Below are 53,095 nucleotides of genomic sequence, written 5' to 3'. Positions count from 1 at the left end.
GCAGTATCGGCCTCATCGCGCTGATTGCGGCCAACGCCTATGTCGTGTTCTTCAACGGCACCTGGGGGCCGGTGATGTGGGTCGCGCTCGGCGAGATGTTCCCCAACCAGGTGCGCGGCTCGGGCCTGGCGATCTCGGGCTTCGCCCAGTGGATCGCCAACTTCGCGATCACCATGACGTTCCCGGTGATGCTCGCCACCGCCTGGATCGGCCTGGCCGGCGCCTACGGATTCTACGCCGTCTCCGCCGCCATCTCCGCCGCGTTCGTCTGGTACTTCGTCCGCGAAACCAAGGGCATGGAACTCGAAGAGATGACCGCAGACTGAAACATCCGCAGGCGGATCACTCAGCCTTGTTCGGCGCGATCAGCGTTTCGGCGCGGTCGTAAAGCTCGAGCCAGTTGTCAGGCGGGAGCGGGAGGTGGCGGCTGTCTGCCTCCCGCGCTGGAGTAAAGGCCGGGCGCGGCTCGGCGCTGCGCACCTGTTCCAGCCAGAAGGCGCCATCAAAGCTGCCCGAATTGCCGCGCGGCGCAATGATGTCGAGGTCGCCGTCACCGTCCATGTCGCGCGTCAGGAACATGTCATACATGCCGCGGACCTGCCGCACGATATCATGGCGCTGCCATTCGCCGGAAGCCTCGCCCGGATTTTCGTACCAGGTGATTCGGCCAACGGTCGACGCCGCCGTCACCGACGGATCATCATACTCCCGCGCCGCGCCGGAATAGGTGCCCGACAGCACGTTCAGCCCCGAATACCCGCCGGTGACCGCATCCAGATCGCCGTCGCCGTCAATATCGGCCAGATGTATCCCGATAGTCAGGTCCGGCAGCGTCGTGCCGATGCGGTGAAAGCGCCACGGCTGGTCCAGTGAAGCCGGTTGTTCGATCCATCCGAGTCCGGAATATGTGCCCGCGGGGTCACCCTCCACACGCTCATTGATCGCCGCCACGATATCGGGCCGGCCATCGCCATTCAGGTCCGCCACGTCTGCCTGAAAGGCATTGCCGAAACCACGCCAGCCCTCCGGCACATCAAACGCGGCGACAATCTCAATCGGCCATTCGGAGACGATGACACTGCCATCCTCCGCATTGCCCTCGTTCTGCAGGATGATCATCCGCTGGTTCAACCGCTCCGCCGCCAGCAGATCCAGCCGCCCGTCGCCGTTGAAATCATGCGGAAGCGCCGTGTTCGGAACATCTTTCATGTAGAGCACCTGCTCGCGCCACGATGCCGGCTCCAGCGGCGGACCATGCAGCGTGATCAGCGAGGTTGCATGCGAGTCCGGCGCGCCTGCCTCGCGCACGATGATATCCGCGCCGCCCTTGTTGGCGGCCGTCAGATCCGGTTCCCCGTCGCCGTTGATGTCGGCAATGAACACACGCAGCCAAGACCCGCGCCCTACCGAGAAGGGCAGGGTCAGCGACGGCCACGGCGCATCACGCGCAGCGGGGCCGGGATTCTGGAAATAGGCGAGGTGGGCTTCCTCGTTCGCCGTCACGAGGTCCGGCCAGCCATCGCCGTTGAGATCGCCAACCGCCACGTCTTCCACGGCAGCCACAACCGCGCCTTCCGCAATGGTCCTCAGTACCCAGACATCCGGATCCGCGCTGCCATAGGCGACGCGCAGGTGATTGGAATCCTCCTGCACAGTGACAACATCCTCGAAGCCGTCACCATCAAGGTCGGCGATCACGATGCCATCGCCGCCGCGAATGGGCACGCCGCCATTCACATCTTCCGCATCGATGATGTGCTCGACCCAGGAGATGTACTCGCCGCCGGCCGTCTGCGCGCGCACCGGTGTTTCGGCAACGGTCAGCCGCGCGGCCATCTCATCCGCTGCCGTGGCACATGCCGCCATCAACAGAAATACCGGCCCGCCTGCAATCAATGCACTTCGGCGGGCCGGTCGCGTTTGCTGCCTCATGGCGGATCCTGTCTGCGTCTCCTCAGAGCTCAGAAGCTCTTGCGGATGCTTGCATACCAGTAACGGCCATAGGGTTGATAGAGGGCGCCGTTATATCCCGTGGAGCTGGAGTCCATCGGCGGCAGCTTGTCCTCGATATTGCGCACGCCCAGGCGCACGCGCGTGTCGGAGAGAAGCCCATCGGCAAACTCGTACTGGCCGTAGAGGTTGACCGTACGCTGGCTCTCGACTTCCCAGTTCCGGCCGAGCGGATCGAGAATGCTCGTGTCCAGATAGCTGCCCGTGTACTGAGTAAAGGCGCCGATCGTGATCGCATCGGTCGGTTGCCAGGTAACGGCCGCGCTCCATTTCCATTCCGGCGATCCGTCCTGGCGAAGCAGGTTTCCGCCGCCGGTGATGATCGTGCCGGCATTGATCTCGCCCGCAGCCCTCGCATCAATCAGGGACTGGATATCAGGCGAAGCCTGACGCTCATATTCAAGCAGGCGTGCAACGTTCACATCGAAGTTCAGGCGTCCGATCGGGGTGCGGTCGAGGGCGACATTGGCCGATACGTCCACGCCGCGAACGGTCTGCGGTTGCAGGTTGCGATAGGCGTCGTTGACGAACAGCACGCGACCTACCGGGGCGAGGCTGGTGCCGGCAAACGCGGCAATTTCGTCCGCCGTCGGATCAGCGCGGACCACGTCCGGGTTGCTGGAGCCGCGCATGCGCAGCAGGTAGTCCAGGATCAGCGCGTTGCCTTCGCCGTAGATGCCGACAAGGCCTTCCTGCTCGACATTCCAAAGGTCAGCGGTGATCGTGATCGCGCCGACTTCGTCCGGCAGGATGCGCGGCTGGATCACGGTGCCGATGGTCCATGTGTCGGCCGTTTCTGCCTTGAGGTCCGGGTTGCCGGCGCGACGGCCGGTGGTGGCGAAGCCCTGGTTGGTGCAGGAGGCAAAGCTGGTGATACGTCCGGCTTCGAGATCCGCCTGGCAGCGCACCCAGTCGGTCCGTGTGTTGGAGCGCGAGACAACCGTGGCATTGACCTGTTCGAGGTTCGGCGCACGGAAAGCCTGTGCCCACGAGCCGCGGAAGCGCAGGCCTTCGACCACGGTCCAGCCGAGTGCGACCTTTGGCTTGGCGATGTCGCCGAAGTCCGAATAGTTTTCAAACCGGCCGGCCAGCTGCATCTCGAGCGCTTCGACCAGCGGGATATTCATCTCCGGCGAGACCAGCGGAACGGCGAACTCGATGAAAGCCGCGCCCACTGTGCGCGAGCCTTTTGTGTCCGGCGTATCACTGGTGCCGACCAGATCGCTGGGCGAGACAATGCCCGTCACCATGTCCGTGAACGTGAAGGTGCCATCCACATGCGGATCGCGGTCATCGCGCTGCGTGTCGCGGCGCACTTCCACACCGGTCGCCATGCCAACATCGCCGCCGGGCAGGGTGAAGAGGTCTTTCTTCGTCAGTTTCAGGTCCCACTGGGCAAGGGTCGTGCGCGAGTCGCGGATGGTGCGCACCTTGGCATAGTCCAGCGCAGCCGCGTTCGAGAGCGTCGTATCGAGACCCGACGGGTTGCCCACATTCCCGCCATTGAACGGGTTGTAGGCATCCGGCGTGGACCAGGAGAGGGCTTCCTGGACGCGTGTGGAGCTGACACCATCCTGCATGTCGCGAACGCTTGCTTCGGAATAGACCAGAGCCGATTCCCAATCGAAGCCGGCCCAATCACCGCGCAGCCCGCCGAGCAGGCGGATCTGGTCATTCTCCACATCGACACGCGACAAGCCGAAATCGTCAAAGCGATAGCTGGCAAGCGAAACGGCCACGCCGTTCGGCGAGATGTTTAGCCCGGGCAACCGGTTCGGGTTCGGCGAACCATCGGCGAACGTGACCGGGCCAAAGGGGTTCCAGTAGTTCGAAGCCGGCACTGTGATCCGGGCGGCGGCAAGGATCGTGGACGAAACCTGCAGCGCACTCGTCTCCGCCTGATAATAGCCGAGTTCGCCAAAGGCGCTGATGCCATTGTCAAAGTCATAGCGCGCTGTCGAGAACAGGTTGATGCGGTCCATCTCCGGCGTCAGCGAGGTGCCGATGGCATTCCAGTCATAGCGCGTGTTGGCGTCGGCGCCCGCTGTGGCGCGCGTGCCGGTGCGGATGCAGATGCCGTTGCCAAGGGAGACGCGGCAATTTCCGTTCACGGACGGAATGATGGCGAAGGCGCCAGCAGCCGTGGTGAGGGCCGTTCCGTTCTGGGAGATAGTGCCCGAGCCGATCGCCGAGAAATTGCCCCAGCTGCTGATCGTGTTGGTGCGGTTCAGGGTGCCGACACCTTGCAGGGATGTGCCCACGAAGAAGCCGGTGCGATCTGCGGTGGCGGTCCATTCCTGATCGGTGGTCGAAAGCTCGCTGCGCGTGGTATAGCCGAGGAAGCCGGAAACGTTGCCTTTGCCGCCGGCGAAGTCGGTGCCGAAAGTGCCGTTGATGTCGAGCTGCGTGAGGTCCGTGCCCTCAGCGCCGCCATACTGGACGGTCAGGTCGCCGCCATTGTTCACTTCGCGCAGAACGGTGTTCACGACGCCGGCCACGGCATCGGCGCCATAGATAGCCGCTGCGCCATCGCGCAGCACTTCGATGCGCCGCACCCCGGCCGTCGGGATGGCGTTGGTGTTGTATGTCAGCACCGGCACGAGGTTTTCGTTGGCGCGCGAGGTCGGGTGTTGCACCACGCGGCGGCCATTCAGCAGCACCAGCGTATTGCCGATGCCCAGGTTGCGCAGGTTCACCGATCCGACATCGCCGCGCGCCGCGTTGCTCGATTGGGGCAGGTAGCCGCTATTGAACGTCACATCACCCATCTGCGGAATGGAGCGGAAAAGGTCATCGCCGGAATGCGCGCCGATGGCCGCGATGCTTTCCTCGCCGATCACCGTCACCGGAAGCGCGTCCGTGGTGCGCGCGCCCTGGATATGCGAGCCGACAACGACGATCACCTGCTCGCGCCGTTCGGTATTCGCGGAGGCTTCCTCAGCGGGAACAACCGAAACGGGATCCGATTCCTGGTCGCCTTCGCCCGTGATCTCAGGCTCAACCACGGGGGCCGAGGCCGGAACCACTTTCGGGGCGTCGATCAGGAAAACATTCGAGGGGGTGACGCGATAGTTGAGACCTGAATTCGAAAGCAGCTTCATCAGCGCATCTTCAGGCTCGAAAGCGCCGCTGATCCCGTTGCTCTGCTTGCCGGAAACAAGGCTGGAAGAAACAAGAATCTCCCGGTCGCTCTGCAGTGAGAACTCTTTCAGCGCCTTGCTCAGCGCGCCGGGCTTGATCGCGAACTCAACAGGTTCCGCTGTCGCTGTCCCGGCAGCGAGCGCCGCCAGCGCCGCACCGCCCATCACCGCGCGTTTCAGCGCAAATCTGTCTTTGCTCGTCGTCATCTTAGCCCTCGCACAAAATTAGTCAGACCTGGGGCCCCAGCCCGGGGGAACCCTTCCCTCGTTACGACGCAAACCCCTCACCGACCCGCCTCTAAATGCGGGCCATTGCAACAAAACTAGATGGGTTGTGACATTTTCAGCACGATGAGGTTGCCATCCCGGCGCGCTTCCACCGGGAAATACTCCTCAAGCGCTTCTGCAAAGCGGGCCTGCTGGCCGCTGCGAAACACGCCGTTCACCTTCAGCTGCATCAGCGCCGAATCTGCGGCAACGATGCGTACGGTGGAGTAGCGGTTCATCTCTGCAATCGCATCGATCAGCGGCGTCTCCTCAAAGGTGACAAAACCGTCGCGCCAGCTTGTCGCCTTGCCGGTATCGATCTCGGTGACGGTCGCGTCTTCCTGCGCGGCGGAGACGAGGCGCTGACCCATTTCCAGGCGCACCGGCGGCGGCGTGTCCCTGCGTCCTGCGCCGGCCTGTTCGGCAATCTCGACGCGCCCCTCGACAAGGGTCACTTCCACGTCCTGGCCGTTGAGGCGCACGTCAAACGTCGTGCCGAGGGCCACCACCCGCTTGCCACCCGCATCCACCACAAACGGCCGGTTCGGCTCCTTCGCCACTTCGAACAGCGCCTGCCCGCGCAGCAGGGCAACGTGCCGCTGCGCCGCGTCATAGGTCACGCGCACCCGGCTGTCGGTGTTCAGTGTGATCACCGAGCCATCTTCCAGCGTGATGCCGGATTGCTGACCGACCGTGGTGGCATAATACAGCGGGGCCTGCGCGTCCTGCCCGGCGGCGCCGCCCCGATCCTGCAGCACCGTCCAGGCCAGCGGGGCAAACAGCGCCGTCACCGCAAGCGCCGCCGCAATCCCCGCCGCCCGCCAGCTTCGCCGGGGGCGCGGCGCCAGCGCGGCATCCCGCAGCGCCCGGATCTCCGGCTGATGGCGCGCCGCGCGTAGGGTTTCGACCGCCGATTGCAATTCGTCATACGCGGCGCGGTGGCGCTCATCCTCGGCGCACCAGGCCCGGAAATAGGCGCGCTCCACGTCCGTGCAGTCCGGATTGCGCAGCCGTGCGTCCCAGAAGGCCGCAGCCTCCCGGATCGGAGTGTCAGAATCGGGATAGTCGGTGTCCCTCATGCCTTCCCGTCAGTTCCGCGGGCCGTCTCTAAGTCGTGCCAGCAGGTGTGCGTTTGCCCGCGCCATATACTTCTCAACAGTACTGACGGAAATCCCCAGCTTTCCCGCAATGTCCGCATGCCGGAATTCTTCGAAATGATAGAGCACGAAGGCCTGGCGCACAGGTTCCGGCAGCTCATACAGCGCCGAAATCAGCAGCTCCACGCCTTCCTTGCCGATCAGGACCCGTTCCGGATCAAGGCTCTCGGTCCCGTGCCGGCCATCCTCGAATTCCTCATGCGCCGAGCCGCCCCGCGATTCCGTGCGGCGCAGGCTGTCGATCAGCACACTGTTCGCCGTCTGGAAAAGGTAGGCCTCCGCCATCTTGATGTCCGAAAGGTTCCCGCGACGCGCCAGCCGGGCAAACACTTCCTGCGTCAGGTCATCGGCATCCGCATGCCGGGGCGCACGCCGGCGGAAGTAATTCCGCAGGGCGCCGCCATACTGGCGCACCCAGCTCTCAAGTTGAACCTGCGGCAATCGTGCCTTGTTGTCGTGCGCCATTCTGACGAGCCCGCCTTCGCTGCAGGCATAAGATCATATGACACGTCGATGACAACCGCGATATTTCTGAAGCCTGCCATGAGGAATCCGGCGGCGGTTGCGTCTGGACAGCCAGACGGGTGTTGATACGCATGCCATCGATGCCGCAGCGCAGGGAGATAAAGATGCACCGCCTCATATATGCACTTCTGGTGGCGGCTTTCTGTGCTGTCCTCTTGCAAACCGGTGTTTGGGCCGCCGCGCCCAAGGCAACCGTCATCAAGAATGTCGAGGTGTTTGACGCCACCGGCGCCGCGCCCTGGCGCGGCACGGTCGTCATCCGCGACGGCCGCATCGTCGATGCCGGGCCGAAGGCCAAGGTGCCACGCGGCGCAAAGGTGATTGATGGCAAGGGCCGCGCCCTTCTGCCGGGTCTCTACGATGTCCACACGCATTGGAGCCCGCGCGGAACCCCTTCTGCTCTGCCGGAGATTGCCGCGCGCTATCTCGCCGCCGGGGTCACCACTGTGAACGATTTCCACCAGGCACCGGAAGCCTTCGCGCCGCGCCGCGACTGGCTCACCAGCGTGCCGTCGCCGCATGTCAACTTCGTCGCCCGCATGAGCACACCCGGGGGGCACGGCGCCGACTGGAGCGATCAGTCGACGACCAAATGGGTCTTTACGCCGGAATCCGCAAAGCGTGCCGTGCAGGAATTGCTGCCGTACGAGCCCGATTACATCAAGGTTTTCACCGATGGCTGGCGCTATGGCACCTCGCCGGAAGAAACCAGCATGAACGAAGAAACGCTCGTCGCGCTGCTGGATGAAGCGCATGCGAACGGCCTGCGCATTCTCACACACACGGTCACCTCGGCGCGCGGCGGGCAGGCGGCCCGCGCCGGTGTCGACATCATCGCGCACAGCCTTCAGGACCGTGCGCTGAGCGAGGAAGACCTCGCCGACATCGTCGCCTCCGGTCTCTACTACGCGCCCACGCTCGCCATCTATGAGCCGCGCGGCAATCTCGACATGGAGAACGCTGCCACCCGCCAGCGCGTCTGGAAATACGGGCTTGCCGAGGAAAACCTGCGCACGCTGTTTGCAGCCGGTGTGCCGGTGGCGCTGGGCACCGACGCTGGCATCGGCAGCCTTGTTCACGGCGAGGGCACACTTCGGGAGCTTGAACTGCTCGTTAAGGCCGGCCTGTCGCCTACCGATGCGCTGATCGCGGGTACAGCCAACAGCGCCGCTGCGCTCGGTCTGCTGGAAGATCGCGGAACAATCGAGGCGGGCAAGCGCGCTGATCTCATCCTCGTCGATGGCAAGCCATGGGAGACGATCAGCGACATACGCAAGATCAGCCTCGTCTTCGTCGACGGGAAGCTGCTGCATGATGCCGCAAAACCCGCGCCGCTTCCGCCGCTCACGCTTCCGGTCCTTACCGCGCAACCCCTCATCGATGATTTCGAGCGCGAGGATGGCCGCACAGCGCTTGATACGCTTGCGGTGACGGATCTCGACTTCGGCGCGGAGCGCTCGGTGATCGCGTCGGCGCGCCGTCCGTTGCCCGAAGGTGGCCATGCCCTGTCCGTCAGTGCACAGATGGCCCGCAAGGATAAGCCGATGGCCGGAGTCGTGTTCCCGCTCAGCCGCGGTTCGGTCGCGCCAGTGGATGTCACCGCCTATGAAGGCGTCTCGCTCGATCTGTTTGGGGAGGGGGAGTACACGCTCCGTATCCTGACACTGACGGGGTACTGGGAGGCCCGGGTCTCGGCCGGCAAGGGCTGGCAGTCGCTCAGCGCGCCGTTTTCGGCCTTCGCCTTCACCGGCAATCCCGAATCCGCCCCGGCCTGGACCGGCAAGGACCTCCTGCAGGTCGGCGTCATGGCCAGCCGCCCGGGAGGCGAAAGCGCATGGTTCGAGATCGATAATATCGGTTTCTACAGCGCCGATTGAGGATCGGGTCCTAGCAGGGAGCGCTCCCGGCGCCAGTCAGGAGGCGCAGAAGGGGGATGATTTCCCCTGTATTTGCTGGGTTCAAGCGCCTGAAATGGCGAATGTTAACGCGTTGCCAACCTTAAATGGGCAGTGTCCGGAATCGTATAGTCTCCCGGCCCAGATCAGGTTTGAATACATGAACGCCAACGCGCTGCAGGCGGCCCCCGCGCCGAAATACGCCGCTCAACGCAGCTTCCGCGAAGTCTGTCAGGCGGCCATCCGGGTGTTCAACCTGATGGACAAGTATCACACCGCGCCATTCCCGAACGCCTATGCCGTATGGTTTGCCTACACAACAGGTTCCAATGAAGCGCTGATTGCCGACATCAACGGCCTCGTCGCGCTGAAAGACCAGCTCAGCCCGTACGACATCGACTCGCTGTTCCAGGAATACCTTGCTGGCGACGAGTCGAGCTTTGTCACGCACAATATCAGCGAGGCGATCGGCAACGAGATCAGCTCCGTGCTCGAGATCATCGAGAGCGGGCTGAAGCAGAATGACGCGTTCACAAGCACGCTCGACGCCTTCGCCGAGAAGGTGCCGGACGTGAGTTCGGAGGAGGGGCTCGCTGCGGTTGTCTCCAGCCTGCTGGAGGAGAACCGCCGCATGGCCGCCACCACGCGTGCGCTGACCGATGGCCTCGCGCGCTCGCAGACACTGATCGGTGTGCTGAACCAGCAGCTTGAGGAAGTGCAGGCGCAGGCGATGCGCGACCCGGTCACGTCCGTTGCCAACCGCCGCGCCTTCGACAAGCACCTTGCCGACACTGCCTCCCGCGCAGAGAAACTGAACACCGGTTTCTGCGTCGCCCTTGCCGATATCACGAACTTCAGTGGACTGATCGAAATCTATGGTCAGGACGCCGCCGACTCGCTGCTCGGAATGGTCGCTACGCAGATGGCGGCAGGCCTGAATGAAGGGGATATGGTCGCGCGCTATGGCGGCGAGATGTTTGCCTTCATCCTTCCGGAAACCGAGCTGATGCCCGCCTATAATACGATGGTGAAGATCAAGCACGCGCTGGCCGGCCTCGAATATACGCTCTCCGATACCGGCGAAGTGATTTCCGGCGTCCTCGCCTCCTTCGGTCTTGCCCGCGCCGAGCCCGGAACGACGGCAGACGAGATCATCGCGCTGGCCGACAGCTGCCTCCAGGAGGCCCGCCAGTCCGGGCGGAGCACCATCAAAGCCCGCGGTCTCGCCTGAGACCTTCCCCAAGGGACGGTTTTGACACCGCCCCGCCGCGCTCTATTCATAAACCTTCGCGCCACAAGCGGCGCCTGGGGAGACCTTCATGACCGTTGAATTGCTTGCCGCCCTCATCGTCATCGCGCTTGGCATCGTGCAGGTCATTCTGCAGGCAGGCGAATTCCGCCGCGTCCACGGCGTGCCCTATGCCAACACCGCGCAGGACACGCCCTCCAGCGTGCCGGACTCCGTCCTCGTCGGCCGCCTCACCCGCGCCCTGCGCAACCTGCATGAGACGCTCCCCTTTTTCCTCGGCGTGGTCATCATCCTTGCACTGATGGATTACAGCACCGCCACAACCCGTATCGCCGCGCTCGCCTTCGCCGGCGCCCGCATCCTTTACCTGCCGCTCTACATGTCCGGCATTCCCTACCTGCGCGGCCTGGTCTGGATGGTCTCGTTTGTCGCCCTGATCGCGCTCACCATTTCCACCCTGATGGCGGCGGACTGGTCGGTCCTGTCATCTGCCCTCTGACCCCCGCCAGCGCCCTGAATCTGGCCCTGCGGCCATGTGAAGGCTTCCTCAACGCGGCTTTCACTTGCGATAAGCCGGGATTCGCGAAGAATGCGGATCAGCCGCAACCGGAGCACGCATGACGTCTGAAACCAAGCCGCCGCCGAAAAAGTCCCGGAAAGCGGAACAGCGCGCCGAAATGATGGAACAGATCCTCGACGCGGCCGAATACCTGTTCTCGATCCACGGTCTCTACGGCACCACGCTGAAGGACGTGGCCCAGCGCGTCGGCGTGCACCACAGCCTGATGAACTACTATTTCACCGACAAGCGCCAGCTTTTCGACGAAGTCTTCCGCCGCCGCGCCGAAGTCACCCGCTCGCTGCGCATGAAGGCGCTGGACGAGTATGAGGCCGCCTGCGGCGACAATCCGACCGTCGAGGGCGCCCTGCGCGCCTTCCTCGATACCGACCTTGATCTCTACATCCAGGGCGGGGAGGGGTGGAAAAACTTCGCCACCTTCGCCGCGCAGGCCGCCAACTCGCCCTGGGGCGCGGAACTCTTCGACGAGCATTTCGACGATCTCGTCCGCCGCCTCATCAACATTCTCAAGCGCGCCCTGCCGGAATGCGATGATATCGATATCTTCTGGAGCTATCACTTCGTCTCCGGCGGCCTGCTGCTCACCCTTGCGCGCACCGGCCGCATCGACCGCCTTTCCGGCGGCATCTGCAAGTCCGACGATTTCGACGCCGTCAAAGCCCGCATGGCCCGATTCATGGCGGCGGGCCTGATGGAAGTCTGCAAACCCTCCGGGCGCAAGCCGGACTGAGTCGCCGCCCCGGCATCCTCCACAAATTTTTCAGGACCCGGACCCGGTTGACCACTGGGCGAGCGTGCGCCCGCGCGCCGGTTTGGCACGCAGTCGATTGTAATAAAACAGAAAATTCCCGTACTCATGGCCCGGATTGCAAAGCTGCCACACCCTTCCGAAAGAAATTCACTCGCAAGAGAGTGAAGCTTGACAGGTCTGGAATTTTCGCTGATCAAATTGCCCAGCGCTGAAAACCAAAGACCGCGCATCCAGGGAGGAAAACATGAAAGCCAGAATTCTCGCATCCGCGAGCGCCGCCGTTATGCTGTCCACTTTCGTGGCAGCTCCCGTGATTGCGCAGGAAGATCAGGCGCGCCCGGAAGGCGAAGCCGAGCGCAGCCTCGACAAGGTCATCGTCACGGCCACGCGCCGCGAAGAGAGCCTGCAGGACGTTCCGCTCAGTGTCACCGCCTATCAGCAGGAGACGCTCTCCGAGAAAGGCATCGTCAGCTATGAAGGCCTCGCCCGCGAAACGCCCGGCGTGGTCATCAACCAGCCCACGGCCAACTTCAACAACTTCACCACGCGCGGGATCGCCACCAACGGCTACGGCGCGAACCTGCAGGCGCCCACCGCGATCTATATTGACGAGCTGCCGATTTCCTCGAACGGCAACTCCACCATTCTCGACCCGACGCTCTACGACGTGGAGCGCGTGGAAGTCCTGCGCGGCCCGCAAGGCACGCTGTTCGGTGCAAACTCCCTGTCCGGCGCTGTCCGTATCCTGACGAAAAAGCCGAACACGCGGAAGTTCGAAGCCTCCGCCCTCGTTGACTACGGCCTGACGGACGGCGATGCCTTCCGCCAGCGTTATAATGGCATGGTCAACATTCCGCTGGCTGAAGACAAGCTGGGCCTGCGTGTCGTCGGTTTCTATCGCGACGAAGAAGGCTGGGTCGACAATATCGGCACCGGCATCGAAGGCGCCAACTCACTGACCTCGTATGGCGGCCGCGCCGTCCTGCGCTGGGAGCCGACCGATGCGCTCGACCTGCAGCTCATGGTCATCCACGAGAACAGCCAGCCGGACGATTCCGGTCTGACCAACCCAAACCGCGGCGAGTTCATCCGCCTCACGGACCGGCCAGACCTCTTCCAGTCTGACTTCACAAGCTACAACCTGGCACTCGATTACGATCTCGGTTTCGCAAACTTCACCAGCTCGTCGACCTATTCGGACGCAGACGGAAAATTCATCGTCGACCTCGCCGGTACATTCGGCCAGTTCATTCCCTTCGGCCTCGACGCGGTCGGCTTTGACGACACCTTCGTACAGGAAGTGCGCCTTGCCTCTACCGATGGCGGCAACTGGGACTGGATCGTCGGCGGCTTCTATTTCAACAAGCGCCGCGACATCACCTACGACTATCGCTCGTCGCAGGATTTCCTCGATGCCCGCGGTCTGACCGGCCTGCCGGATGAATACTACCTGCGCTTCACCAGCTATTTCGACCAGTTCGAAACGGCCGGCTTTGGCGAGCTGACCTATCGCTTCTCCGACAAGTTCTGGGTCACGGGCGGCGCGCGCTACACAAACAGCTCCATCCAGGCCTTCACAAATGAAGGCGGCTATAACAGCAACTATCTCGCGGTGGCTCTCGGCGGCTTCACGAATATTCCGCTCACGGTCTTTCCTGTTGCGGCCGTGGAAGGTCTGAAAGTCGAAGCCGACAAGCTCTCCTACAAGCTCAGTGCGTCCTACAAGCCGGCGGAAAATCTCACGACCTACGGCTCGATTTCGACCGGCTTCCGCACTCCGGCATCAAACGCACGGGCAGGCGCTGTCAGTATCGTCGACCCGAATGATCTCGTCATTCCGAACGGCGCAGACTCTGACTCCCTGACGAACTACGAAGTTGGCGTGAAGGGCTACTGGATGAACGGCAAACTGGCCGCCAACCTCGCCGCCTACTACATTGACTGGCAGGACATCCAGGTGCAGGCAAACCGCCTGTCGGATCAGGTCCAGTTCGCCACCAATATCGGCGGCGCAGTCAGCAAGGGTCTCGAGTTCGAGATCGCGGCTTACCCGACGAAGAATTTCAGCTTCTTCCTCAACGGATCGCTGAACGACACCGAAGTCACCGATGTGTCGCCGACAGAGGCTGCCATGTCGGGCGCCGAAGAAGGCATCTCGCTTTCCTTCCCGGAATTCCAGGGTTCGGCCACCGTTCGCTACGACTGGAAGATTGGCGATCTCACCGATGCGTTTGCGGCGGCCACCGCTGCCTATGTCGGTGATTTCCCCAGCATGTTCCCGAACGTGCCGGGCAACCCGAACCTCCAGGCGCCGACCTTCGACTATACAGACGCCTACACGGTTGTGAACCTTCAGGCCGGTATGTCGCGCGACGCGTGGAAAGCGGTCGCCTATGTCGAAAACCTTCTGGACGACAGCTCCATCACCTATGTCCACCCGGAAGCCTTCCTCGATGGCCGCTATGCAAGGCTCCGTCCCCGGACGATCGGCGTTCGTCTGAGCTACGAGTTCTGATCCAATGTCGGCCCCTGAAAGTCCGGCGCTCGCAGTGTCCTCCCATTCGGGCGCCGTTCAGCCGCCGGCCGCGCAACACGCGCGGCCGGATGGCCGGGCCTGGTTCGTCCTGGCCATTCTCTGTTTTGTATATGTCCTGAACTTTCTGGACCGGCAGATCATCTCGATCCTCGCCAAGCCGATCCAGGACGAGCTCGGCATCACTGACGGCCAGCTTGGCCGCATCACCGGGCTCTATTTTGCACTTGTCTACTGCATCCTCGGCATTCCGGTCGCGTGGATTGCGGACCGCACAAACCGTGTGAAAGTCCTCTCGGTTGCCTGCGCCATCTGGAGTGCGGCAACACTCTTCTGCGGCATGGCCCGCACCTATCCGCAACTCGTCGCCGGCCGTCTCGCGGTCGGGGTCGGGGAGGCGGGAGGTGTGCCGCCCTCCTACGCCATCATATCGGATTACTTTCCTCCCGGTCGGCGCGGAACGGCACTCGCCCTGTTCAATTTCGGCCCGCCCATCGGCATGGCGCTCGGTGTGGCGTTCGGCGCCTCCATTGCTGCCGCCTTCGACTGGCGCGCCGCCTTCATCTCGCTCGGTATCATCGGTCTCGTCACTGCAGCCTTTGTCTGGTTCTTCGTTCCTGAACCGAAAAAAGGGGGGCTTGATGCGCCTGCACCTGTGCAGGCCGAAACGGCCGGTCCGGCCCCCGGCTTCTGGGGCACGATGCGGATGTTCTTCACGCGCCCCGTTCTGCTCCTCACCGCACTCGCCAGCGGGGCCATCCAGTTCGTCACCTATGCCACGCTGAACTTCACGACCCTGTTCCTGATGCGCGAGAAGGCAATGACCCTGCAGGAACTCGCGCTCTACTATTCGGTCCTGCTCGGCGTCGGTGTTGCTGCCGGCATGTTTGTGTCCGGCTGGCTTGTGGACAGGTTCGGGCAGAAGTCCAAAGTGGCGTATGCCATCGTTCCGGCGATCGGCCTTGCTGCAGCGGTGCCCTTCTTCCTCGGCTTCGTCTGGGCGCCCACCTGGCCGCTCGCGCTCCTGTTTCTGATCGGCCCGACCTTCTTCAACTATTTCTATCTCTCGCCGGCGGTCACGCTGGTGCAGGAAGAAGTCCGCCCGCAGGAACGCGTCCTCGCCGGCGCGCTGCTCCTCCTGATCATGAACCTCATCGGCCTCGGCTTCGGCCCGACCTGGCTCGGCATGATGAGCGAATGGTTCGGCAAGACGAACCCGGAAAACTCGCTCCAGCTCGCCTTCTACACGCTGACACCTTTCTACGGACTGGCGGTCATCCTGTTCATCTGGCTGGCGCATGCCATCCGCAAAGAGGAAGCCGCGAAGGCTGTAGAAACATGAAAAAAGCTGGAATCTTCCTGACAGGGCTGCTGCTTGCTGCACTCGCCTCGTGTGCATCCGCGCCGGATATGAGCCAGGCTGTAAGGACTGAAAACGGAGCAATTACAGGGAAGTACGTCAACGGCATCACCTCCTACCGGGGCATTCCCTATGCCGAACCCCCGGTCGGAGACCTCCGCTGGAAACCCCCGGTCCCCAAGGCAAAATGGGAGGGCACCCTCGACGCGACCCGTTTCGGCCCCGCCTGCATCCAGCCTCGCCCGCGCTCCGGCAGCATCTATGCCAACCCGCCCGACCGGATCAGCGAGGACTGCCTGACGCTGAACATCTGGAAGAAGGACGGTGTTGAAAAGGCTCCGGTTTTTCTGTGGATACATGGCGGGTCGCTGGTCGGCGGGCACGGCGGCGAGCCGATTTATGATGGGGCGCGGATGGCGCGGGAAGGCGTGATCGTTGTCACGATCAACTACCGGCTGGGCGTGCTGGGTTACCTTGCGCACCCTGAACTGAGCGCGGAATCGCCGGACGGTGTTTCCGGCAATTACGGGCTGCTCGACCAGATCGAAGCCCTGCGCTGGGTGAAGCAGAACATCGCTGCCTTCGGCGGCGATCCCGAGAATGTGACGATTGCGGGCGAGTCCGCTGGCGCGCTCAGCATCCTGTTCCTGATGTCCTCGCCGGAAGCCAGAGACCTGTTCCACAAGGCGATCCTGCAAAGTGCCTATATGGTGACCCTGCCGGAGCTGAAGGCCGCGAAACACGGTCAGTTTGCCGCCGAGGATATCGGTGTCTGGGTCGCATCCCAGGTGAAGGCGACGAGCCTTTCCGAGCTGCGCGCGGCAGATCCCGAAAAGCTCTCGGCTGCAGCCGCTACAGCAGGTTATTTCCCGCTTGCCACGATCGACGGCAAGATCCTGACACGGCAGATGGTCGACACGTTCGACCGCGGGGAACAGGCGCCTGTGCCTGTGATTGCAGGCTTCAACAGCGGCGAAATCCGGTCGCTTCGTTTCCTTGCCCCGCCGCCGCCGGAGAGCGCAGCAGAATACGAAGCCAAGATCCGCGAACTTCACGGTGATCTCGCAGATGAATTCCTGCGGCTCTACCCTTCCACGAACATCAAGGAAGCTGTGCTCGCCGCGCCAAGGGATTCGCTCTATGGCTGGACCGCCAGCCGTCTCGTTCGCAAGCAGAACGAGGTGGGGCAGGCGGGCTATCTCTACTATTTCGACCATACCTATCCGGCGGCGAGCGCTATGGACCTGCACGGGTTTCACGGCGCGGAGATTCCTTATGTCTTCGGCACAATGCAGCTGACGCCGACCTACTGGCCAGAGATTCCGGCCACGAAAACCGTCCAGAAACTGTCCACACATCTGATGGACTTCTGGACGGAATTTGCCCGGACAGGGAAGCCTTCCTCCCCGGGCGCACCAGAGTGGCGCTCCTTCGGCGAGGCACAGTATTACCTCGACATTCAAAGCGGTCTCACCCCGGCGGTACGCCTGATGCCCGGCATGTACGAACTGCACGAGCGCACGATGTGCCGTCGGCGCGAAGAGGGCACGCAGTCGTGGAACTGGAACACGGGCATCGTTGCGCCCGTCCTTCCGCCACCGAGTGAAGCCTGCCCATGACAGACGGCAAGATGCAGGATTTTGCCCTGACGCTCGACAGGTTCCTGACCCACGCGGCCAAATGGCATCCGCAAGCGGGGGTCGTGACGGCGGGCGCCGGCGAGGCAAATGTCCGCATCGGCTATGCAGAGCTTGAAGTGCGAAGCCGGAAGGTTTCGGCTGCGCTGCAGCGCCTCGGCATATCGCCGGGCGACCGGGTGGCGACCCTTGCCTGGAACACGCAGGCGCATGTGGAAGCCTGGTATGGCGTGATGGGCATGGGCGCCGTGTGCCACACGCTCAATCCGCGCCTGACGGCCGCGCAGTCAGGTGACATGGCGGCGCAATCGGGCGCGCGCTTCCTGATTGCCGATGCAGCCTTGCTTGGCCTTGCGGCGCAGATCTGCAAGACTGCGCCGGGCCTTCGCGGCATCCTGATGATCGATGCGGATGATCCGCCAGCTGAGGATATCGCTTCAAACCTTCCCGTCACGCTACTGGAAGACCTGATCGCGGCAGAGGCAGCAGATGCCGAATGGGGTGCGTTTCCGGAAACTGCACCCTCGGGCCTCTGCTTCACATCCGGTACTACCGGCGCGCCGAAAGGCGTGACCTACACGCATCGCTCCAGCTTCCTGCACACGCTGCGTGTGCTGCAGGCGGATGTCATGGCGATATCCGCCGCCGACAGCGTTCTGGCCGTTGTGCCGATGTTTCATGCGAACGCCTGGGGGCTTCCGTTCGCGGCGCCTGCGGCAGGCGCGAAGCTGGTGCTGCCCGGGCGCCAGACAGACGGCGCAAGCCTTGCGCGGCTGATCGCTTCAGAGAAAGTGACGATTGGTGTCGGCGTTCCGACAGTCTGGCTGGGGCTCGTAGACCATGTGGATGCGGCGGGCCTTGAGCTGCCCTCTCTCAACCGTATCATCGTCGGTGGCTCGCCCATGCCGCCGGCCCTGATGGCGCGGCTGGAAAAGCGCCTCGGAGTGACGGTGCAGACCAGCTGGGGCATGACGGAGCTTTCGCCGCTGGGCGTGATCATGCCGCCGGGGGCTGCAACGCGGCCTGCCGAGATTGCAGGGCGCCCTGCCGTGGGTGTCGATCTTCTCCTGACAGATGCGGACGGTCATCCGCTGGCGGAACAACGGGGCCCGGAAGGGCACCTGCGCGTGCGCGGCGCCGCCGTTGTGGAGCGGTATTTCGGTGCGGAGGAACCGGCGGTGGACGCTGAAGGCTGGTTTGCGACCGGTGATCTTGCCCGGATCGACGCTGCCGGCCATGTGCGCATCACCGGCCGTGCAAAGGACCTGATCAAGTCTGGCGGCGAGTGGATCAATCCGGCCGATATCGAAGCAATCGTCGGTGCGCTGCCGGAAATCGCCCTTGCGGCCGTAATTGGCAGGGAAGATCCAAAATGGGGCGAGCGCCCGCACCTGCTGGTCGAGGTGCGTCCCGGTCACACGATCAGCGATGAGGCGATCCTTGGCGCCCTGCGCGGCAAGGTGGCGAGCTGGTGGGTGCCCGATTCCGTGCAGCGGCTAAGAACAATGCCGCTGGCGACGACCGGCAAGATCGACAAGCTGCGCCTGCGCGCCGAATATGGGCAGAGCCCGGAAGACGCAAAGAGCGGAGCCTGATCGATTGAGCAATTCCTCGAAGCCGAAACGCCTCAGCGTGAAAGCGGAGCAGCGCGCCGAAACGCGCGAACTTATCCTGGATGAGGCCGAACGGCTTTTTGCCGTACACGGATTTCTCGGCGTGACGCTGAAAGATGTCGCGCGTCAGGCGGGCGTTCACCACACGCTGATGAACTATTACTTCGAGGACAAGCAGAAGCTGCTGGACGAAGTGTTTGCCCGCCGCGCCGTGGTGACGAGTTCGCGCCGGATGGATGCGATGGCGGCGTATGAGGCTGAGGCGGGCGACGCGGTGACGGTGGAGGGCGCGCTGCGCGCTTTCCTCGATGTTGATCTCGACCTCTATGCGGCGGGCGGCGAAGGCTGGCACAGTTTCGGATCTCTGGTGGCGCTGGTGGCGAACACGCCGGTCTGGGGATCGGGGCTGATGACGGAGCATTTTGATCCGGTGGTGCGCCGCCTGATCGGCCTGTTGCGCAAGGCGCTGCCGGACGCGACGGAAGAAGACATCTACTGGGGCTATCACTTCGTCAGCGGCGCGCTGCTCTTGTCGCTGGCCCGCACCGGGCGGATAGACCGGCTGTCGGATGGGCTGTGCGTGTCGGACGACTTTGCCTCCATCAAGGCCCGCATGGCCACGTTCATGGCGGCGGGGATCATCGAAATCTGCAAGGGCTGACGCGCTGGCAGGCGCCGGTGGCTTGCCTTCGCGGCACGGCTTGACCTGTCCTGAACCCGATTGACACTGGCCCGGATAAAACGGGCGAGTGCGCGGCCTTTCGGGATCGCTCAGTCTCGCCGGCAAGGGAGACGCCGCGTGAACCTCGATTTTTCGGACGAACAGAAGCAGCTGCGCGATCAGGTGCGCCGTTTCCTCAGTGAAGAATGCCCGCCTGAAAAAGTGCGTGCGGTGCTGGAAGGGCCGGAGAGCTATGACAAGGCGCTGTATCAGGGGCTCGCCGAAATGGGCGTGCTGGGCGCGGCGATTCCGGAGGAATATGGCGGCGTCGGGCTAAGCCATCTGGAACTGTGCGTGGTGGCCGAGGAGCTTGGCCGCGCGCTGGCGCCGGTGCCGGTTTCGTCGTCGATTTACCTTGCGGCGGAGTGCCTGGTGCTGGCCGGATCGGAAGCGCAGAAGCAGGCGTGGTTGCCGAGGCTCGCTTCGGGCGAAGCGGTCGGCACGCTGGCGCTGCACGAGGGACAGGGACGCACGTCGGAAGCGTCGATTGCGGCGAGCGTGAAGGGCGGCAAGCTTTCCGGAGTGAAGTCTCCTGTGGCAGATGGCGCGGCGGCTGACTTTGCCATCGTGGCGGCGAAGGAGGGCGGCAAGCTATCGCTCTGGCTGGTTGACCTGACGGCGAAGGGCGTGGAGCGTGAAGTGCTCGAGACGATTGATCCGACGCGGGAGCAGGCGCGGCTGACCTTCAAGGATGCACCCGCGGAACTGGTGGGCGGCAAGGGTGATGGCTGGAATATCCTGACGCAGGTGCTGGACCGCGCGGCGATCCTGATGGCGTTCGAGCAACTTGGCGGCGCCGACCGGGCGCTGGAAATGGCGCGGGACTATGCGCTGGACCGGATGGCGTTCGGCCGGCCGATCGGATCGTTCCAGGCGGTGAAACATATCCTGGCCGACATGTATGTGTCGGCGACGCTGGCGCGGTCAAATTGCTATTACGGGGCGTGGGCGCTGGTGTCGGGCGCGGCGGAGTTGCCGGTGGCGGCGGCGACAGCGCGCGTGTCAGCGACGACAGCGTTCCAGCACTGCGCGAAGAACAATATTCAGGTGCATGGAGGCATGGGCTTCACCTGGGCGTTTGATTGCCATCTCTACTACCGGCGTTCGAATGCGCTGGCGCTGGCGCTGGGGTCGTTGTCGCAGTGGGAGAGCGCGTTGATCGAGCGCATGGGTGCCGGCAATGCCGGTGCGGCGGCCTGAGGGAGGAGAGAGAAGATGGATTTCGAGGATACAAAAGAAGAAGCCGCCTTCCGCGCTGAGGTGAGAAGTTGGATTAAGGCGAACGCGCCTTCTCACTTGCTGGAAGAGCTGAAGCGGGCGAGTTTCGGTTCCAACGGCGTCGTCAGTGAGGACCCTATCAAGGCCGCGAAGGCTTGGCAGCTGAAGAAAGCGGATGCGGGTTGGGCGTGCCTGCACTGGCCGAAGGAGTATGGCGGCGGTGCGCGCACGCCGATCGAGCGGGTGATCTGGGGCCAGGAAGAAGGTCCGTATGCGGCGCTTACGGGCGTGTTCACCATCGGGCACGGCATGTGCGGGCCGACGGTGATGGCCTGGGCGAGCGAGGACCATAAACGCAAGCTGCTGCCGCCGCTGGCGGCGGGTGAGGATATCTGGTGCCAGCTATTCTCGGAGCCGGCGAGCGGGTCTGATCTGGCGGGTCTGCGCACGCGTGCGGTGAAGGCGGATGACGGCTCGGGCGACTGGATCATAAATGGCCAGAAGATATGGACGAGCGGCGCGCAATACTCCGACTGGGGCCTGCTGATTACGCGAACCAACCCCGATGTGCCCAAGCACAAGGGGCTGACAATGTTCTTCCTGTCGATGAAATCGCCGGGTGTGGAGGTGCGCCCGATCAAACAGGCGAATGGCCAGTCGAGCTTCAACGAGGTTTACTTCACCGATGTGCGTATTCCGGATGCGCAGCGTCTGGGCGAAGTGGGGCAGGGCTGGGAAGTGTCGCTGACGACACTGATGAACGAGCGGCTGTCGATTGGTTCCGGTATGTCGACGGGGTTCCCGGATCTCTTCCGGTTCTGCATGGAGGCTGAGATTGACGGGGCGCCGGCGGTGCAGGATTCCAATGTTCGCTCTAAGCTCGCCCAGATTGCGGTGAAGGAAAGCGGGCTGCGCTATACGGCGATGCGGGCGATCTCTGCGCTGTCGAAGGGTGAGACGCCGGGGCCCGAGAATTCCATCGGCAAGCTGGTGGCGGGTGCGGCGATGCAGGACCTGTCCATGCTGGCGCTGGACCTGCAGGGTGCGTCCGGCGTGGTGTGGGATGAGAACAGCCCGCAGAATGGCCGGTTCCAGGCGATGCTGATGCGCTCGCCCGCGACGCGGATCGAAGGGGGATCGGACGAGATCCTGCGCAATATCATCGGCGAGCGCGTGCTGGGCCTGCCGGGAGATATACGCGTCGACAAGGATGTTCCGTTCAAGGACATTCCGGCGAGCGGGCGGAAGAAGAAATAGGGTCAGGCCCGCCCCGGAGAGGGTCCTGGGCAGGCCCAAGGCAGGCTGTCAGTCGCGGCGGCGGTCGTCGCTGGCGGCGATCAGGCGATCCGCATACCAGTCTTCGCGCACGCTGTGGCGGCGGCCGCAGTCATCATCGCGCTTGCGGCGGATTTCCTCGCCCGAGGCTGGATCGAAGTAGATTTCAAGGCAGCGTCCCGACGCGTCATAGACCTTCACCTCGGTCTTGTAGCCCTCAAACTCGACCTTGCGGACATCGAAGCCCTTTTCGGCAAGGCGGGCGCGGATGTCTGCAGCCGACGTGTCACGGCCGATATTGAGGCGCTCCGCGGCGGGCACGGAGACAGAACGCTTGCTGTCTGCGATGGCGGGGCCAGTGACGGCGAAGGCCAGGGTAGCGATGAGGAGGGGGGCCGCGACGAGGCGGTTCGGGGATGGCATGGGGAAGTTCCTTTCTTGCGGTCAGGCCGTTTCTGGGGGGCCCTGAAGCTGGGTTTGCGCCCGCCCGGCTGACAGGAACGCAGGCCGGATAGTCAGCTTTCCGTCAGCTTGGCTGCGCGATAGGACCGGTTTGCTGCCCGAGACCTGCCCTTTGCCGTATCCGTTTTCCCGTTATGCCCTGATTGCCGTCTGCCTGCTGGCGGCCGCCGATGCGGCTGTGGCTGACCGCAAGGGCGGGCGCGACCGGGACAGGTATAGCGATGACCAGGAGCGTGCGTTCGAAGCCCGGCGGAGCGGGCAGATCCTGCCGCTGGAGACCATCCTGAGCGGTGTCCTGCGCGCGTATCCGGGCGAAGTCCTGAAGATCGAATTTGACGACGATGACGACGAACTCATCTATGAGATCAAGATTCTGACGCGGCGCGGCATTGTTCTCGAGATCGAGGTGGATGCGCGCAACGGCCGGATACTTGAGGTCGAGGAGGACGACTGATGCGGGTGTTGCTCGTTGAAGACGAGCTGGTGATTGCCGATGACGTGTCCGCCGCATTGCGGGACGCGGGCTTTGCCGTGGACCATGCCCGCGATGGCGAGGAAGCCTGGTTCATGGGTGATACCGAGCCCTACGCCGCCATCATTCTCGATCTCGGCCTGCCGCGCCTGGATGGCCTTTCTGTCCTGAAGCGCTGGCGAGCGGGCGGGCAGACGGTTCCGATCCTAATTCTCTCGGCGCGCGGCAGCTGGATGGAGCGTGTGGACGGCATTGAAGCAGGCGCCGACGATTACCTGCCGAAACCCTTCGAGATGGCGGAGCTGATCACGCGCCTGCGCGCGCTGATCCGCCGCTCGGCTGGCGCGGCGCAGCCTGTGTTTCAGTCTGGAGACCTCGTCGTGGATACACGGCGCATGGCGATCCTCTATGCGGGCCAGCCGGTGAAGGTGACGCCGCTGGAGTTCCGTCTTGTCGACTATCTGATGCATCATTCCGGGCGGGCGGTGTCTGCGGGTGAACTCTCCGAGCACCTGCACGGACTCGACGGCGCCGCAGATACCAACGCCATCGAGGCAATGGTGTCGCGCCTGCGCCGCAAGCTGGGGCCGGGTGTGATCGAGACACGCCGGGGCTTTGGCTATGTGATCGCTGCGGGCGGATGAAGCCGATGCGGTCGGTGCGTCTCCGCTTGCTTGCAGGCGCTGCCTGCGCGATTGCCGCCGCCCTCCTGATCAGCTGGGTCGTGCTGGTATTGCTGTTTGACCGGCACATTCGCCGGAGCGTTGAGGACGACCTGATCCGGCATGGTCAGCAGATCGTGGCGGCGCTTCCGACCGCAGGTGACGCGCTCGTGCTGCCGCCCGAAACCGGCGGCGATGCACGCTTCAGCCAGCCGGTCAGCGGGCTCTACTGGCAGATTTCCCAAGGCGGCCGGATCGTCCGTTCACGGTCCTTATGGGACGCCGCGATGGATGTGCCTGAGGCGCCGACCGGGGCATGGGCGAGGGACCTGTCGCCGGGCCCGTTCGGAGAAGAAATGGTGCGCGTCTACCGGCGCGTTCGCGCCTCCGAGACGGCGGAGCCGATGACGCTGACCGTCGGCCTGAACCGGAGCGGCATCATCGAGGCGCGCAACGAGTTTGCCGGTGAGCTGGCCCTGTTCCTGACGCTGTTGTGGGCTGCGCTCAGCGCCGCTGCATGGCTGCAGGTGCGCATCGGGCTGAGCCCCCTGCGCTCGGTCGAGGCATCGGTTGCCGGCATGAAAGCCTCGCCGGCATCGCGGCTTGATCCGGACCGGTTTCCGGCGGAGGTCACACCGCTGGTCGACCAGATTAACACGCTGGCGGAGACGCGCGAAGACGATCTGCGCGCCGCGCGCGAGCGTGCCGCCAACCTGGCGCACGCGTTGAAGACGCCCTTGTCAGCGCTCACGGCGCTGGCACGCAAGGCGCGCGCATCCGGGGATGCGGACCTGGCGGACGGGTTCGAGGCGTCGATCCGGGCGGCGTCGGATACGGTGGAGCGCGAACTGGCACGGGCGCGGACGGCCGCAAGCGTGGAGCGCGGGCCATGTGAAGCGGGACCCGTACTCTCGCGGCTGGCAGACGTGTTGAGGCGAACGGAGCGGGGCGCGCGGCTCAGGATTTCGATAGAAGCGGCAAAGGGAACGATGCTGCCCGTGCATGCCGACCAGCTGTTTGAGATGGCGGGGCCGCTGATGGAGAATGCCGTGCGCTATGCCCGGGCGGATGTGCGCGTGACGGCTGCTGAGCGGGAACTGGTGGTCGAGGATGACGGGCCGGGGCTGGACAGCGAGGACCGGGGTACGGTCGTGCTCAGAGGTCAGCGTTCGGATGAACGGCCCGGCGGGCATGGCCTGGGACTGGCGATTGCGCATGACCTTGCCGAGGCAACCGGCGGGCGGCTGGAACTGATGACGTCGCCGATGGGCGGGCTGCGCGTTATTGTCCGCTGGTAGTCCTTACACGAACTGTTCTGCGAGCCATCGGGCACCGTCTTCGATGGCCTGATCGGCGCAGCGCGAGATGCTGACAGCTTCTAGGAAGCTGTGTGTGGCGCCGGGATAGACAATTGCGGAGACGGGATTGCCGGCGGCGCGCAGGCGGTCGCGCAACTCCAGGTTCTCGTCGCGCAGGATATCGCATTCGGCGATGCAGAGATGGGTTGGCGGCAGGCCGGAAAGGTTAGCGAGCAGAGGGCGGGCGTAGGGATTCGTGGTCGAGGGGGCGCCGAGATAGCCGGACCAGAAGTCGCGCATTTCGCCGGTGCCGAGCATGTAAGGTTCGCCGTCATAGCGGTCCCAGGAGGGGCGGTGTTCGTAGTCGAGGGCGGCATAGTTGAGGATGAGGGCGTCCGGCTGGCGTGCGCCCGTGTCCCGGCGGCGAAGGGCCGTGCAGAGCGACAGGTTGCCGCCGGCGGAGTCGCCGCCCATCGCGATGCGGCGGGTGGAGAGGCCATGGGCCGCGCCTTCCGCGATCAGCCAGTCGAGGCAGGCATCAATATCGTCGAGCGCGGCCGGAAAGCGATGTTCGGGGGACAGGGAGTAGTCGAGGGCGATAACGGCGCAGCCGGCGCGGCTCGCATATTCGCGCATCAGGCGGTCGTGCGTGTCGATCGAGAAGATCATCCAGCCGCCGCCGTGGAGATAGAGGAGCGTGCCGGGGCCGGCGCCTGAATCAGGGATGTGGGTCCGCATACGGACATTCCGCGGGCCGACCGTGAGATTGATCGTTTCTGCCATCTGCGGACCACCGGCAGCCCAGGGCGCGCGCACCCGTTCGGCAATCTCCCGGCGGCGCGCCATCGTTACGGGCTCCGCGCCGGTCAGGGCGGCATAGTCGGCGGATGTTCGGTCGATGAAGGTCTTGATTTCCGGATCAATATCATCGGCCTGGGGCAGGAGGGAGGCGCTCATGGCGGTGGTCTTTTCGGTAGGAACGGAAGGGTCAGGCGGTCGTTTCGGCACGCTGCTTCTTTGCCGCGATTCGCGGGCCGCGCTTCTTCAGCCAGAGCCAGACGCCGGTGATGCACTGCTCGGCTGTTGCGAGACCGAGGACGAACACGAAGAACACCGTGAGGCCGCCGCCGATCTCGCCGCTGTGGAGCGGGTAGACGATGCGCATCATGACCAGGCCGGCACTGTCCGTATAGGGATTGACCTCGTGGATGTAGGCCCCAGTCGCGCCGTCGAAATAGTGGTAGATCGGGCCGAGGTGTTTGTAATTCAGGATGCCGTTGTCGCTGTAGGTGACGCCGTAGAGGTTCCAGTCGGGATAATAGAGCATCGTGGCGGGCTGCCACTGGATGCTGTCTGCGGCGGCTTGCTGCGCGGCAAGCGCGTAGGCGTCCGTATAGGTCAGGTCAGGCACTGTTCCGGCGGGAAAGGGTGCGTCGAGATGGAAGAGGGACTTCTCGAGCGGCGCAACCCAGGTGGCGAACGGGTCCCAGAATTCGCCGAAGAAGTTCAGCGTGACAGATGTAAAGGCGAGAATGACAAGGAAGATGTAGAGCCAGAGCGCGCTGGAGCGGTGCAGGTCGAGCATCTGCCGGGCGAAGCTGCGCTTCGGGCTGTAGGTCCAGGCAGGCCACCAGTTCTGCAGGAAGGGGCCTTTCTTGGGGAAGGTGAGATAGAGCCCGATGAAAGCGCTGAGGAGCCAGCCGAGCGCAATGAAGCCCATGAAGAAGCGGCCCGCTTCGCCAGCGAGCAGATTGTAATGAAGCTCGAGGATGAGCGGAATGATCTGGCGGCCCGAGAACCCGGGCGCTGTGCTGCGCGCGCCGACAGCTTCGCCCGTCGACGGATCGAGGAAGACTTCGTCTTCTGAAACTTCAGGTGTGCCGGGCTTTGCGGTGACACCGATGACGATGTTTTCGTCCGCGGGCGGATTAAGCGGAAACACCGTGACCTGAATATCCGGGTTCGCCGCTTCGTAGCGTGCGACGGCTTCGATGGCATCGAGCCGGCTTTCGGCTGCGCCGGCATATGCAAACAGATCGCCGTTCACCCAGCGGTCCAGACTGGCGCGGAAGGTGAGCACTGATCCCGTGATCGCCGCGATCAGCAGGAACGCCGCCGTGATGATGCCAAACCACCGGTGCAGGAACAGCCAGCTGTTCTTGGTTGCAATACCTGCCATCGCTGTCTCCGCCCCTTGTTCTTCCAGTGAACGTTAGAATCCTGCCCCGAGAGGCTCCATAAGGCACCGGGCCGAAGTTTGCCTCTATCGGGTCAAGGCAAACTTCGTATTCTGACGCTTCTCTCAAGTTTGGCCAAAAAGCAGAAGAGACAGACCCGAAGCCGAAATACACTCTTGCCATGTGATGATAGAATTGAGAATGGTTCGCAAAGTGTGAATCTCAAGGATGCAGGGGTCTCAGAACCATGACGCAGGATAAACGTCTTTCAATTCAATCGGTGGCACTGAAGAGTGTGCTGCTTGGCGCGGCTGCGGGGCTGGCGCTGATGTCTCCGGCCGCTGTGGCCCAGGAGCAGGAAGAGGATGCGGTCAGCATCCAGGAAAAGGTCGTGGTCATCGCGCCGAACTATGTTCCGGAAGACGGGGCGACGGCCAACAAGGCCAATATTCCTCTGATCCAGACGCCGCAATCGGTATCGGTTATCACCCGCGACCAGATCGACCTCCTGGCTTTCATCGATGCCCAGCAGGCGGTGCGCTACACCTCCGGCGCCTTTGGCGAGAATTACGGCCCGGACCTGCGCTATGACTTCGTGACTGTGCGCGGTTTCACGCCGAAGCAGTATATCGACGGGCTGGCTGCGCCCGTTTCGACGTCGATCCAGTCCGTCGGGGTCGATCTGTATGCCTTCGAATCTCTGGATGTTCTCAAAGGCCCGGCTTCGGCCCTGTATGGCAGCTCGCCGCCCGGCGGCCTCTACAACCAGATCTCGCGCCGTCCCGACAGCGAGTTCGGCGGGGAGATCCAGGCGAAGTATGGCTCCAACGATTACAAGCAGATTGCCGGCACGGTGCATGGCCCGCTGAGCGAGACCGTGAGCTACTCGCTGACGGGGCTCTATCTCGACCGGGAAGCAGAGCGTGACCTTGTTTCGGCAGAGCGGATGCTGATCGCACCGGCGATCACCTTCCAGCTGACTCCGGACACGACGCTGACTGGCCTCGCCTACTATCAGAATGACGAAGTGCTGGGCGACACCAACGGCTTCCTGCCGGTTTACGGCACATTGCTGCCCAACCCGCTGGGCAAGATCGATCCGTCCACAAACCTTGGCGATCCGAACAACCGGTTCGAGCGCGACCAGTGGTCGGTCGGCTATGAACTGGTGCACAACTTCTCTGACACGCTGAGCTTCATCTCGAACCTCAAATGGAACGATTATGAAGAAGACACGCCGACCGGCATCTATGGTGGCGGCGGACTTGTGGATGCGGACTTCGACGGCACGCCGGACGATTACCGCACCGTACAGCAGTATAACTTCTCCTACCGCGAAGCGGTGGAGAGTGTCACGACCGACAACCGGATCGACCTCAGCCTTGACCAAGGGGGCATTTCGCACGGCATCATCGCCGGCCTCGACTACCGCAAGGTGGAGAACAAGGCGGATTTCGGCTTCATCTTTGCCAACCAGATCGACCTGTTCAATCCGGTCTATGCGCCGCAGGCAACGCTTGAGCCGGGCTATCCATTCGGGTTCAACAACCAGACCATGAAGCAGACGGGCCTGTATGTTCAGGACCATATCGGCATCGGCAAATTCTTCCTGACGCTGAGCGCGCGCCAGGACTGGGTGAAGATCGAGAACAACGCCGCCAGCACCGAGACCGAGCAGGACAAGTTCACCTGGCGTATCGGCGGCAACTATGTGTTCGATAACGGATTTGCTCCGTATGCGAGCTATGCCACCTCGTTCGAGCCTGTGCTCGGCACGGATTCGCTGACCGGGAATTCCTTCGAGCCAAGCGAAGGCGAGCAGATGGAGGCCGGCATCAAGTGGGATGCGCGCGGTCTGCCGGATGGCTACAAACTGCTGCTGACGGCTGCGGCATATCAGATCACGCAGTCGAACCTTGTCAGCACCTCGCCGTCGATCACGCCGGTGTTCGGCACCCAGGTGGGTGAAGTTGAAGTGAACGGCCTCGAGTTCGAACTCGTCAGCCGGATCAACGATGCCCTGTCGATCAACGCCTCCTACACCGTGACGGACAGCGAAGTGACGAAGAGCGGCACGCCGCAGGAAGTCGGCGCCGAGCTGCCCGTGACGCCGGAGAACAAGGCCTCGCTGTTCGTCGATTACTCTTTCCGGGATGGCATGCTTGCCGGGCTCGGGATCGGTGGCGGCATCCGCTTCACCAGCGAGAGCCAGGGCGCCATGCCGGGACCGTTCAATCCAGTTGTCTATACAGGCGAAGACTCGACGCTGTTTGATGCCATCATCCGCTACGACATGGGCAACTGGCGTCTCGCTCTGAACGCGTCGAACCTGTTCGACGAAGAATATGTCGCGCGGTGCGCCGGTCCGGCGGGATGTACTTATGGCGCAGGCCGTCAGATCATTGCGACGGTGACGCGCAAGTTCTGAGGCCAAGTTCTGAGGCAAGGCAAACGATGACTTATAGGACCAGCCCGGAGCGACGGCGCACTGCCAGGGTCCGGGCTGGTCTTTCCCTTTTCGGGCTGGCGGCGTTTCTGGCGGCGTGCCAGCTCTGGCAGGCGCCGCCACGGGATGAGGCGGATTGGCCGGCCGGCAGCGCGCCCTCTGTATCGGGCAAGCCGCCTGTGCCCTATGGTGTCGAGGGGCAGTCGCTGCCGCTGAAGCCGGCGCGCACGATATCCTTTGAAACATCCGAAGGCACGGAGCTGTCGATCGATGTTTCGCCGGATGGGCGGACGATCGTTTTCGACATGATGGGCGATATTTATGTGCTGCCGGTTGACGGCGGCACCGCGCGGCGTCTTGCGGGCGGCATGTCGCTTGATACGCAGCCGGTTTATGCGCCGGACGGGCGCAGCATCCTGTTCCTCAGTGACCGGAGCGGCGCCGAGAATCTCTGGCTTATGGATGCCGATGGTGGCAATCCGCGCCAGATCAGTCCGTATGATGATGATCCCGTATTCGTGTCGCCGGAGTGGGCGCCGGACGAGCAGAGCATTCTGGTATCGCGGTTCTGGGCTGACCGGAACGCCTATGAGCTCTGGCGCTTCCGGCCTGTGGCGGGGGATGTGGGCGAGGTTTTGCGCTCGTCGAAAGGTGACGAGGGGGCGGACGTCAACACACTCGGCGCGCGCTTTGCGCCGGACGGGCGCGCGGCCTACTTCGCATCGCTGGCGTCGAAGTCTCCGGATTTTGATGCACTGACGTCCTGGCAGATCGTGCGCCGGGATGTGGCGACCGGCGCGGAGGACATCGTCCTGCCCGCCGTGACGGAAGACGGGATTACGGTGCCCCGGATGAGGCCAGCGGTTTCTCCGGACGGACAGAGCCTCGTGTTTGCGGAGCGCCGGGGTGGGAAGACGGCGCTGATGGTGATGGATATCGGTAGCGGCGCGCTTCGCCAGATCGGAGAGACCGATCCGGACTCGGTGCTCGCGGCGATGACGCATGACGCCATCCCGCGCTTTGATTTTTCGCCCGGCAGTTTGGCTGTCTTCGTCAATCGCGGCGGGCGGATTGACCGGATTTCGCTGGAGACCGGCGAGGCGGAATCCCTTCCGTTTACGGTGCATGTCGAACAGGAACTCGGACCGCTCGTGCGCCATCCTGCCGTGTTCGAGGAGGGGCCGGTGCAGGCACGCCTGCTGATGGCCCCGGACGAGTCGCCGGACGGCAGGCAGCTCGCTTTTTCAGCGCTGGGGCGGATATTCGTGTCCGGACATGATGGCAGCGGCCTGCGGGCGCTGCGCTCCGGCGATGTGCGCGGTTACCAGCCGTCATGGTCGCCGGATGGCAGATCGATTGCCTATGTCAGCTGGACGCATGAGGCAGGCGGGCAGATACGGATTTCTGCGGCTGATGCCAGCGCGCATCGTCAGCTTACGGAGGAGGATGGCTTCTATACCCATCCGGTCTTCACACCGGATGGCGGGGCAATCGTTGTTGTTCGTTCCGGTTCCGAAGCGCGGCGCACGACGTACATGGAGTACGGCCAGCTTCGGGATGCTGAGCTGGTTCTTATCCCGATTGACGGCGCGGCGCCCAGAGTTTTGGCATCCGGGCGGATCGGCGGTACGCCTCATTTCGCAGGCCGCGCGGATGAAGTCCTGTTCAATTCATCGGAGGGTGTCGAGGCCGTATCCCTGACGGGTGCGGGGCGGCGGCGGGTGACGCAAGCGGCCGGGCCGAACTGGTATTTTGCGGAAGGGTCCGCGCCAGCAGATGACCTGCGTGTGTCGCCGGATGGCAAATGGGCGCTCGCGCAGATTGCGCACCAGCTACACCTTTATGCTCTGGATGCGGGCGAGGGAGGGGTAACGGACCTCTCGGCGCCGGTTTCGCGACATGCTCAGCTTACGGACGTAGGCGCGGATTATTTTGGCTGGAGTGATGACGGCGCGGCGCTTTTCTGGACCTCCGGCGCGAAAGTGTACCGGCTGAGCCTCGCGGATGTTGTATTCGGTGCAGGACGGGGCGGGCAGCGCGCTGCCGTTTCGTCAATCCTGGTGGAGGCGCCGAGAGACGAGCCGGTGGGGCAGGTCCTGCTCACTGGCGCACGCGTGCTGACGATGGCGGACCGTTCCGCCCCCGGAGACTGGAAGGACGCGGATATCCTGATTGACGGTGCGCGGATAGCGGTCGTGGCCCCGCGCGGGGTGATCGCCGCGCCCGCCGGGACGACAACACTCGATGTCAGCGGGGCATATATCATCCCGGGACTGATCGACGCGCACTACCACGTCGCTGACATCCGCCGCGAGGTTCTAGATGTGTCCGCCTGGGGCCTGCGCACCAACCTGGCGTTCGGCATAACTACCCTGTTTGACCCGTCCTCGCTGACTATCGACATGCTGACCTATCAGGACCTCGGAGAGGCGGGCGAGATCATAGGATCGCGGCTCTACACGACGGGGCCCGCCATCTTTGACTATAATGACTTCCGCACGAAGGATCAGGTGCGCGCCGTGCTGATACGGTACCGCGAAAATTACCGGCTTTCAAACATCAAGCAGTACAGGGCCGGCAACCGGCGCGTGCGGCAATGGATTGCCGAGGTCGCGGGCGAGCTTGGCCTGACGCCCACGACGGAAGGCGCGCTGTCCTACAAGCTGGGTATCACGCAGATCCTTGACGGGTATTCCGGACTTGAGCACGCGTTGCCGCCGCCGGTGCTGCACAGTGATGTGACAAAGCTATTCGCGAAGAGCGGCACCTCATCCGTCCTTACCCTGATGATATCCCATGGCGGCTTGCGGGGTGACAAGCCGTTCATCGACCGGACCCGGCCATTCGAAAATGCGAAGTATGCCCGCTTTGCCCCCGACTGGTATCGCACCAGCCGGTTCACAAACATCCTGGCGCATCCGTTCTGCCAGTATCATTACCAGCTCTCCGCCTCGAGCGCGGCTGAGATCTACCGTCAAGGCGGTCTCGTCGGCGTCGGCGCGCATGGCGACACGCCGGGTCTCGGCACACATTGGGAGCTGCATGCCTATGTCGAAGGCGGCTGGAGTCCGGCCGAAGCCTTGTGGGCGGGCACGATGGGCAGCGCCGCAGCAATTGGCCGCGACGCGCAGCTCGGCAGCCTCGAGGCGGGCAAGCTCGCCGATCTGGTCATACTGGACGCCGATCCGCTGGCCGATATCCGCAACACGCTAGCAATCCGCTATGTGGTGAAGAATGGCCGGATATATGAGGATGAAGGCCTGAAGGAAGTAGCCGCCAGCCGCTGAACCCCACATCTTCTCCCGGACAGTCAGATCCGAGGGAGGAATAGGTTCATGCGAAGCGTTCTCGTTGCATCGTCGGCAATGTTGCTGCCCCTGACGGCTGAAGCCAGGGAGACCTCGTTCTTCGCCGAGGTCGCGGTGTCGTCGTCCCTGATCGATCGCGGCGAGCATCTGGCGCTTGAAGTTGTGGAGGCGTCCTTCGGCGCGGAGACCAGCTTTCGCGGCGCGACGCTGTACGGCTCGGTCTACCGGATCCTGCCCTTCGGCGAAGAGCAGGCCGAGTTCGATGACGAGATGGACTATTCGCTGGGCGTTGCCTGGGATGGGGCCGGGTATTCTGCTGATGTCTCCGCGAACCAGCTGACTTATCCGGGTGAAGCCTCCGAAGCGAGCCTTGAGCTTGCAGGGTCTGTCACGCTCGACCTCGCCTATGCGCCGACGCTGGCCGGCTTCTATGACGCTGACCTAGAGGACTGGGGGCTGGAGGTGTCAGGCGGTCCGGAGTGGGCGATTTCCGACTGGACGCTTTACGCCATCGGTCGCGCCGGCTTTGTCAGGCTCGGGGATGGCTCTGCCTCGCGGTCCTATGGCGGCGTGGAAGTCGGCGCGGCCCGAGCGATTTCGCAGGCGGCAACGCTCGGGGTCTATGTGCGTGGCGAAGCGGCGGATGAGGACAGTTTTGTCCGCAAGACGAAGGGCGGCATCGTCACCGATTTCGGAAACACCGGCTTTGCAGCCGGGATCGTCCTCTCCCTCGCTAACTGAGGGTACCCTGCCTGCCGCTCGGGTTGGCCTGATCGCGTGATTTTCGGGCATTTCGTGTCAACGGATGCTTATGATCTGGCCGAATGGGTCAAGTCAGGTCAAGTTATTGCTCTATCGGGCCAAGGCGTTGTACACCACCTTGTCACAAAACGGACAAATGGCATGGTTTTCCGGCATGGCCATTTGGTCCCGTGAGGACAGGATGAAGAGCACCCATGATATCGATCTGAACCTTCGCCCGGTGGTCGGCCTTGCCGACGAGTACCCGACGGGGTTTGTGGACACGGCGCACTCGCATGAGCGCATCCAACTGCTCTATGCGTCGTCCGGCGTCATGTCGGTCGTGACCGACAAGACCACGTTCGTGATCCCGCCACAGCGGGCAGTCTGGATCCCCAGCCAGGTGCGGCATGAAGTATCCTGCCGCGGCCCGGTATCGCTGCGCACGCTCTACATTGACCCGCGCTATGAACGGGAAGACCCGGACTGCCATATCGTGGAAGTGGGCACTCTGCTGAAGGCGCTGATCCTCGAAGTGACGCAGTTTGATCCCTGTTACGATATCGATGGCCGGGAGGGGCAGATCGTCCGCCTACTGATCAACGAGCTGCTGGCCTCGCCCAAGGTCCCCTATGCCGCGCCGATGCCGGCGGACCCGCGCCTGGTGCGGGTTTGCCGGGAGATCATCGACAATCCGTCCGACCAGCGCGACATTGATGAATGGGCGAATGTTGCCGGGATGAGCCGGCGCAGCTTTACCCGAGCCTTCAAGCGGGAAACGGGCATGGGCGTCGCGCTCTGGCGCCAGCAGGTGCGTCTGCTGGAGGCCCTTTCGCTGCTCTCGACCGGATCAAGCGTCACCGCGGTTGCGCTGGATGTCGGCTATGACAGCGCCAGCGCGTTCTGCGCCATGTTCCAGCGCGCCTTTGGCGTTTCGCCCAGCCGCTTCAGTTTCCGGTAGTTCCGGCCAGTCCTTGCGGGTTGCCGTCCGTGCCTGCTTGCGCCAAGACGCAAGGGAAGGAGAATTTCATGGACGGCCCCGCTTACGACAAGACCTATCGCCTTGCCGCGCTCGACCCGGATTTCATTCTCGGGGACTCGATGCGCGGCGCGCGCTTCATGATGGAATATGCCAAGGCGGAAGAGCATCTTCGCAACAATCGCATCCGCTCGACCATCGTCGTCTTCGGTAGCGCCCGGGCGCATGAAAAGGGTGAGGGCTGGAGATCGCGGGCGTATGCCGGCGCGCGGGAGTTTGGACGGATCGCCTCCGAGCGCGGCGGCGCATTGTGCGAGGACCATGGCTGGCGGGACAATGTGATCGCGACCGGCGGCGGCCCCGGCATCATGGAAGCGGCGAATCGCGGCGCGCGCGATGCCGGCGCGCTGACGATCGGCTTCAACATCGCCCTGCCGCACGAGCAGGAGCCGAACCCCTACATCTCCCCGGACCTCTGCTTCCAGTTTCACTATTTCGCCATGCGCAAGATGCACCTCGCCATGCGCGCCCAGGCGCTGGTGATCTTTCCGGGCGGGTTCGGCACGCTGGACGAGTTGTTCGAGATGCTGACACTTGTGCAAACCGGCAAGGCCCCGCGCATTCCGATCGTGTTGTTCGACAAGGCCTACTGGACCCGGATCGTCAATTTCGAAGCCCTCGCCGAGGAAGGCACGATCAGCCCCGACGACCTGCAGATTTTCCAGTTTGCCGAAAGCGCCGAGGAGGCCTGGAGCCTGCTTATCCAGCAGGGGTTGCGGGTTGGTGATATTGCGTAAATCATAGGTAGCGAGTGGGGCTGGATGCTTACCAACGGTCAACCAGTTGGGCGTAGCTATTCCAGATAGATGGAACTGGGCCCCACCTGTAAATGATGTATCCGCCGCCTCGATTTGAGCAGCAGAAGAACGAGGTACTGCAGCGTTACCGGATCCTGAACGGCTCCGAAGTGCACGTTGCTGACCAGATTGTGCGAACGGCTGCGCAGGTGTTGAGTGTACCGATGGTGGTCGTCTCGCTGAATGAACGCTACCGCAACTGGTATCGTTCCACATTCGGCGTTCAGGCACCCATGATGGAGCGGCTTCTCAGTTTCTGTGCGCAGGCCAATCTTTCCGATTTCGCCTTTGCCGTCTCTGATGTGCGTACCGAAGCGCATTTTGCGAGTGATCCTGTCGTTGAGGGGCCGCCGCATGTTGTCTTCTTCGCGGGCGCGCCGCTGCGTGACCCTGACGGCAAGCGGTTCGGGTCTCTCTGCCTCGTCGACTCCCGGCCGCATGTGTTCAGCGACGAAAAGCTGCGCCTGCTTGAAAGCTTCGCCGGGATTGTCAGCCAGGACATCTGCGTGCGCAGCGCCGCGCGCTATGCCGTCCGTGATCTGATTGAAGCTGAGCATGACAAGTGCGGCCTGTTCGACATGGCGATGACCGACCCCCTGACCAAGGCGCTGAACCGGCGTGCCTTCTTTCGCTTTGCAGAGCGCGAGGTGCTGCGCGCCGGGCGTCACGGCAAGCCGGTTTCGGCGATGCTGTTCGACATCGATCACTTCAAGCAGGTGAACGATGTGCACGGACACGGTGTCGGCGACGAGGTGCTGATGCGGCTCGTGGAATGCGTGACACGCAGCGTGCGTGACGAAGACCTGCTTGGCCGGATTGGCGGCGAAGAGTTTGCGATGGTATTGCCGGAAACCGAGCCGCTGCGGGCCGTGATCCTAGCGAACCGTATTCGGGAGTCCGTCAGCGAGTTGAAATTCGCAGGCAAGACGGGGCCTTTCAGAATCACGATCAGCATTGGCGTCAGCGAGCCGGGATTTGCCGATCTCGATATTCTTCCAGCGCTCGAGCGTGCGGATTCAGCCTTGTACCAAGCGAAACAGAAAGGCCGGAACAGGGTGGAACTCACGCCTCTGCCGCGCGACGCATCATCCATCGCCGCGGCGTGACACCTGGCAGGCTGAGGATGTGTATCATCCCTGTACGGCCGTTCGCCTGAAATTCGCCTGTGAGGCGAATTTGGTTATACTGGTGCTGATGCGGATACCCCGGGACATGCTCTCAGGATGGCTGACGGGAATGCCGTTTCGAGGCTTGGTTGGCCCAAAATGGCGTGATTTTCCTTGAAATAGCAGCAGCACAAATGGGATCAGGCAGAACATACGGGATTCTACCATTCCGGTGAATTTTCCGTTGCAAGCGTGTCGGCATTAACTATTTACTTCGGCATGCCGCCTGCAAAGAACGGGGGGAGAAGTTGGCGGGCAGGGAGGCGCGCACATGATCGTCATCCTGTCGACGCTGAACGGCCAGGGCCGCATCGGGGAGATGCTGGATGCCGTGCATCGTCTCCGGATTCCGGCCGGTACGACCTTTCACATTGTCGATAATTTCAGCGAGGACGGTACGATAGACGTCGTAAAGCACCACGCTGAGCGGCTGCCAATTGTCCTGCATTCGCATGCAACGCGCGGCAAGAACAACTGCCTCAACTATGTGCTGAACAAACTTGTCGATCATCTGGACCCGGAAGAACTGGTTGTCTTCACGGATGATGACATCCTGCCCTCTCCCGGCTGGCTGGAAGAGATCGCGGCGGCCGCACAAGCACATCCCGAGTGTTCTGTGTTTGCGGGCCGGATCCTGCCGCACTGGCCGAGCTGCGGTGTCGAGCATCTTGAGCCTGTGCGTGATTATTTCGACGTTCTTTTCACCCTGACTTCCCATGCTGAAGGGCCGATCGATTGCGCCCTTGCCTGGGGCCCGAACATGGCGATCCGGGCGTCGGTGTTTCAGGCCGGCTACCGTTATGACGGCCGGTTCGGTCCGAATGGCACGCTCGGCTATCCGATGGGGTCTGAAACCGAACTGATGGAACGCCTCGACAAGGCCGGATACAAGGCCTGGTTCGCGGAATGCGCTGTCGTGCGCCACATGGTGCGGGAAGCGCAGACGGAACCGGCTGCCGTCATTCAGCGGGCATTCCGCCATGGTTATGGCGCAGGCTGGCGGCGGCAGCGGGGCGAAGGATGGCTCCGGCTGGTGTTCAGCGGCTGGGAAGCGTTCCGCGGCGTTGCGTCTGCGCGCGTACGCCGGCTCTGGTCAGGGCCTCGCAAATGCCTTAAGCAGGACTACTGCGAGACTTGGGCGAGGGGATTCTACTTCGGCGCGCTATACGAGTACCGGGCTTCCCGCCAGGCTTTCCGGCAGGAAGAAGATTTCCCCGAACGCCGCGAAGAAATACGTTCCCAGCTCTCGGACTGAGCCTTCCCAAGAATGCGCGTCGAGACTTGCTTGCCTCAGGGGCAGGTCAGGTCGAATACTTATTGCAGCGCCTTCCTCCCGGGCCGAACGTGCACAGCATCAGTCAGCATCCGGCCTTGCACGAGAGCCGGACACCCCCTTGCGGGGCCATAGGGAGGAACAGGAATGGCCGACACGGCGACGCTTCAGCAACGCAAACCCAAGGCGAAGACTGAACATTTCGATGTCCTGATCGTCGGGGCAGGTATTTCGGGTGTGGGCGCGGCCTATCACCTCAAGACACAGGCGCCGAAGAAGAAGTTCGTTGTCCTGGAATCGTATGAGAGCTTTGGGGGCACCTGGTGGATGCACCGCTATCCCGGCATCCGTTCCGACTCGGACCTCTACACCTTCGGCTATCGCCACAAGCCGTGGGTTGGCCCGCCGATCGCGAGCCGCGAGGAAATCCTGAAATACATGGCGGAAGTGATCGAGGAAAACGACCTCGCGCAGCATATCCGCTATCGCCACCGCATCACATCCGCCAGCTGGTCGACCGCGAAGAAGCGATGGACGGTGAAGGCGGAACGCCTCGATACCGGCGAGACGCTGACCTTCATGGCAAAGTTCCTGTGGATGTGTCAGGGCTATTACAATCATTCACAGGGCTACACACCGGAATGGCCGGGCATGGATACCTTCCGTGGACAGATCGTTCATCCGCAGACATGGCCCGAAGATATGGACCTGACGGGCAAGAAGGTCATCTGTATCGGCTCCGGCGCCACAGCCGCGACAGTTGTGCCTGCCATTGCCGGAAAGTGCGAACACGTCACGCTGCTGCAGCGTTCTCCGACCTATTTCATCCCGGCCCGGAATGAAAACGTGATGGCGGACGAGCTGCGCAAGCTCGGCGTCGATGAGCACTGGATCCACGAAATTGTGCGCCGCAAGTATCTTTTCGAGCAGGCCGAATTCACGCGCCGCTCGTTTGAGGATGCCGAAGCCCTGCGCGCCGAGCTGCTGGAGGGTGTGAAGGCGTGCCTGCCGGAAGGCTATGACATGACGCACTTCACACCGCGCTACCGGCCATGGCAGCAGCGCGTCGCCTTCGTGCCCGAGGCCGATCTGTTCGAAGGCATCAAGGCCGGCCTCGCAAGCGTCGTCACGGATGAGATCGACCGTTTCACGCAGAAGGGCATCCTGCTGAAATCCGGCCGGGAGCTTGAAGCAGATGTCATCATCACTGCCACAGGTTTCGACCTCTCCGTCCTTGGCGGTATTCCTTTCGAAGTGGATGGCAAGCCGGTCAACTGGGCCGACACGGTCACTTATCGCGGCATGATGTTCACAGGTGTGCCCAATCTCGTCTGGGTTTTCGGCTATTTCCGCGCCAGCTGGACACTGCGGGTGGACATGATGGGCGACCTCGTCTGCCGGCTGCTGAAGCACATGGATTCCAAGGGTGCCAAGCAGGTGGAAGTCGCCCTGCGCCCGCAAGACCACAATATGGAACTAAAGCCATGGATCGACGGGGACAATTTCAATCCCGGCTACCTGCAGCGCTCACTGCACCTGATGCCCAAGGCGGGCGCCGCCAAGGAATGGCAGCACACGCAGGATTACTGGCGGGAAAAGGACGAGTTCCCTAAGATCGACCTCGACGGCCCGGAATTCCGCTATAGCTAAAGCCCGTTGAATGTCGCTCTTGCCGGGGCCGTGCAACCCCGGCATGAGAGGCGCCGATGACTGATACCAGCGCGCCTACGCCTTCAGATCAGGGAAAGATCGATCCGGTCTTCCTGCGCGACCTTGCCGATGCTGTCGACGAGCGCGATGTCCGCTGGCTGTCGCGCACGCTGAAGCGGCTTCACCCGGCGGACGCTGCTGATGCGCTGGAAGCCCTGCAATACGACACGTTCGAAGAGGCGGTGGAACTGCTCGGCGGCGAGCTGCCGCCGGAAATCCTGATCGAACTGCGCGACTCCTACCGAGAGGGCGCCGTCGACATGCTGCCTGACCAGGCAGTTGCGCAGGCCCTCGACGAACTCGACTCGGACGATGCAACCACCATCCTTGAAGACCTCGAGGAAGACCGCCGGGAGCGAATCCTGGAGGACCTCGCCCCGGTGGACCGGGCCGAACTCGAACGCAGCCTTGCCTATGAAGAGGAAACAGCCGGCCGTCTGATGCAGACGGAGTATGTGGCGGTGCCGGAATTCTGGACCGTCGGGCAAACGATCGATCACACACGCGGGCGCGGGGAAGATCTGCCGGAAGTGTTTTACGAAGTCTATGTCGTTGACCCCGCCTACCGCCTGCTCGGGTCGGTGCCCCTTGCGGCCCTGATGCGTTATTCGCGCGAGACGCCGCTGGAAGACATTCTGCATGAACCCACAACAACCCTGCGGCCCTCGACGGATCAGGAAGAGGTCGCCTTCCAGTTCCAGAAATACTCGCTTGCCTCCGCTCCTGTGACAGATGATGCAGGCCGCCTGATCGGCATGATTACGGTCGATGATATGGTCGACGTCATGCAGGAAGAACATAGCGAAGACCTGCTCGCTCTGTCGAACGTGTCGTCTGCAGATGCATCCGATACCGTGATCGAGACGGTCAAGGCCCGCTTCCCCTGGCTCGCGATCAACCTCTTCACCGCCTTCATCGCTTCAGCGATCATCTCTGTTTTCGAAGGCGCCATCGAACAGATTGTTGCGCTGGCGATCCTTATGCCTGTGGTCGCGGCTCTGGGCGGAAATGCGGGCAGTCAGGGGCTCGCCGTCGCGGTGCGCGCGATTGCTTCGCGCCAGTTGGACGGCTCAGCGGGCCGCCGCGCGATCCTGCGGGAGCTGTATGCCGCTTGCATCAACGGCCTTCTGATCGGCGGCGGGGTCGGCCTGATCGCCCTGTTCTGGTTCGGGGATACCCGCCTCGGTCTGGTTATCGCGGTTGCCATGTTCGGAACATTCCTGTGGGCAGGCCTTTCCGGTATCCTGGTGCCTCTGGGCCTGAAAAAGCTGGGTGCAGACCCCGCCGTTGCGTCCTCGGTTTTTGTGCTCACTCTGACCGATGTCATGGCCTTCTTCAGTTTCCTTGGCCTTGCCACACTGGTCCTCTTGTAAACTGGCGGTTTTTCGGCCGAATCTCCCGTTTCAGGCGAATGGGCGCGCGTTTTGCAGGACGCACCTGTAGGCATTTGGCCGGTTGTACCAGAACGGGAGCAAGGGGATTTTGGCCCGTCCCATGCGCACATCAGCAAGCGGGCTCGAGCTCATCCGGAGCTTCGAGGGTTTCCGGTCGGGCGCATCGCGTCTGGCGGACGGTCGCTGGCTGATCGGCTATGGTCATACTGCCACCGCACGCCCCGGCCTGCAGATATCCCAGCGCGATGCCGTCCTGATCCTGATCCATCACGACCTGCCACCGATCGAGCAGCAGATCGCCGAACTGGTGCTGAGCCCGCTCAGCCAGAATGAATTCGACGCGCTCGTCTCGTTTGCCTTCAATATCGGTGCAGATGCCTTTGCCGGTTCGGATGTGATCCCCGCCCTGAATGCCGGCGACCGCGCCAGCGCGGCAGACGCCATGTGGGCCTGGCGGCTCGCCAACATCTCAGGCGAGTTGCGCGTGGTCGATGCCCTGGCGCGCCGCCGCGCCGCCGAGATTGCGCTGTTCCTCGAACACCCGAGCGGCCGCGCCGCCATTCCCGGTGCGCTGATCCGTCCGCTGGTGCAACGCGGCAATGATGATGAGGAGCTGGCCGCAGGGTCGCGCTCTGTGGTCATCTCGCCTCGCCCCGAGAAGGACGTATCGCATCCGGCCGAGTCCTCCACGCAGGCCGCTGCCCGCGCCGTCAGCGAGCGCATTGCCCGCCTGCTGGGTGAGGCGCCGGCGCAACTCGTTTCGCCGCCTCTGCCGCCGCCCGTTCCCGGCGATGGACCGACGCCGGAAGAGATTACCGATGCGCTCAAGGCGCTGGTCGGCGACGAACCTGCCACGCCGCCGCTGCCGCCCGCCACACCTCCGGTCCGCCAGAAAGGCCCGCCGGAAGGCATCGAGCGGCGCCGCATTCCGCGCCCCCCTGCGGACACCGCCGCCGCGCCCGAAGACCCGTCCGGCCTGCCTCCGCTGCCACCGGCCGAAGCAGTCATCGTGGACGACCTCGAGATTATCCAGATTGACCCGCGAGACCTTGACCGCGCTATCAAGGAAAACGGCGACCGCGACACAGCCACGCTCCGCAACCTCGGCGCCTGGATGCCCTACGCGCTGCTCTCTGGCCTCGGCTTTGTCGGCTTTGTCGCGGGCATCCAGCGTTTCCTCGCCCATACCTCCCAGCCCGTCCTGCGGACGAGCGATGCCTATGCCGGCCCCATCCTCGCACTGGGCGGCGGCTTCCTGTTTGTGATCTCGACTTACTACCTTTTCCGCGCGCTCACCCGGCAGGACTGAATCGGTGACAGCGGCGCACGCCCTTGCTAGGGAGAGCGCATGCTGACGAACACATATCCCACTCTGAACTTCGATCTCGGTGAAACTGCGGACATGATCCGCGAAACCGTGAAAAACTTTGCCCAGGCGGAGATCGCGCCCCGCGCTGCCGAAATCGACCGCACGGACAAGTTCCCGCGCGACCTATTGCCGAAAATGGGCGAACTCGGACTTCTCGGAATCACCGTGGAAGAGGAATGGGGCGGCACCGGCCTCGGCTATCTCGAACATGTCGTGGCAATGGAGGAAATCTCCCGCGCCTCCGCCTCGGTCGGCCTCTCCTACGGCGCGCACTCGAACCTCTGCGTCAACCAGCTTCGCCGCTGGGGCAATGACGACCAGAAGGCCCGCTACCTGCCGAAACTGATCTCCGGTGAACACCTCGGCTCCCTCGCGATGAGCGAGAGCGGGGCAGGGTCCGATGTCGTCTCGATGAAGCTGCGCGCTGACAAGAAGGGCGACCGGTACGTCCTCAACGGCACCAAGATGTGGATCACCAATGCTCCGGATGCGGACACTCTGGTCGTCTACGCCAAGACCGATCCGCAGGGCGCGTCCAAAGGCATCACCGCCTTCCTGATCGAGCGCGGATTCAAGGGTTTCTCCGTCGCCCAGAAGCTCGACAAGCTTGGCATGCGCGGCTCGGAAACCGGCGAGCTCGTGTTCGAGGATTGCGAAGTTCCGGCAGAAAATGTGATGGGCCCGGTCGGCGGCGGTGTCCGTATCCTGATGAGCGGTCTCGACTATGAGCGGGCCGTGCTCTCGGCTGGGCCGACCGGCATCATGCAGGCCTGCCTCGATGTCGTGATCCCTTACATCCACGACCGCAAGCAGTTCGGTCAGCCCATCGGCGAGTTCCAGCTGGTGCAGGGCAAGCTTGCCGACATGTATGTCCAGATGAACGCCGCCAAAGCCTATGTCTATGCCGTCGCCAAGGCCTGCGACCGCGGAGAGACGACCCGCAAGGACGCGGCCGGCGCTATTCTGTATGCGGCAGAAACGGCCACCAAACTCGCCCTAGACGCCATCCAGCTCCTCGGCGGCAACGGCTATATCAATGAATACCCGACAGGCCGTCTCCTGCGCGATGCCAAGCTCTATGAGATCGGCGCCGGCACCAGCGAAATCCGCCGCTGGCTCATTGGCCGTGAGCTGTTCGGAGAGACGGCCTGACGATGACCGCCCGGCTGGAGGAGATCGGGCATCGCCGCGTGCTCTTCTTTCCGGAAGACGGCGCGCCACTCGCAGTGCCCGGCGATGCCAACGATTTTCTGTCGGAAACCTGGGCCCTGAAGGCGACGGCCGCCGTGATGCCGGTTTCGCGGCTGGCGCCTGAATTCCTGCAACTCAGGACACGCCTTGCCGGAGAAGTGATCCAGAAGTTCGTGAACTATCAGGTGCTGCTCGTCATTCTCGGCGACATTTCCGAGGCCGCAGGGGAAAGCGGCGCGCTGCGGGATTTCATCTACGAGTCAAACAGGGGCAAGGCTGTCTGGTTCCTCGAAAGTGAGGCAGCGCTGCGCGAGAAGCTCCGCTAGGCGCTCACCCGCCAGGTCGTGGAATCGTCGGCAACGCTCAGGATCTGCGAGATCGCGGAGATCAGCGACCGCTCTTCGATCGGCTTGGAGACATAGCCGTCAAAGCCCTTGCTGAGGAACCGCTCGCGGTCGCCATGCATCGAATCTGCGGTCAGCGCGATGACCGGCGTCAGGCGGTTGATGCTGCCCGAATTGCGCAGCCGGCGGAACGCCTCTGCGCCATCAAGGCCCGGCATATGAATATCCATCAGTACAATGTCGAACTTGTCGCGCGACATCACTTCGAGGGCATCATTCCCGTCACAGGCCTCGGAGATCTCGATGCCATGATGCTCGAGGAATGAGCGGGCAACGCGGCGGTTGATGCCATTATCGTCCACCACCAGCGCGTGGCAGCCTGTGAGGCCCGCGCGGGCCTTGCGTTGCGGTATCTGCGCGATGCCTTCGTCGCCTGCCAGAACGACCGGCTCTGCCGACTGTGCCCGGAATGTCAGTGTAAAGACAGACCCGCGGCCCGGCTCGCTTGCGGCCGTAACGTCGCCATCCATGATCCGCGCCAGTTTGCGTGTGATCGACAGCCCAAGCCCTGTGCCGCCGAAGCGGCGCGTCGTGGAGCCATCTTCCTGCGCGAAAGATTCGAACACGCGCTCGATCTTGTCCGGCGCGATGCCGACCCCGGTATCGGAAACATGCACGGTGATCATGTGATCGCCATTCTCTAGCGGCGCACTGCTCACCACGATCATCACTTCGCCCTGCGTGGTGAACTTGATCGCGTTGGAGACAAGGTTGCCGATACACTGGCGCACGCGCACCGGGTCAAAGATCATGCGCGAGGGCAGGCTCGGGTGGATGAACAGCTGGAAGCCGATGCCCTTTTCCCGCGCCGCAGCTTCGTGCAGCTTGAACACGCCGCTCAGCTTGTGCCGCAGGTCGCCCGCCACGGGCGAGACATCCATGCGTCCGGCTTCGATCTTGGACAGATCGAGAATGTCGTTCAGCAGAACCATCAGCGTCTTGCCAGAATCGAGGATGACGCCGACCTGTTCGGCCTGGCCTTCGCTGAGATTGCTGTGCGCCAGCACTTGAGCCATGCCGAGCACGCCGTTCAGCGGCGTGCGGATTTCATGGCTCATGTTGGCAAGGAATTCCGACTTGAGGCGCGTCGCCTGCTCGGCGCGGTTCAGCGCATCGCGCAGCTCGTGGGCCTTGCGTCGCTCTTCGCGCACATCGCGCAAAACGGTGATGAACAGCATGTCCCCCGTGCCGCCATACCGCGTGCTCGACGTCGAGAACTGGACGCGGATCCGGTCGCCGTTTTTCGAAACAGCTTCGGCATCCTTCTCCACACGGATCTCTTCGCCGCGCTCGATTTCCTGGATGGTCTGCTTTCCAAAAGCGCGCACCGCGTCCAGTGTCTGAACACCAAACAGGATGCCGATATTCTTGCCGATCACTTCTTCTGCCGTATAGCCGAGCAGGTCGGTGATTGCCTTGTTCACATACAGGACATTGCTCGACACGTCCGACAGGATGATGCCGTGCAGCGCGTGGTCGCAGGCAGCGCGCGCAAGCTCGAACCGGTGGCGGGCTTCATCGCGTTCGGCGGCGAGATCCGTAACCTCATGCGAGCAGGACAGCGCCCCGCGCGGGGTTGGCACGATCATCGTCTTCATGACCTTGCCGAGCATGCGGGCTGCGCGGCCTTCACCAGTCACGAACGTGCGGGGCTCGCCGGTGCGAATCACTTCCATCACATGGCGGACCATTTCGGAGTCGCGATACTTTGCATCGAACTCGAAGATCCGCATGCCGACGACACTGCCGCCATTCGGCAGGATCGACTCATTCATCAGCTGGTTGGCATCGATCCATTCGAGGTCGATGATCTCGCCCTGTTCATCGCGAACCGGCGCCGTCTCGCAAACGACGATCGGCAGCAGGTCGAGTTGACTTGCGCCCATGATATAGCCCTCAACACGTTCAGCCGTCTTTGAGGGTTAACTTGTCGCAACATGCTTAACGTACTGTTGATTTTACAACAGGTTAGGGATCATGCGGGGCAGCACATGACCGGGATTTCGCTGCTCTCGAGAGCCGCTTTCGCGGCGAGGTAGCCAGCGTCTACGGCGGCATCATACGCCGTCCAGTCCCGAAGCTCGATTCCCGGCAAATCCGGCAGCACCATCAGGTCCGCGAGATTCCGCCCGGAAGTCGGGTCGTTGCGGATAGTTGCGGAGCGCATCAGCAGGCCGGCAATCGGCGGCGGCGACGAGAATCCGTGCCGGGCCACCCACTGCCAGAAGTTGAGCGGCCGGGCGAATTCCTCACGGTTGAGCCCCTCCGGCTGGCCGGAAACGTCCGATCCGACCACAAAGCCCTGATGTAGCTCCCGCATGATCTCCACGGGGAAATTGTTGAGAACGGCGCCGTCGACGAGAATGTCATCACCCTCCACCACCGGCGGCAGGATGCCGGGCAGGGAAATCGTCGCCCGCAGCGCGCTGCGCAGCAGGCCGGAGCGGTGCACATGCGTCCGTCCGGTCGTTAGGTTGGTGGACAGGGCATAGAAGGGCAGCTTCAGGTCGCCGATATCGACGTCGCCGAAATGCTCTTCCAGCCGCGCATTCACGCGGCGGCCTTTCACCATGCCCACCACGGGCAGCGTATAGTCACCCAGGGGGTTGGACTCGACAAACGCTTTGCGGATCCGCCGGTCGATTTCGGCATCGTCCCAGCCCATTGCCACGCAGGCCGCAACCACTGCGCCCATAGACGCCCCGCCAACAAAATCCAGCGGCACACCGCGTTCGCGGATCGCCCGGATCACGCCGATATGGCTATACGCCCGTGCGCCGCCGCCAGACAGGACCAATCCGACAGACCGGCCCGCCATCGTCCGTGCAAGGCGCATGGCGTCGATGGCATTGTCGCCGTTCCAGTGGAAAAGGCGGTGCGCGCCGGCGGCGGCTTTCCACTCGTCCGGACGCGCAGCTCGGCGCTCCGTACCCGGATGGATCAGCACTACGTCTACCAGTTTCAGGCGCTGCGCCGGAGAGGTTTCCTCGGGCATCAACGGTACGGATGGGCGCGCATCACCGCGCGCCAGAACCCAGATACGGTCTGCCTGGCGCGTCGCCAGCCGGAACCAGTTCGTATCGCCGATCGCGGCGATCAGGATCACCGTGTCATTGTTCTGTTCAAGTTCGTCGAAGAAGGCGGCCGGGCGTTCATCGCCCTGCACCTCGTCAACAATCGCCACCTTCTGCCCGAACTTCATCAGCGAGTCGCGCAGCATCTTTGCGCGAACGCGAAGGTCAATCGTCGGGGAGGTCGCCAGCAGCGTGTACACTTTCGGCACCGAGGCCGCGTTGCGCTGGCCCGTGCGGCCGAGCCGGGTCAGGATTATGCGGATCATCCCTTCCAGCAGTTCAGGCTCTGAGCGGACAAGCCGGCCCCATCCCGCGCGCGACAGACCGATCACTTCGGAATCGCGCAGCGCATAGACAGAGCCCGTATGCGGTGCATTCTCCAGCACGCCGTCGCCCGCCGTTTCAGCGCCGCCGAGGAACAGGGCCATCTCGCCCACCGGCTCGCCGGGGCGGATATGGCCCACGAATTCGCCCGCCGCATTGAAGGCGCCCAGCGTGCCGGACATGACGAAGAAGATCGAATCGGCTGGCTCGCCCGCCAGGAAAAGAGGTTGGCCTGCCGGCAGGGAGAACCAGCGCGCCTCCCGCTCCGCCGAGCGCATGGCGCGCTGCGAGACGTCCTTCAGCAGGGGTATGGTTTTCAGGTGGGAGGTAAAATCAGGCCGCATGCCACGGACTTTGCGTGTTTCGGGAGAAGATTTGAAGGCGAGCATGCACCATGCTTAACACAAAAGAGTTACCGAACGGGTGACAGTCCGGGGCGCCGCCGCTAATCCTCGGCGAAAGTGTTAAAGGAGGGCGTATGCCTGTTCTGAAATCGGCCCTGGACGTGACCTCGGCGAAGTTCGCGGCCAACCGGCAGGCCATGTCCGCCCTTGTCTCCGACCTTCGCGCCCGCACCGCCGAAGCCGCCCTCGGCGGCCCGGAGGATAGCCGCAAGCGCCATACCGAGCGCGGCAAGCTGCTCCCCCGCGAGCGGGTCGAGCAGCTGGTCGACCCCGGCAGCGCCTTCCTCGAAATCGGCGCCCTCGCTGCCAACGGCATGTATGACGGCGAAGCTCCCGGCGCCGGCCTCATCACCGGCGTTGGCCGCGTCGAGGGCGGGGAATGCCTAATCGTCTGCAATGACGCGACCGTGAAAGGCGGGGCATATTTCCCCATCACCGTGAAGAAACACCTGCGCGCCCAGGAAGTGGCGATGGAAAACCATCTGCCCTGCATCTACCTTGTGGACAGCGGCGGCGCGAACCTGCCTCACCAGTCCGAAGTCTTCCCCGACCGCGAACATTTCGGCCGCATCTTCTACAACCAGGCCCAGATGAGCGCGAAGGGCATCCCCCAGATCGCCGCCGTGATGGGCAGCTGCACCGCCGGCGGCGCCTATGTTCCCGCCATGTCCGACGAAACCGTCATCGTTCGCAAGCAAGGCACCATTTTCCTTGGCGGCCCGCCGCTGGTGAAAGCCGCCACCGGCGAAGAGATCAGCGCGGAAGACCTTGGCGGCGCCGATGTCCACGCCCGCCGCTCCGGCGTCGCGGATCATTACGCGGCGCACGATTCCCATGCCCTCGCCATCGTGCGCTCCATCGTCCGTACCCTGTCAAAACCAAAACCCCAGCCTTTCGACCTGACAGACCCCGCCGAGCCTCTCTATGATCCCGCCGAACTCCTCGGGCTTGTCCCACAGGATGTGCGCGAGCCTTATGACGCGCGCGAAGTCATCGCCCGGCTTGTCGATGGTTCGGAGTTTCACGAGTTCAAGAAGCTCTACGGCGAAACCCTCGTCTGCGGCTTTGCGCGCCTCTACGGCATGCCGGTCGCTATTCTCGCCAACAACGGCATCCTTTTCTCGGAAAGCGCCCAGAAAGCCGCCCATTTCATTGAGCTGGCCGACCAGCGCCGCATTCCGCTCGTCTTCCTGCAAAACATCACCGGCTTCATGGTCGGCTCCAAATACGAAGCCGGCGGCATCGCCAAGGACGGCGCCAAGATGGTCACTGCCGTCGCCACCGCCTCGGTTCCTAAATTCACCGTCGTCACCGGCGGCAGTTTCGGGGCCGGCAATTACGGCATGTGCGGGCGCGCCTATTCGCCCCGCTTCCTCTTCATGTGGCCGAACGCGCGCATCTCGGTCATGGGCGGTGAGCAGGCCGCCAGCGTGCTTGCCACGGTCAAGCGCGACGGCATCGAAAGGCGCGGCGGTCAATGGAGCGCCGAAGAAGAGAACGCCTTCAAGCAACCGATCCGCGACCTCTACGAAGCCGAAGGCAATCCTTACTTCTCCACTGCCCGCCTCTGGGACGACGGCATCATCGACCCCGCCGACACACGCCGTGTACTGGGTCTCGCCCTCAGCGCCAGCCTCAATGCTCCGTTCGGCGAGCGCGGCTTTGGCGTATTCAGGATGTGAACCTGCTCATCCTACGTTCATCCGCCTAAGGATAAAAAGATAGGGTGAGGTTCGTATGGCAAAGCTGCCATATTATCGCCGTTTGCGCGCCGTCATGATGTAAAGTCTGTCGTGAACCGATTGTCACGACACATGCCCGCTTCACCGCCTTACATTCCTGGTGTCGCGATAAAGCGCGGCGTAGACCAACGGAGTAAGACATGAAACGCACATCCATCCTTGCAGCCGGCCTGTTCACCGCTGCACTGGCGGCCCATGCGGGTGAAATGCCTGGGCTTCCGTCCTATGACACTGATGGTGACGGACAGATCAGCCAAGCCGAATTCGTCACGGCGAAAGTCGCGACCGGCAAGGTCACCGAGGAAGAAGCCGCTGCGAAATTCGCAGATGCCGACACCAACTATGACGGCTACCTGTCCGAAGCCGAGTACACAGCCGCAGCTGAAGCCTGGAAAGCCGCGAAAGAAGCCGGCCAGTAAGCCGGCTCACGCGCTTTCTCCTGCCGGCCTCCGCACGCGTTGCGGGGGCCGTTTTTGTTTCTGCCGGCTGCACGTTGCGCCGGCGGCGGAACCTGATATCGCCTGTCAGGTAAGTTTCCTGCACAGGCCGCCTCCGCTTGAGTCCGCACAGTTTCGCGCCGAACCGTTTCGACCTGATCCGTCTGCTGCTCGCTGCGGGCGTCTTTGCATACCATGCTGTCGCGCTCACTGGTCTGGATGCGGGCGGCGCCATCGAACTTGCGTTCGCCCGCCTGGCGGAAGTCTCGATTCAGGGGTTCTTCATCGTGTCGGGCGCGCTGGTGGCCAGTTCGTTGGACCGTTCCTCCAGCCTCGGGGACTATGCCGGCAAGCGTTTTCGCCGCCTCTATCCGGCCTACGCGGTCATCATCCTCATTCCCGCGCTCGTTAGCCTCGCCATGACCCACGATTTGCAAGGCGTGCTGCGCTACCTCTCCGCCAATCTCGTCTTCCTCAATTTCATTGAACCAAGCCTGCCGGGCTTGTTTGGGTCCAATCCCTATCCGGAAGTCAATGGCGCGCTCTGGACCCTCAAGATCGAAGTGATGTTCTATATCATCCTTCCGCTTATCCTCCTTGTGCTGAAGGTCCTGCGCGCGCACTGGTGGCTGGCCATCGCCGTGCTGTATGTCGCGGGCACAGTCTGGGCGATGCAGCTGCCTCGAATCGAAGACGCGCATCTCGGCAACGCTCTCAGCCGCCAGTTACCCGGCCAGATGGCCTTCTTCGCAATGGGTATCGCTCTCTGGAAATGCGCTGACCGGCTGCCCCGTCTCTGGGCACCGCTGGGTTTCGCCGGCGCGTTCCTCACGGCAGCCTCGCTGACCCATCCGCTGCTGGAGCCGCTGCGCGCCCTCGGCCTAGCCGGGCTGCTTGCGGGTTTCGCCTTCGCTCCCGGCCCGGTCCTCAACGCCGCCCGTTTCGGCGACGTTTCCTACGGCCTCTACATCAGCCATTTCCCCATCCTGCAGGCCATGCTCGCCGCTGGCCTGCTCCCCACGCTCGGCGCGCCCGCCTTCTTCGCACTTGCGGCAATCCTCGTCCTCGCCGCCAGCTTCGCCTTGTGGCACCTTGTCGAGAAGCCCGCCTTGCGCCCGTCCAGCCACTACCGCAAGGTGGCGACAAGAAACGATCCCTGAGAGGAAACCCTATGCGCGACGCTGACTATGACCTCATCAAGCTGGACGTGACGCGCGCCGGTGTCGCCGTCGTCACGCTCAATCGTCCGGATGTCCATAACGCTTTCAACGCCGAACTGATCGCGGAGCTGACGGACGTCTTCACGATGATCGCCGACCAGCCCGGCATCCGCATGATGATCCTGCGCGGCGAGGGCAAATCCTTCTCCGCCGGGGCGGATCTCGAATGGATGAAGCTCGCCGCGCTGAAAACCCGCGAGGACAACGAGACTGACGCCGAAAATCTTGCCGAGATGCTGCAGCGGCTTTACGAAATGCCGCAGATGACCCTTGCCCTTGTGCAGGGCGCCGCGATGGGCGGCGGCGCAGGTCTGGTCGCGGCCTGCGATGTCGCCATCGCGATGGCCGGCACCCAGTTCCGCTTCTCCGAAGTCCGCCTCGGCCTCACGCCCGCCACCATCAGCCCCTTCGTCATCGAAGCAATCGGCCCCCGCTGGGCCCGCGCGCTGTTTGTGACGGCAGAATCCTTCGATGCCGCATACGCCGAGCGGATCGGCCTCGTGCAGTATGTTGTTCAGTCAGCGGATGAAATGGCCGAGATGGAGGAACACGTTGCGCGCCTCGTCTTCGCTGCCGCGCCCGGCGCTGTGGCCGATTCCAAGAAACTCGTGCGTGATGTCGCCGGCCGCCCGGTCGACAAGGAACTTGGCCGCAAGACCGCAAAGCGCATCGCTGCGCGCCGGTCCTCGGCCGAAGGGAAGGAGGGCGTCGCGGCTTTCCTCGAAAAGCGCTCGCCCGACTGGAAAGCCTGACCCGCGCCCTAATCCAGCGGTGGCAGCGGCAAACCCCAACCTGTCAGGGTCGTGTGCACGGCCTGCACCGGATTTATCCCGGTGAGGCCCTCTATCTGGTTCCTGAATATGTACACCACCAGACCCAGCATGATGACGTAGACGATAAATTGCATCGCCGACTTCAGGATGAAGGCGCCGGCACTGAACGCAATCATGCCGACCGCGCCAAGGATCAGCGCTCCCTGTACCGGCGGCATGCCTTCTGCGATGGCATAGTTGTAGCCGAAATAAGCGCCGAGCCCGCCGCCCACGATACCGGCAATACCGGCCAGTTGAACACCAGAGTTGTAAGCCATCGGACTCCCCCGTCTGCTTCACATTCCTAATGCTTACGCCATCCGGCGGGCCTCACAAAGCCTCAAATTCATCCCCGGCCTGGCGGCCCTTGGCCTTGTTTCAGCCCGGAAATCCCGGCATCCCCGGGCGCCATGACGCCCCAGCTTGAAGCCCGCACCCAGCGCCTGCGCGCCTTCCTCCACGCCGAACGCGAAGCGCTCCGCGCCCGCTGGGTGAAAGGCCCGTGGACCCTCGGCCTGTTCGAATTCGTCAGCTTCGGCATAAAGCAGGCCTGGGCCTGCCTCTTCGGCGGCGCGATGCTCGCCCTGCTGCTGGCCACCTACTTCTTCTACCCGGAAGGCGCCGCGCTCTCCCGTTACGATTTCCTCGTCCTCGCCGCCCTCGCCATTCAGGCCGCCCTGCTGATCAGCGGCCTCGAGACCTGGGAGGAGGCGCGCGTCATCCTCGTCTTCCACATTGTCGGCACCATCATGGAGCTGTTCAAGACCGCCCATGGCAGCTGGATCTACCCGGAAGACAGCTTCCTGCGCATCGGCGCCGTGCCAGTCTTTTCGGGCTTCATGTACGCCGCCGTCGGCTCCTATCTCGCCCGCGTCTGGCGCATCTTCGAGTTCCGGTTCGACCGTTTCCCGCCGCTCTGGCGGCAGGGCCTGCTCGCCGCGGCCATCTATGTGAACTTCTTCGCCCATCATTGGACCGTCGACATCCGCCTCGGCCTCTTCGCCGCCACCGCGCTCATCTACCTGCGCACCATGGTCTGGTTCCGCCCGGACCGCGTTCACCGCCCGATGCCCCTGCTGATCGGCTTTTTCCTCGTGGCAGTCTTCATCTGGTTTGCGGAAAACCTTGGAACATTCGCCCGCGCCTGGGCCTATCCCGGGCAAGAAAATGGCTGGGAAATGGTGTCTTTATCGAAACTCGGATCATGGTATCTGCTGATGATCATCAGTTTCGTCCTGGTCG

42 protein-coding genes are annotated in these 53,095 nt (G+C 63.1%); 32 read left to right on the top strand and 10 right to left on the bottom strand.

All coding sequences use genetic code 11. The features are described from left to right. Nucleotides 1-326: MFS transporter (locus ACK4TE_RS09865; protein WP_409911338.1), on the top strand; the 326-nt coding region annotated here is incomplete at its 5' end. A gap of 16 nt (nt 327-342) precedes the next feature. Here the strand turns inward: ACK4TE_RS09865 and ACK4TE_RS09860 are convergent. The 4 genes from ACK4TE_RS09860 to ACK4TE_RS09845 form a co-directional block, all read right to left on the bottom strand. Further along, a complete protein-coding gene (locus ACK4TE_RS09860) occupies nt 343-1,866 on the bottom strand; it encodes an FG-GAP repeat domain-containing protein (protein WP_409911337.1) in 1,524 nt (507 codons plus the stop codon). Between the two features lie 95 nt (nt 1,867-1,961). Further along, the gene (locus tag ACK4TE_RS09855; RefSeq protein ID WP_409911336.1) at nt 1,962-5,357 is read right to left on the bottom strand and encodes a TonB-dependent receptor; all 3,396 of its coding nucleotides are present in this window, start codon (nt 5,355-5,357) and stop codon (nt 1,962-1,964) included. 116 nt (nt 5,358-5,473) lie between these two features. Then, nucleotides 5,474-6,496 carry a FecR family protein gene (locus ACK4TE_RS09850; protein ID WP_409911335.1) on the bottom strand — a complete coding sequence of 341 codons (1,023 nt, stop codon included), beginning with the start codon at nt 6,494-6,496 and terminating at the stop codon, nt 5,474-5,476. 9 nt (nt 6,497-6,505) lie between these two features. Continuing rightward, entirely contained in the window at nt 6,506-7,039 is a 534-nt protein-coding gene (locus ACK4TE_RS09845) for an RNA polymerase sigma factor (RefSeq protein ID WP_409911334.1), read from the bottom strand. A 164-nt stretch (nt 7,040-7,203) separates the two neighbouring features. On the opposite strand from ACK4TE_RS09845, the gene ACK4TE_RS09840 reads away from it, so the two are divergent. From ACK4TE_RS09840 to ACK4TE_RS09790, 11 genes are all read left to right on the top strand, one after another. Then, complete coding sequence (locus ACK4TE_RS09840) at nt 7,204-8,976, top strand: amidohydrolase family protein (RefSeq protein ID WP_409911333.1); 1,773 nt, start codon at nt 7,204-7,206, stop codon at nt 8,974-8,976. Nucleotides 8,977-9,154: 178 nt separating this feature from the next. Further along, the gene (locus tag ACK4TE_RS09835) at nt 9,155-10,225 is read left to right on the top strand and encodes a GGDEF domain-containing protein (protein ID WP_409911332.1); all 1,071 of its coding nucleotides are present in this window, start codon (nt 9,155-9,157) and stop codon (nt 10,223-10,225) included. A gap of 88 nt (nt 10,226-10,313) precedes the next feature. Further along, a complete protein-coding gene (locus ACK4TE_RS09830) occupies nt 10,314-10,742 on the top strand; it encodes an MAPEG family protein (protein WP_409911331.1) in 429 nt (142 codons plus the stop codon). A gap of 118 nt (nt 10,743-10,860) precedes the next feature. Next, the gene (locus tag ACK4TE_RS09825) at nt 10,861-11,553 is read left to right on the top strand and encodes a TetR/AcrR family transcriptional regulator (RefSeq protein ID WP_409911330.1); all 693 of its coding nucleotides are present in this window, start codon (nt 10,861-10,863) and stop codon (nt 11,551-11,553) included. Nucleotides 11,554-11,818: 265 nt separating this feature from the next. Then, complete coding sequence (locus ACK4TE_RS09820; RefSeq protein WP_409911329.1) at nt 11,819-14,089, top strand: TonB-dependent receptor; 2,271 nt, start codon at nt 11,819-11,821, stop codon at nt 14,087-14,089. A gap of 34 nt (nt 14,090-14,123) precedes the next feature. After that, nucleotides 14,124-15,449, top strand: coding sequence for a spinster family MFS transporter (locus tag ACK4TE_RS09815; RefSeq protein ID WP_409911328.1), 1,326 nt, complete (start codon nt 14,124-14,126; stop codon nt 15,447-15,449). Further along, nucleotides 15,446-17,086: a carboxylesterase/lipase family protein gene (locus tag ACK4TE_RS09810; protein WP_409911327.1), complete on the top strand. Its 1,641-nt coding sequence runs from the start codon at nt 15,446-15,448 to the stop codon at nt 17,084-17,086. The genes ACK4TE_RS09815 and ACK4TE_RS09810 overlap by 4 nt, the downstream gene beginning before the upstream one ends. Next, nucleotides 17,083-18,699, top strand: coding sequence for an AMP-binding protein (locus ACK4TE_RS09805; protein WP_409911326.1), 1,617 nt, complete (start codon nt 17,083-17,085; stop codon nt 18,697-18,699). Before ACK4TE_RS09810 ends, ACK4TE_RS09805 begins: the two co-directional genes overlap by 4 nt. A gap of 4 nt (nt 18,700-18,703) precedes the next feature. Then, nucleotides 18,704-19,378 (top strand): TetR/AcrR family transcriptional regulator, encoded by a 675-nt coding sequence (locus ACK4TE_RS09800; RefSeq protein ID WP_409911325.1) that lies wholly within the window; start codon nt 18,704-18,706, stop codon nt 19,376-19,378. Between the two features lie 138 nt (nt 19,379-19,516). After that, on the top strand, nt 19,517-20,638 hold the full coding sequence (locus ACK4TE_RS09795; protein ID WP_409911324.1) for an acyl-CoA dehydrogenase family protein: 1,122 nt from the start codon (nt 19,517-19,519) through the stop codon (nt 20,636-20,638). Between the two features lie 15 nt (nt 20,639-20,653). After that, nucleotides 20,654-21,913 (top strand): acyl-CoA dehydrogenase, encoded by a 1,260-nt coding sequence (locus ACK4TE_RS09790; RefSeq protein WP_409911323.1) that lies wholly within the window; start codon nt 20,654-20,656, stop codon nt 21,911-21,913. Between the two features lie 48 nt (nt 21,914-21,961). Here ACK4TE_RS09790 and ACK4TE_RS09785 read toward each other — a convergent pair whose 3' ends face one another. Next, nucleotides 21,962-22,354 carry a PepSY domain-containing protein gene (locus ACK4TE_RS09785; protein ID WP_409911322.1) on the bottom strand — a complete coding sequence of 131 codons (393 nt, stop codon included), beginning with the start codon at nt 22,352-22,354 and terminating at the stop codon, nt 21,962-21,964. A 151-nt stretch (nt 22,355-22,505) separates the two neighbouring features. Between ACK4TE_RS09785 and ACK4TE_RS09780 the strand changes: the two genes are divergently transcribed. From ACK4TE_RS09780 to ACK4TE_RS09770, 3 genes are read left to right on the top strand one after another with little or no spacing between them, the layout of a single operon-like run. Continuing rightward, a complete protein-coding gene (locus ACK4TE_RS09780) occupies nt 22,506-22,847 on the top strand; it encodes a PepSY domain-containing protein (RefSeq protein WP_409911321.1) in 342 nt (113 codons plus the stop codon). Then, complete coding sequence (locus tag ACK4TE_RS09775) at nt 22,847-23,509, top strand: response regulator transcription factor (RefSeq protein ID WP_409911320.1); 663 nt, start codon at nt 22,847-22,849, stop codon at nt 23,507-23,509. The genes ACK4TE_RS09780 and ACK4TE_RS09775 overlap by 1 nt, the downstream gene beginning before the upstream one ends. 5 nt (nt 23,510-23,514) lie before the next feature. Further along, nucleotides 23,515-24,825, top strand: a complete 1,311-nt coding sequence (locus tag ACK4TE_RS09770; RefSeq protein ID WP_409911319.1) for a sensor histidine kinase — start codon at nt 23,515-23,517, stop codon at nt 24,823-24,825. 3 nt (nt 24,826-24,828) lie between these two features. On the opposite strand, the gene ACK4TE_RS09765 is transcribed toward ACK4TE_RS09770, so the two are convergent. Then, nucleotides 24,829-25,782 (bottom strand): alpha/beta hydrolase, encoded by a 954-nt coding sequence (locus tag ACK4TE_RS09765; RefSeq protein WP_409911318.1) that lies wholly within the window; start codon nt 25,780-25,782, stop codon nt 24,829-24,831. Between the two features lie 31 nt (nt 25,783-25,813). Then, complete coding sequence (locus ACK4TE_RS09760) at nt 25,814-27,004, bottom strand: PepSY-associated TM helix domain-containing protein (protein WP_409911317.1); 1,191 nt, start codon at nt 27,002-27,004, stop codon at nt 25,814-25,816. Between the two features lie 245 nt (nt 27,005-27,249). Here ACK4TE_RS09760 and ACK4TE_RS09755 point away from each other — a divergent pair, with 245 nt between their 5' ends. The 12 genes from ACK4TE_RS09755 to ACK4TE_RS09700 all read left to right on the top strand — a co-directional run bounded on the left by ACK4TE_RS09755 (nt 27,250) and on the right by ACK4TE_RS09700 (nt 43,762). Next, nucleotides 27,250-29,430, top strand: a complete 2,181-nt coding sequence (locus tag ACK4TE_RS09755; RefSeq protein WP_409911316.1) for a TonB-dependent siderophore receptor — start codon at nt 27,250-27,252, stop codon at nt 29,428-29,430. Nucleotides 29,431-29,456: 26 nt separating this feature from the next. Then, on the top strand, nt 29,457-32,735 hold the full coding sequence (locus tag ACK4TE_RS09750) for an amidohydrolase family protein (protein WP_409911315.1): 3,279 nt from the start codon (nt 29,457-29,459) through the stop codon (nt 32,733-32,735). A gap of 48 nt (nt 32,736-32,783) precedes the next feature. Then, nucleotides 32,784-33,497, top strand: a complete 714-nt coding sequence (locus ACK4TE_RS09745; RefSeq protein WP_409911314.1) for a hypothetical protein — start codon at nt 32,784-32,786, stop codon at nt 33,495-33,497. Between the two features lie 202 nt (nt 33,498-33,699). Continuing rightward, nucleotides 33,700-34,458, top strand: coding sequence for an AraC family transcriptional regulator (locus ACK4TE_RS09740; RefSeq protein WP_409911313.1), 759 nt, complete (start codon nt 33,700-33,702; stop codon nt 34,456-34,458). A gap of 68 nt (nt 34,459-34,526) precedes the next feature. After that, the gene (locus ACK4TE_RS09735) at nt 34,527-35,273 is read left to right on the top strand and encodes a TIGR00730 family Rossman fold protein (protein WP_409911312.1); all 747 of its coding nucleotides are present in this window, start codon (nt 34,527-34,529) and stop codon (nt 35,271-35,273) included. A gap of 92 nt (nt 35,274-35,365) precedes the next feature. Further along, on the top strand, nt 35,366-36,439 hold the full coding sequence (locus ACK4TE_RS09730; RefSeq protein WP_409911311.1) for a diguanylate cyclase: 1,074 nt from the start codon (nt 35,366-35,368) through the stop codon (nt 36,437-36,439). Nucleotides 36,440-36,770: 331 nt separating this feature from the next. Next, nucleotides 36,771-37,754, top strand: coding sequence for a glycosyltransferase (locus ACK4TE_RS09725; protein WP_409911310.1), 984 nt, complete (start codon nt 36,771-36,773; stop codon nt 37,752-37,754). Nucleotides 37,755-37,919: 165 nt separating this feature from the next. Beyond that, entirely contained in the window at nt 37,920-39,422 is a 1,503-nt protein-coding gene (locus ACK4TE_RS09720; protein WP_409911309.1) for a flavin-containing monooxygenase, read from the top strand. Between the two features lie 56 nt (nt 39,423-39,478). Continuing rightward, on the top strand, nt 39,479-40,855 hold the full coding sequence (mgtE, locus tag ACK4TE_RS09715; RefSeq protein WP_409911308.1) for a magnesium transporter: 1,377 nt from the start codon (nt 39,479-39,481) through the stop codon (nt 40,853-40,855). 121 nt (nt 40,856-40,976) lie between these two features. Continuing rightward, complete coding sequence (locus tag ACK4TE_RS09710; protein WP_409911307.1) at nt 40,977-42,185, top strand: lysozyme; 1,209 nt, start codon at nt 40,977-40,979, stop codon at nt 42,183-42,185. Between the two features lie 39 nt (nt 42,186-42,224). Then, entirely contained in the window at nt 42,225-43,397 is a 1,173-nt protein-coding gene (locus ACK4TE_RS09705; protein WP_409911306.1) for an isovaleryl-CoA dehydrogenase, read from the top strand. Nucleotides 43,398-43,399: 2 nt separating this feature from the next. Further along, nucleotides 43,400-43,762, top strand: a complete 363-nt coding sequence (locus ACK4TE_RS09700; RefSeq protein WP_409911305.1) for a DUF4180 domain-containing protein — start codon at nt 43,400-43,402, stop codon at nt 43,760-43,762. On the opposite strand, the gene ACK4TE_RS09695 is transcribed toward ACK4TE_RS09700, so the two are convergent. Together ACK4TE_RS09695 and ACK4TE_RS09690 are read right to left on the bottom strand one after the other, a co-directional pair. Further along, the gene (locus ACK4TE_RS09695; RefSeq protein ID WP_409911304.1) at nt 43,759-45,726 is read right to left on the bottom strand and encodes an ATP-binding protein; all 1,968 of its coding nucleotides are present in this window, start codon (nt 45,724-45,726) and stop codon (nt 43,759-43,761) included. The two genes, ACK4TE_RS09700 and ACK4TE_RS09695, sit on opposite strands and share 4 nt — an antisense overlap. Before the next feature lie 89 nt (nt 45,727-45,815). Beyond that, nucleotides 45,816-47,582, bottom strand: coding sequence for a patatin-like phospholipase family protein (locus ACK4TE_RS09690; RefSeq protein WP_409911303.1), 1,767 nt, complete (start codon nt 47,580-47,582; stop codon nt 45,816-45,818). A gap of 134 nt (nt 47,583-47,716) precedes the next feature. On the opposite strand from ACK4TE_RS09690, the gene ACK4TE_RS09685 reads away from it, so the two are divergent. The 4 genes from ACK4TE_RS09685 (at nt 47,717) to ACK4TE_RS09670 (ending at nt 51,793) form a co-directional block, all read left to right on the top strand. Then, a complete protein-coding gene (locus tag ACK4TE_RS09685) occupies nt 47,717-49,324 on the top strand; it encodes a carboxyl transferase domain-containing protein (RefSeq protein WP_409911302.1) in 1,608 nt (535 codons plus the stop codon). A gap of 200 nt (nt 49,325-49,524) precedes the next feature. Continuing rightward, entirely contained in the window at nt 49,525-49,803 is a 279-nt protein-coding gene (locus ACK4TE_RS09680; RefSeq protein WP_409911301.1) for an EF-hand domain-containing protein, read from the top strand. A 137-nt stretch (nt 49,804-49,940) separates the two neighbouring features. Further along, nucleotides 49,941-50,981 (top strand): acyltransferase family protein, encoded by a 1,041-nt coding sequence (locus ACK4TE_RS09675; protein ID WP_409911300.1) that lies wholly within the window; start codon nt 49,941-49,943, stop codon nt 50,979-50,981. 11 nt (nt 50,982-50,992) lie between these two features. Next, a complete protein-coding gene (locus ACK4TE_RS09670) occupies nt 50,993-51,793 on the top strand; it encodes an enoyl-CoA hydratase-related protein (protein ID WP_409911299.1) in 801 nt (266 codons plus the stop codon). An 8-nt stretch (nt 51,794-51,801) separates the two neighbouring features. On the opposite strand, the gene ACK4TE_RS09665 is transcribed toward ACK4TE_RS09670, so the two are convergent. Beyond that, nucleotides 51,802-52,131 (bottom strand): hypothetical protein, encoded by a 330-nt coding sequence (locus tag ACK4TE_RS09665; RefSeq protein ID WP_409911298.1) that lies wholly within the window; start codon nt 52,129-52,131, stop codon nt 51,802-51,804. A gap of 132 nt (nt 52,132-52,263) precedes the next feature. Between ACK4TE_RS09665 and ACK4TE_RS09660 the strand changes: the two genes are divergently transcribed. Beyond that, nucleotides 52,264-53,095, top strand: an 832-nt coding sequence (locus ACK4TE_RS09660) for a DUF817 domain-containing protein (protein ID WP_409911297.1), incomplete at its 3' end; no start/stop codon positions are given.

It is taken from the genome of Hyphomonas sp., from assembly GCF_046313975.1.
Classification (GTDB): Bacteria; Pseudomonadota; Alphaproteobacteria; order Caulobacterales; family Hyphomonadaceae; genus Hyphomonas.
Note: the sequence above shows the minus strand (reverse complement) of the source record. Positions and strands in the feature narration are given on the sequence as shown.

Coding starts and splice junctions, on each gene's coding strand:
- ACK4TE_RS09860 (WP_409911337.1), bottom strand. CDS start 1,866: ATGGCGGCATGTGCCACGGCAGCGGATGAGATGGCCGCGCGGCTGACC.
- ACK4TE_RS09855 (WP_409911336.1), bottom strand. CDS start 5,357: ATGACGACGAGCAAAGACAGATTTGCGCTGAAACGCGCGGTGATGGGC.
- ACK4TE_RS09850 (WP_409911335.1), bottom strand. CDS start 6,496: ATGAGGGACACCGACTATCCCGATTCTGACACTCCGATCCGGGAGGCT.
- ACK4TE_RS09845 (WP_409911334.1), bottom strand. CDS start 7,039: ATGGCGCACGACAACAAGGCACGATTGCCGCAGGTTCAACTTGAGAGC.
- ACK4TE_RS09840 (WP_409911333.1), top strand. CDS start 7,204: ATGCACCGCCTCATATATGCACTTCTGGTGGCGGCTTTCTGTGCTGTC.
- ACK4TE_RS09835 (WP_409911332.1), top strand. CDS start 9,155: ATGAACGCCAACGCGCTGCAGGCGGCCCCCGCGCCGAAATACGCCGCT.
- ACK4TE_RS09830 (WP_409911331.1), top strand. CDS start 10,314: ATGACCGTTGAATTGCTTGCCGCCCTCATCGTCATCGCGCTTGGCATC.
- ACK4TE_RS09825 (WP_409911330.1), top strand. CDS start 10,861: ATGACGTCTGAAACCAAGCCGCCGCCGAAAAAGTCCCGGAAAGCGGAA.
- ACK4TE_RS09820 (WP_409911329.1), top strand. CDS start 11,819: ATGAAAGCCAGAATTCTCGCATCCGCGAGCGCCGCCGTTATGCTGTCC.
- ACK4TE_RS09810 (WP_409911327.1), top strand. CDS start 15,446: ATGAAAAAAGCTGGAATCTTCCTGACAGGGCTGCTGCTTGCTGCACTC.
- ACK4TE_RS09805 (WP_409911326.1), top strand. CDS start 17,083: ATGACAGACGGCAAGATGCAGGATTTTGCCCTGACGCTCGACAGGTTC.
- ACK4TE_RS09790 (WP_409911323.1), top strand. CDS start 20,654: ATGGATTTCGAGGATACAAAAGAAGAAGCCGCCTTCCGCGCTGAGGTG.
- ACK4TE_RS09785 (WP_409911322.1), bottom strand. CDS start 22,354: ATGCCATCCCCGAACCGCCTCGTCGCGGCCCCCCTCCTCATCGCTACC.
- ACK4TE_RS09775 (WP_409911320.1), top strand. CDS start 22,847: ATGCGGGTGTTGCTCGTTGAAGACGAGCTGGTGATTGCCGATGACGTG.
- ACK4TE_RS09770 (WP_409911319.1), top strand. CDS start 23,515: ATGCGGTCGGTGCGTCTCCGCTTGCTTGCAGGCGCTGCCTGCGCGATT.
- ACK4TE_RS09765 (WP_409911318.1), bottom strand. CDS start 25,782: ATGAGCGCCTCCCTCCTGCCCCAGGCCGATGATATTGATCCGGAAATC.
- ACK4TE_RS09760 (WP_409911317.1), bottom strand. CDS start 27,004: ATGGCAGGTATTGCAACCAAGAACAGCTGGCTGTTCCTGCACCGGTGG.
- ACK4TE_RS09755 (WP_409911316.1), top strand. CDS start 27,250: ATGACGCAGGATAAACGTCTTTCAATTCAATCGGTGGCACTGAAGAGT.
- ACK4TE_RS09750 (WP_409911315.1), top strand. CDS start 29,457: ATGACTTATAGGACCAGCCCGGAGCGACGGCGCACTGCCAGGGTCCGG.
- ACK4TE_RS09745 (WP_409911314.1), top strand. CDS start 32,784: ATGCGAAGCGTTCTCGTTGCATCGTCGGCAATGTTGCTGCCCCTGACG.
- ACK4TE_RS09740 (WP_409911313.1), top strand. CDS start 33,700: ATGAAGAGCACCCATGATATCGATCTGAACCTTCGCCCGGTGGTCGGC.
- ACK4TE_RS09735 (WP_409911312.1), top strand. CDS start 34,527: ATGGACGGCCCCGCTTACGACAAGACCTATCGCCTTGCCGCGCTCGAC.
- ACK4TE_RS09730 (WP_409911311.1), top strand. CDS start 35,366: ATGATGTATCCGCCGCCTCGATTTGAGCAGCAGAAGAACGAGGTACTG.
- ACK4TE_RS09725 (WP_409911310.1), top strand. CDS start 36,771: ATGATCGTCATCCTGTCGACGCTGAACGGCCAGGGCCGCATCGGGGAG.
- ACK4TE_RS09720 (WP_409911309.1), top strand. CDS start 37,920: ATGGCCGACACGGCGACGCTTCAGCAACGCAAACCCAAGGCGAAGACT.
- mgtE (WP_409911308.1), top strand. CDS start 39,479: ATGACTGATACCAGCGCGCCTACGCCTTCAGATCAGGGAAAGATCGAT.
- ACK4TE_RS09710 (WP_409911307.1), top strand. CDS start 40,977: ATGCGCACATCAGCAAGCGGGCTCGAGCTCATCCGGAGCTTCGAGGGT.
- ACK4TE_RS09705 (WP_409911306.1), top strand. CDS start 42,225: ATGCTGACGAACACATATCCCACTCTGAACTTCGATCTCGGTGAAACT.
- ACK4TE_RS09700 (WP_409911305.1), top strand. CDS start 43,400: ATGACCGCCCGGCTGGAGGAGATCGGGCATCGCCGCGTGCTCTTCTTT.
- ACK4TE_RS09695 (WP_409911304.1), bottom strand. CDS start 45,726: ATGGGCGCAAGTCAACTCGACCTGCTGCCGATCGTCGTTTGCGAGACG.
- ACK4TE_RS09690 (WP_409911303.1), bottom strand. CDS start 47,582: ATGCGGCCTGATTTTACCTCCCACCTGAAAACCATACCCCTGCTGAAG.
- ACK4TE_RS09685 (WP_409911302.1), top strand. CDS start 47,717: ATGCCTGTTCTGAAATCGGCCCTGGACGTGACCTCGGCGAAGTTCGCG.
- ACK4TE_RS09680 (WP_409911301.1), top strand. CDS start 49,525: ATGAAACGCACATCCATCCTTGCAGCCGGCCTGTTCACCGCTGCACTG.
- ACK4TE_RS09670 (WP_409911299.1), top strand. CDS start 50,993: ATGCGCGACGCTGACTATGACCTCATCAAGCTGGACGTGACGCGCGCC.
- ACK4TE_RS09665 (WP_409911298.1), bottom strand. CDS start 52,131: ATGGCTTACAACTCTGGTGTTCAACTGGCCGGTATTGCCGGTATCGTG.